Origin of the sequence: Litoribacter ruber, from assembly GCF_018449405.1 — a bacterium.
Taxonomy (GTDB): Bacteria; Bacteroidota; Bacteroidia; order Cytophagales; family Cyclobacteriaceae; genus Litoribacter; species Litoribacter ruber.
In genome coordinates this window covers 114941-172611 of record NZ_JAHCMY010000003.1, presented here as the reverse complement: position 1 = coordinate 172611, position 57671 = coordinate 114941, and the positions used below count along the sequence as shown (strand labels likewise).

Here is a 57671-nt window from a genome sequence, read left to right as displayed (position 1 = left end):
TCTGAAAGTGCGGCATCTCCTTGATGCAAGGTGCACACCAAGTGGCCCAAAAATTATACACCCGAATCCCGTCCGACGGAGCTTCTATTATTTCCTCAAACTCCTCAAAGGAAACAATCTTCAATTTCCCGTCACTGTGGAAAAGCCCGAAAGCAAGGAGGGCTATTATGATGCTTTTCATATATTCATTTTTTGGTACAAAGTACCAGGTACCAAGTACCAAGTACGGATTACAACACCTTCCAGGTCTATTAAAATATATCGAGACCTGAAAGGTTTTATTCTTCATTATCTATAAAATCCCCGCGCCGCGCCCTTTGCGATTTCCCTTGGCGTCTTTGCGTGAACTAACAAATATCTCCGCGCCCTTTGCGTTTTTTTCCCGTTGCGTCTTAGCGTGAAATCCCTGCGCCCTTTGCGTGAAACCTTTTCCTGACTATCTACCTCAACAAATACATTTTTCCATAGCCTTTCTTAAAGGCCTTGTCTCCTGCGGTGGCCCGGTGCTCCATGAACTGTCCGTTTTGCAGCACCAAAACCCTGTAGATATACACCCCGTTTGCCAATTGGTCACCAAATTCATCCTTGCCATTCCAGGCATATTCCGTGATATTATTGCCTATCCTCAGCGGGCCAAGTTCATCTTGAAAAATCTCACGAACCACCTTGCCGGTAACCGTCATGATCTGGATTTTGATCTGGTCAGGCACCTGCGTGCCGGTGACTGTAAATACAAAACGTACATTTGTACTAAAGGGATTCGGATAGGGGTAAAAATTCGTGATCTGGGCCTCATTTACCACCTCAAAATTGATCTCGTAAGGCTTTTCAGCCTCTTGGCTGTTTTCACTGTTGTTGCTGATCCGAAGCGTGTACATCCCATCCTCTAGCGGACCCGGTTTTAACTCGACCTTGAAATCACTCTCATCTGTAGCCGGAAACCATTTCAGTTTGGAACTGCTGAAATTCACCCGCTCAAATACACAGGTTTCGCACTGTCTTTTCAACATCACCTCCATTCCCACGGTATCTTTTTTATGCATGAGGCTGTTCACATCCTTCAAAGAAGCCGCCACCAGCACCGTGGGCGACACAATATCCCCATCCATAATATACACCCCGTCAAAACTCACATCCAAAACGGGACTGCTGTCATCGGGAATTACCATAAAATACCCGGGCAGGTCTACGATATTATTTTGGTAGGATTGCTCCAAAACTTCCCGAGGGTTTACAAATACATTCAAGTTGTTTTTTCCAGCACGTCCCGCAGAAGCGAAATGCACCTCAAAAGCATGGTTTTCTCCTGCCGGAACTGGAGGTATCTTGGTGGAAAAACGCTCAAACTTCCTTAAGTCCGTGTTATGGAAACTCCATTCCACAGTAAGGGAGTCGGTGAAGTCATGTCTGGAAATGTTACTGAATTCAAATTGAAGTTCTTCCTCCTCGCCTTCCCTCATCTGGATCTGCTTTTGGGCACCTTTGAAAACCAGCACACCCTCCGGCACCCCGGTGTAATTGACCTGCCAATAATTCAGTTGGCTGGGTTTGTCTGCTTCGGGATTGTCCATGGCATACCTTAGGCGGAGAAAAGGATATTGCCCAGCATTGAGGGAAGCCAATGAAAGCTCATTCTCCTGCAGTTTTTCAAACAGCACCACTTCCTCTCCATCCTCGGTCACCCCGATCAGATCCATGCTGGTATTTTCCTGGTTGAAAAGATTATTGCGCTTGATGTATTGGAAAAGCGCTCCCCATTCGCTCGCCGGCCCTACTTTAGGCGAAATGATGCTTCCCGCGGTATAATGCCCTTCCACCGACTTTTCGAATGTCAAAATCTGCTCATTGGTTTCCTGCTCCCCATTTCGCTCCGGCACTATTTCGATGGCCTCCCCGGGTTTCATTCCCTTTCGCCCAAAAAGAATATAAGGATCCCCAGTGCGAAGGTTTCGAAGCGTGGCCTCATTGGCCCCAAATTCCTTCAGTTTGATATAGGCCGCATCCGGCCAATCGGAAAAGGTCACATTCCCCACCGAAAAGATCAAAACATAATCGCCATCAGCCACCCCATCCACATAGTCGAGCAACATTTGGTTGCCTCCCACCAGATTGTTGTTTCGTATGGATTGGATAATTTGCGGCACCCGGCCACAGCTGCGCCCATCCAGCACATCAAAACCTGCCGGCGGGAAGACCAGATACGGAGTAAGGTCTTTGGCCTGAAAAGAAAGTAGGCCCAATGAACCGTTGGGACAGGTTCTGTTGCCGGCCTCCAAGATGTAGGAAATGCCATCCATCAAAAACTCGGTGTTTGTAAAGCTCAAACCCTCCGTCTGGCTGCCAAAGGTCATCACTCGAAGGTCCAGGTTGACACCTTCAAACCTCCACTCCCTTCGCGGCTCGTCGATTTCTATTTGGTATAGGCCGTTGTTTCTGAACTGGGGGAGCTTGCGCTGGGTCCAACCTTCCGGATTGTCCTTGATATAGGAAAAAGAAGATTCATTCCATCCGTCATCCTCACCCTCCCGGGGCTCCATAAATTTGGTCCTCCAATATAAAGTCAGGGAATCCTTCTGCCCTACCAACCCTTCAAAATCCACCTCCCATTTTGCCAATCCCGTAGTAAGCACTCTGGTTTCCCTTCGCACCGCACTGCTGAAACTTGGCACCGTATCCATCTGGAACATGACCGTTCGGGGGTCTGATGAAAGAGCCGTCACCTGGGCAATCAGGGTCGCCTCAGGCTTTTCCACAATACTGTAGGCCAACGGCATCAAGTTGGTGGTCCCGTTGAGCTGGATAAATTCGGAAATGGTCACCGAGTTGTTCTGGTAAGTCAGCTCATCCACAGTCCTTTCGGAATTGAGGTTGATGGTGAAAAAGTTTTCCCCAAAAGCATTGAGGTCCCGGTTTGGAATGGGAAAGGTGACCGTGTCGGCCCGGAAAACAGGCGGCAAGGTCATCGGCTCATATTGGATAACCGTCCCATCGGGCAGCCTCCGCGACACTTCCACCTTGAAACTATCCAGATCCACCCGGCCAATATTACGCGCCAAAAACTTCAAGTTTAAAGTATCGGATAGCACACTCATACCACCCTCTACTCTGCTTTCAAGAGTGACTTCCTCTGCCTTGATTGCGTAATCCGCTTTGTTTGCTGGGAAAAGTTTTGCCGCCGGATCCCCCAGCATCACCATCATCGTAGCATGTGAGCGGTAAAGCGGTCCTGCCCCATATCGGCTGTAAAGGTGTTTTTCTGCCTCAATCCGCACTTTACCTATGGATTGGTGGATGAGTGAAGAGTCAGAAAAGGCTTTCAGGTAAATCGACTCCGAATACCTCCTCAGATAGATATCCACACCCAAATTGGAGTGGGCAATAAAATTGGAAGAGCCCGCATCCCTGGCCAGCACCCAGTCCTCCCCAAAGGTGTACGGGGTACCATAAGCATTTCCGGCATCACATCCGTTGAGCAGCAGCATTGGGTAGCGCCCCTTGTTGGCATAACCCATCTGCGGATCACTGGCAAAGCCTATTTCGATATCGATGAGAGCCGGTGAGGCATGCCCGAAAAAGGTCACCATAGCCGCCCCCTGATTGACCTCATCGGAGATGTTGATAAGTTCCACTGTAGCATTGGACCTCTTCCTAAAGGTCTTCACGCTGCCTCCTAAGTAAATATCCTCGGCTATGTTTTTGAAGCCATTGAGAAAATTGAAATAGCGGTTGAGTTCAAGGGCTGAAAGGCCACCACTCAGGTGGATGATGTTTTTTTGCCAAGGTTCCTGTACACCCAGCGCCTCTTTTTCCTTTATCTTATCCAGATAGGAAGCCACCTCATCGGGATTCCGTGCCGGCACCCTGCCCAATGCGATGGCCTGGAGCTCCGGGTTTTCAGGATCCAGGTTTTGCACAAAATTATTGTCGGCATAGGGATACCCAGCCGGTGGCACCAAGTCCTGCCATTCAAATGCTCCTGGATTTCTTCTGTAGGTATAATTCACCCCGTCCACCCTTCGGGTACTAAACATCCCCAGTGCCCTGCCCAAAAGCAGCAGGTATTCGGGTTTGTTCTTGGGATAATAGGCCCTCAAAAATTCGTAAATAGCCAAAGGGCTCTTTTCCCCAAAGGAAAACTGGTTGTAAAGTTGGTCCATATTGACCGTTAGGGTATCGAAACCTCCCCCGGCGGGACTGGCGCGGTAGGCCGCATAGGCGGCCACGGGGTCCCCGTAGGAGGCTGCGGGACGTCTCAGCGACTGGTGGCTGATCATGACATAATTGGCCGGCTGGCTGGCAACATCCCGGAAGCGAAATCGTCTCATGCGGTCCACATTTTTGATCTGGCTGCTCCTCTGGAGAAGGACTTTGCGCCCCTCGGCAGCACCCCCACCGGGAATATGCAGCTCATTGCCATCCTTTTGAAAAGCCAGAACCCGCGGATTGTCCCTATCGTTGATCTCAAAACCAACGTAATCAGCGCTCACGCCAGATAAGGTCAGCCTTTCCACTCCCCGGTTGATATCAAAGGTGGCCTGATCAAAGTCCCCCGCCGAAGCCCTTTTTGGATAATTGAGCTTCAGGAAGCTCAGGGAAACATTATCCACATCCGACTCTCCCCCCAGGGATCGAACACGGATCACAATGCTGCCATCACTGTTGTAATCGGCCGGAAGCAGGTTAAACTCCACATTTCGGACCTCATATTCATCATAGGTCACCCGAAGAACTTCCCGTAAAGAATTGGCGTTGGGTCCAGCGCTGATGGCTGTTTGATGGGTGGCACCGGCTCTGCCGATGAGGTTCATCTCCACCCGGTGCTCACCTGCTGCCATGACCTCCCCCAAATTGGTCAGGCTGAAATCCAGGTGGTTATTTCTCTGGATGATTGGTCCCATCCAGCCCTGTCCCCTATCGTACTCGGGCATCCATATTCCCGGATGATAAATGGGCCCCAAGTTATATTGGTCATGAAAAACCAACAATCTTTCTGCTTGGTAAATATCTACCGAAGGAGCCGAGAGATTTACCGCTGGGGTTTGATTCATACGCAGCCCCCTCACGCCAGGTGTTACGGTCAGAAAATATGCCGTGGTGTCATTATGGGTGTTGTAGTAGGGGTTTGGCATATCGGCGGGGTTGTTGTAAAGCCGATAATCCAAGGTAGCGTCGTTCTTTTTGCCCACAAAAGTGATATGGTCGCCCGGGTCAAAGCGGCCATCCTGCTGCCCCTGCACCAAAATCGGAACCTCCTCCCCTCTATGGTACAACCTTATGTCCCGCGGGTCCACCTGGTTGACATTGATGCCGGAAGCGGAAAAGGCGGTGTAGCTGATTCTGTAAACGCCGTCTTCAGCAGTTTCTATTTTGTAATAGTCCCGACGGAAATCTATCCACTGGCTTTGGGCGGTTGCCCAAAGTGGAAATAAAAGAGTCATCGTCAAAAGGAGCCTGTAAAATTTCCCCATACTCAATTCGGCTTTTTATCCCAACCTTTGTAAATCCTGTAATTATCCTTGTGCTGATTCAAGCCCACCTTCACGCTGAAAATATGGGAATAGGGGGTTTGTGAAATACTCCCTATGTCAGACATGGCGTAGTCGATATGCACCAGGCCATTTAAAAGAAAACCAACCCCAAAACTAGGTTGGAACGCCGTGCTATAGCTCGCATCGAAGTTTTTGATCCTTTGCACGTTTCCGGCACCCCCACGCAGGTAAACCAGGTTTTTGTACGCCACCTCCAAACCCATCCGGGGATCCACGCTGAGCAAATTGCTTCTTACAATGGTATTCCGCTGCCCGTCAAAAGTGGTCTCCAGGTCCAAAATCGCCTGCATCTGAATTTCCTCAGTCAGCCAAATATCCCTTGTCAAACTGAATATAGCCCTGGGCAAGGTTAGCTCAGTGCTGTTGATGGGCACCTCGTTGTTGGTTTGGGCATACACTTCCCGCACCATTTCGGCATTGTGAAACCAGGAGTTGAAAGTGGTTGTCACATCACGCAACATCACCCCTACACGCCATTCGTCCAAAAGGACTATGCCCCCCAGGTCAAGCCCAAACCCCCAGGCATTGGCAAATTTGCCCACATTGCGGTGGATGACCTTGGTGTTGACCCCGATTTTGACAATGTCGCTGAAATCCCGCGCATAGGACAGGATCATCGCATAGTCAGCGGCGTTGAAAAACTGGATGTTGTTGTAATTTAATGCGCCATTGGCATCGTAGAGAAAGCGGGTGTCGGGGATATCATCTACCCCAAACCTGATCAGTGAGATGGCGATCTGGTTTTCTTCATCAATGGCCGTGGTGTATCCGGCATAGTCATATTTGGCGATTCCGGCAAAATACTCGGCGTGCATTAGGGAAAATTCATGTTCATGCTTCACTCCCAATATACCGGCGGGATTCCAGTAGGCGGCCGTCACGTCGCGTACATTGGAAACCTGCGCCCCTCCCATGCCCAAAGCCCGGGCTCCTACTCCGATCTGCAGGAATTCATTGGAATATTTAGGCGCAAGACTTTGCCCCTGAGCCTCAATTAGGTACAGCAAAAAAATAGGCATGCAGAAAACAATTCTTAAAAGTCCTGGGATACGGCTCATTAGACTACAAATTAAATTAAAAAAATTATTTATAATATAGATTAGGGGATTAAAAGATTAAGGGATTAACGTTAATCCCTTAATCAGCACGCAGGGCATAAACCCTTAAACCACCTTAAGCCTTCACCGCCCTAAAAACATACCAGCCACTAGTAAATAAACCCCTTCCCATAATTTAAAAACTGCTCGAAACCGTACACTTTTCTGTACGCCTTTATACCACTGCATGAAGTATGAATACTTTTGTCGTGGATGAATAAAAGATTTTTTTCAGAAAAGGAATTAGTGGATTTTTACCAGAACACACTTTCAAAACATTAATAAACAGTGTTTTACAAACAACTGACTAAAGACCTCCTACAATTTACCGCCTAGAAATTGGTAATGCAAGGTAGCTTCTTTTACTTTGGTATTATTTTTTAATCTATATAGGGGAAGGCGTACCAGTAATGTGCGCATAATACGCTATAACATGACAGATATGAAAGCTTCTAACACCCAAGTACAAATGCGGAAAGGAATTCTCGAATTCTGCATCCTGCATATCATCTCCAGGGGGGAGGTCTATGCCTCCGACCTGCTCGGGGAATTGAAGGAGGCCGAGTTGCTGGTAAAGGAGGGCACCCTCTACCCTCTGCTCAACCGGCTCAAAAACGCCTCATTGGTAGCCTATAAATGGGTAGAGTCCGAAAGTGGACCGCCCAGAAAATACTACTCCATCACAGCCGATGGGCTGGATTTTCTCGGCCAGCTTGACCAGACCTGGGACTCGTTGACCAAATCCACCCAAACTATTATCTCAAAAAAATAAGGCCATGAAAAAGACTATAAGCATAAACATAAGCGGCATCCTCTTCCACATCGAGGACGACGGCTACACCCACCTCAAAAATTACCTTGAGGCCATTAACAGGCATTTTTCCCATTACCCAGACAACCAGGAAATCATCAGTGATATCGAGAGTCGCATCGCTGAGATCTTCCTTACCTACCTGAAAAACAACAAACAGGTAATCACTGCTGAAAATGTGGAAAGCCTAATCGAAAAAATGGGTACAATCGCTGACTTTAAAGCTAGTGAGGAAAAGCTCGACCAAGATCACACGGAACATGCCGAGCAGGAGGAACATGATTTTTACAAATACATCACACCTCCCAATCAGGAAAACACCAAGGGGTATAAAAAGCTAACCCGCATCGAAAACCGGAAAATCCTTGGCGGGGTATGCGCTGGTATTGCTCACTATTTGACGATCGATCCGCTGTGGACCAGGCTGATTGCCATCTTGCTCCTGTTCAGTGGAAGGGTCAATTTCAGCACCTGGGACTTTCTTCCCTTCTCGGGAATTAGATTCAGCTTGGCAGGCTGGACAGTTTTGGCCTATGTGGTGCTTTGGATCATGTTGCCTAAAGCCTACGAGACCGAAGAGGATAAAAACATCAAGAAGCTCTACCGAAATCCCGATGACAGGGTAATTGGTGGTGTAAGTAGCGGGCTTGCTTCCTATTTCAATATTGAGGTAATCTGGGTAAGGCTGGCATTCTTGGCCCTGATCTTTGCCGGAGGCTCCGGATTCGTGATCTATCTTATCCTTTGGATCATCACGCCATTGGCCAAATCCATTACCGAGCGGATAGAAATGAAAGGTGGTGCCATCACGCTAACCAATATTGAAAACACCATCCTTCAGGGGCAAAATCCTCCGCCATTAAAAGAAGAGTCCAGGGCGAGAAGGGCTTTCATGACTCCCTTTCGCGTGGTGGGCAAAGGATTGAATGAAGTGGGAACAGCCATGGGACCATTGGGGGCATTCCTGCTGATCCTGTTTAGGATTTTCTTTGGGGCGATTATCTTCCTCATCGGAATAGCGCTGATCTTTTCCTCCATGATCTTCCTAGGCACCTATTTCAACCTGATCAATGGTGAACTTTGGGGTATGGGCATACAAACAGGGGATTTTCCGCTGGAATTTATTACCGACATGATTCCGTTCTGGCTGGCAGTGGCACTTACCATGGTGGTCATTATCCCGGCCATGATCATCACGGTGATGGGAATCAGCATCTGGGTAAGGAGAAATCTTATCCACGAAAAAGTGGGTCTAATCGCACTATTCCTATGGCTGATCAGTATCGGGATAATAGGGTTTACCCTGCCGCAGTCTTTCCAGCAATTCAGCTCCAGCGCAAAAGATGAGCAGACCCAATACCTGGAATTCCCTACTGAGGGCGTAATGGTGATCCAGGGAGAAAGCCAGCCGCAGGTAAGTGTTCGCTCCCAACAGTCAGGTAAGTCGGAAACCTTGTATAGAAACGACATAAGTCTGACCTTGGCCGGCACTACAGATGGAAGGGTTCGGTTGGAGCAGACATTTAGCTCGAAGGGCAAAAATTATGAAGACGCCAAAAACAACATCAAGGAGATTCTATACGAATACAACATACAGGACAGCGTCCTTACGCTTGACAAAAATGTAAGGTTGACCTCCTTCAACAAGTTTCGCGCCCAGGAATTGGAGCAAACGCTTTACATTCCCTACAACAAGCCCTTCGTGATGGACAAGTCCATTCTCTCCGTCCTACGGGGCACGCTGTACTCAAACGGCTACAAGCTCAAGGACGTACACAGCCAGAATTACTGGGTCTTCAACGAAAACGGCCTGCTCTGCCTAACCTGCCGCTCCGACCACAAGCAAAGCGAGGTGGACAAGGAAAGCAGGAAAATGTTTGAGGGGGAGTGGTTTATGAATTAGAAAAAGAATCCTGGCAGGTAAATTTTAAACCTGCCAGGATTTTTTTTTAGCAACGAGGTCAAATCTGCTAGAATGTAATCTCTTATTCAACTAAACCTAGCGGGTTTTATCCCTAAGAGAGAAAGTTTTAAAATAAAACCTATCCTCATTATGAAGGTCTGCATATTGGATGTTCAATCCATTTTCATTTACAAAGCAGGCATCCATAAAAAACCCCTCCTCAGGCTGGGGAATCAGGGTTTCGGCTATATTGTTGAATTTAGCATTGGAAACCAATATCATAATCCTGCATACATTGACTTGATTATAGATTGATTAATTTACAGCACTATTAATATTTGTATCTTCAACTTCCATTTTTTCCAGCAGCTGATCTATGATTTTTTCAACTCCCATTCTAGCAGTCGGGGAGTTGTTCTGGACAATCCTACCTTGATAATCCACGACTACCGAGTGTGGAACTCCGGCAATTTTATAATCCTTCTTGATTTTGTTAGTCCAGACTTCATTGGCAAATAGATTGATGGTGGTCAAACCATGTTTTTCTATTAGAAGCCTCCATTTTTCATCCTTACTTTCAATTGCAATATTGATGATCTTTACGGGACTGTCTTGATATTTTTCCACAAGTTTATTCTCGTAGGGAAACTCCACTATACAGGGACCACACCAATCCGCCCAAAAATTGATCAGTAGAACATTCCCCCGAAAATCAGTGGGTTCCACTTCCTTTCCCTCAAGATCCGATAGGAAAAAATAGGGCATATCGCTACCTGGAGGAAGAATATTTCCTTTTGCATAGTAATTTTCAACATAGGATTTAAAATCTTCATCCTGAAAATTCTTCAGCACTGAAACATCATATTCGTCCCTGGCCACTTTAATTATTTGGGTAATCTGATTGGCTAAAAATGCATCCTTTACTTTTCCCGAAAGATTAGCTTCTACCTTTTTTGCCCGATAGATGGATAATGGAATTTCTCCTTTTACAAATTTCCCCTCTGGGTTATCATGATCCAAAAAATTCAAATATTCATGAAGAAATCTCATATACTCTTGTTCACCAATAAACTCCTCATTTTCTAAGGAAATAGTGGATAAAATTTTCTCGTGATAACCAGCAGGTATCGTATCACTTTTCTTCAGCATGGTCCTGCGATAGGCAAAGCTATTCAATTTTGAACCTTCATTTTTATAATCCAACCTATTGGTCTCCCGAGATACAAACCACTTGGGCAAGTTACCCTTGTAGGAATAGAGGTAATCTTTCAGTACTGCTGTGATAGAGTCATTTGTTTCGATGACTCCATGAAAACCTTCGCTTAAGTGATTGGCTTCTGCACGTTTTCTGGTTTCGTCCCAAAAACCTAAACCATCATTTGACTTCTGAAGTAAAAACCTGTTGACGGCCGCAAAATCTCCAGAGAACTCAAGGTCATCTCCAGAATATAAAATGGTATCTACAGCATGGGGCACAAGAAAAAAATCATATTTCTTACCATTTAATGAAAGGTAAATATAATCGGTAGCTTTATTATCCATATTAAGGTCTATGGAGGAAGACCTCGCAATAACTGTGTCCACTTTTTCAAATTCCAATGATGGGATTGTGGACCATTTTTCAAAGCTTACTTTCAATGGAGTGGAGGATTCGTTTACTATAGTTAGAAAACTCTTGCCGTCGAGGTCAAACACAGGGTATTTTGGCTCTTCACTACATCCAATTATTAAGGCAGTAAGCGCAATAACATGTCATTTCATAAACCAATATTTATCTTAAATATATAGTTTATAAACTGTAAAACAAACAAACTAGTTAGTTTTTTCATTCCATATGAAAACATTGACGCTATTGAGGGAATGATAAATAGACAAAACTTTAAGAATCTAATTCCTCCATTTGGAGAAAAGCAGGCAAATCTGATTTTGAACCGAAACAAACCTTTAACCATTGATAGTATCCCCAAAATCTCAGAATTGTTGGACTTACCAGTTGAAGTGTTGATCCAGCCTTATGCCTTAAAAGGCCAGGAGAGCCGATAGGCCATGGGAAGTACACACTTCATTATTCAAAATTCATCATTCAAAAATACCGAATGATGAATAGCGAATGATGAATAATGAAGTTTCACCCCCCCTCAGCACTCTCCGAGTCTCCGTGGCTATTCCTTTATCACCTCCTCACTATTGGCAAGCTTATACTACTGGGATACTCTTCCGAATGGTGGATCTTATTGGTCGCCACCACTCCCTCAGTCTCATCATAATTGTTGCCGCCGGTATTCAGGTTGCGGTCAAAACGGGGGAAATTGGAGCTGGAAACCTCGATCCTTACCCGGTGCCCCTTGTCAAAATAGTTACTTGTGGACATTGGCGTCATGTTAACCTCGTAGACCTTGCCTTTCTCCATAAACACCTCTTTTTCGTAGCCTTCCCGGTATCTCACCCTTTGGATGGTTTCGTCCAGGTTGTAGGCCCTGCCGTCAGGGTAAACATCGATAATCTTGATGGTCAAATCGGTGTCTTTCACATCTGAGGAAAGGTAAAGTTTGGACTCTATAAAACCACTTATCTCCACGCCTTCCCCAAATGGCTCGGAAGTGTACACTAATATGTTCTCATTCAACTCCATCTCCTGCTGATCAAAAGCACCCCCATTAACGGCATTGCCTGTACAGCAAACATTGCCTCCATAGGACATTACCGGGTCCATGGGGTCATAAACGAAAGAATCAGGCTTGTCATCAGTGGCTTTTTGAGTGCTTAACTGCCCGTCACCCAACCTTGTATTGGCCTTGCCTCCACTGTTGAGGTAGTAGGTAGTCATATCAGCTTCCTTTGGAGGCCAGGTATCGGAGGTCTGCCACTTGCTTGAACCCATTGTGAAGTATTTCACCTTAGGCATTTCGGAGGTCACATTGTTTTCCTCCCCTTTCAGCCAAAAGTCAAACCAGCCATAGATCATCTCATCATAATCCAAGCGGGCATCACCTACACTTCTTTCCCCCACAATGGTATTCTCAGTCGCCCTTTTGAAAGCACAGTGCAGGGTAGGTGCGATGACCAGAAACTGGTTGTTGCGGATTTCTTCCTCTGAAGCATTTTCCCTCACATGGTTGTAAAGGGCGAGATTGGGACTGCTGGCTACATCATACCAGGACACAAACCAGAAGCTTGGGACACCAAAATCCATATCATCATGGTAGAGGCCTCCCTCATACCAGGCCGGGTCATTGGGCTTACGGGTGATCATTTCCTCATAGATGCCTTTTGGACCATTCACATTTTTGATGATATCCTGCACGGGAAGGTGCGCCAAGCCCTCCACCCAATCTACTTTGGGATATCGGGGAGCCATATCATAAAACCGCTGTAACCTTTGCAGATCCTCTTGTTCAATACCCTCCGGTAATCTTGGTGCCATGGGGTCATGTTGGGTGCCATAAAGCCAAGCGGTAAAAAGCATTTGTCCGGCACCACCTCTATACCAGTTACCCTGCTCATAATAATCACCTATGCGACCCACTCCAGCACCATACCCCTGTGGCACCATAGCGGCATGTGCGGGGTGATTCATAGCCGCAACGGCCATCTGCCACTCAGCGGTAGATGAACAGCCCAGTGTGCCGATTTTGCCGTTGCTCCACTCCTGCTCGGCCATCCAGGTCATGGCGTCATAACCGTCAGTCAAGGGCGTGCCGAGAATATCCCATTCCCCTTCGGAAAAAAACCTCCCCCGCTCATTTTGCACCACATAGGCATACCCGCGCTGCACGGCTTCGTAAGCGGCCTCCATCGTCCGGCTAACTAATTCTCCATCCCTGTAGCTGTTAAAGTTATAGGGCGTTCGCGAAAAGATAATCGGAACGGGCTCATCACCTTTTGGCCTGTATATATCGGTAGCCAACCTTATTCCGTCGCGCATCGGCATCATTACCTTATGATCCACAATGGCTATTTCCTCCAACTTGGCGAGGATGTCTTGTTCCTGTGCCCATACCCCCTGCCCAAAAGCTAGCAGCAGAATAATTAAAGAAATCTTAAATCTGTTCATATTGGTTAAAAGTTCATTTAAAAATCTAATATAAACATTTGGCAAAAATTCCTATCAGAAGTTACACCAGTGGCAAAAGATTCCATCAAACATGCAAGATTCCCCCAACTTGATACTTGGGAAATACAGGGGTAAATTTCTAGGATCATTAAATCCTAGAGCCATAATTGAAAGCTAGATAAGGGTAATATTTATAATTATTCACACAAAATTCAAAAACAAATAAAATTCGGTTCATCAACGTTTAATAGCGCTGATTATACGCTCTTGATACGTTCTTGATACCTGTATAATCAATAGATTATTCTGTATTAGATACTTACTAAACAGTTATACAAACTATTTACGATTTAAAACTATTAGCCAGGACTAAGCCAATTTACCCTCTTTCATACTCCCCCAATTTATACTATGGAAAAACATAAAAACCTGATTACAAATGGCTAAGAAGGGCTGGAATTTTCGTAAATTAAGGGAATGAAGACCAGAGAGAAGAAGCCACCCCTCACCAAAGAACCCAGTTTCTCTTATGGAGGGAAATATTCCTATGCCGACTACCTCAATTGGGAAATGGATGAGATGGTGGAGATCATCAAGGGGAAGGTTTTCAAGTGGACTGCGGCACCCAGCAGAATCCATCAGAAAGTGGTTAATCAATTGTCGTTTGAATTGAACAAATTTTTGAATGGAAAGCAGTGTGAACTTTACCCTGCCCCTTTTGATGTCCGCTTACCGACTAAATCAAAGAAGAACGAAGATATTTTCACTGTTGTACAACCGGACCTGTGTGTGATTTGCGATAAGTCCAAACTTGATGACGCCGGCTGCATAGGAGCCCCTGATCTGATCGTGGAAATCCTCTCTCCAGGCAACAACAGAAAGGAGCTTTATCACAAATATGAAGTTTATCGGGAAAGTGGAGTGAAGGAATACTGGTTGGTTCATCCATTTGAGCATACCCTTTTGATCTATACCCTGAAGAACGGGGCCTATGCTGCTTCCAGGCTTTACGGAAAGGGTGACATAGTTGAGTCCTCTGTCCTTAAAGGCTTCCAGCTTGATTTGGAGGAGTTTTTTAAGAATATGGATTGACCGCATTCTTCATTATGAAAACCAAAAAAGAAAAATACATCGCCAAAGAACCCAGCTTCTCTTACGGAGGCAAATATTCCTATGCCGACTACCTCAGCTGGGAAATGGACGAGATGGTGGAGATTATCAAGGGTAAGGTTTTCAAGTGGACTGCGGCACCCAGCAGAATCCATCAAAAGGTTATCTCGGATTTAAATACCGCGATCAACGTTTTCCTAAAAGGAAAGCCATGTGAAGTTTATCCTGCCCCATTTGATGTTCGCTTACCAACTAAATCAAATAAAAACGAGGATATTTTCACTGTGGTACAACCTGACCTTTCCGTGGTCTGCGATAAGTCAAAACTTGACGACGCCGGCTGTATCGGTGCGCCTGACCTGATCGTAGAGGTCCTTTTTCCAAGCAACAACAAAAAAGAGCTGAAAAACAAATATGAAGTCTATCTGGAGAGCGGCGTCAAGGAATACTGGGTTCTCCAGCCAATCGGCCAAACCCTGTTGATTTACACCTTATACCATGGCAAGTATATCCCCTCCAAACTATATTGCGCGGGCGATGTAGTCAGTTCCACCGTCCTAGAAGGATTTGAGCTGGATCTAGAAGAGTTTTTTAGGTATATGGATTGACCGAAGTCATTCATTATTCGAAACTCATCAATACCACACCCCATCTGAAGAGCGAAGCTCTGAAGGAGGGCATCGTAAACAAGGACGTCCGATGGCTCCACAATGGCAAATACCCAACCTTTAATGCGGAAATACTTTGTACCTAGTACCTAGTACTTTGTACCCAATTTTACCCCTTCCGTTAAAATTTATTAAATATTTTCCCTCTCCCGTGCAACCCTTTTTGCCTAACTTGTATCTACTTATTTGAAAACCAATAATAATGTTATTCCGAAAAACTTTTACCGAAGAAGCCGACATCATCAAGGGTTGTCTCCGGGGCGATAGAAAAGCCCAGCGGGTACTTTATGACGCCTATTCGGGCAAGTTTTTGGCCATCGCCATCCGCTATGTGAAGGACCGTGACCTGGCCGAGGATATCATGATTGAGGGGTTTATGAAGATCTTTGACAAGCTTGCCCAATTTGAAGGAAAAGGAAGTTTTGAAGGATGGATGAAAAGGATAATCGTAACCAATGCCCTGCTCACCCTGAGAAACCAACGAAACCTGCTAATGGAAGTAAACCAGGAAAGCGAATCGGTGGCAAACCTGACGCCTTATGAGTTTACCGATATGGAAACAGCAGACCTGCTGGCCATGATCGGGGAGCTCTCGGTAGGCTACCGGACGGTCTTCAACCTGTATGCAATCGAAGGGTACAGTCACCCAGAAATCGCAGATCTGTTGGGGATTTCGGAAAACACTTCCAAATCCCAACTCAGCAGAGCCAGGGCAATATTGAAACAGAAACTAACAGACCAGAACTTAAAAGAAAGGAGCATCAGTGGATAAGCAACAGCCAAATATAGACGAGCTTTTCAGAAGAAAACTGGAAAACCATCAAGTGAAGCCTTCCGGATTGGCTTGGGAAAAACTGGATAGGCAGCTTGGAAACAAACAAGAAGCCGCTTTCCCCTGGTTGAGGATCGCCGCGTCAATGGCTTTGATTTTCACCATGGCCGCCTTGATCTGGACAAGTCTGAACCTCACCGAGGAATTGACCAATCCAGTCGCAGAGCAGTCCACTGAGCAAAATGAGATGGTAACCGGAGAAGTGGAACCGGAAACCTTGGATGAAATTGTGGAGGAGACCATTCCAACCGAAACGCCAAAAGCTCCCGTGAGTGAACCGGCCGAGGAAGTGACCAAGCCAGTGGCACCACGGCAAGCTCCACCAGTCCAAGTGGAAAAAAGGACAACCGAAGAAATCCGACAGCCAGTGGCAGCGATCAAGATTGAGGAAATCCAAATCCCGGAATTGGAAATACCAGCGCTGGAAGACCAGTCACTTTTATTGGCTGATGCAGATGTGGTGCGAGTAAGGATAGTTTCGAGTGGGTTGAGCAAGGAAGAGGAAAAAGAAACCATCATTGACGAACTCGAAAACAAGATTGAAAAAGTAGGAAATATATTCAATAAAGTAGATCAGGGTTTTGCAGACCTGCAGGATGCAAAAAACAGTCTCTTCGCAACGATTACCTCAAGGAAAAACAAAAATTAATTCAATAAGCTAACCGCAAAGAATTAAAAAAACGCAAAGAAATTATTTAAAAAAAACCACAGAACTTTCCCCATGGCGCGAAGCGGATCGGGAAGATCAGAGGACTCAGAAGGCGCACAGAGTTGATTACATCCCATTCTTTGCGAAGCTTAGCGTCCTTGGCGGTTAATTAAAACTCTCAATTTTAAACAGATGAAAAAGTACCTTTTAGCCATTTTATTATTGGCCTTGATACAAATGGCCTTTGGTCAGGACCAAGGGAACCAGACGAAGCAGGACAGCGTCATAGTTGACTTTGGCAGATCCGGCAAGATTGTGATTCTGGTAGACAATCAGGCAGATTTTGAGCGTCTCAAAACCCTGGATGTCAATCAGATTATCCGAGAACTCAATCTTGAAATGGATGAGAAAACGGGCAAGTTACACGTAGTGGAGCTTAAAGGCAAGGAAATCGTGACCGTAAGAGAAGATGCCCAGGAAACGGAGGTTTCGGTAGGTAGGTTCCGTGTGATCGTGGATGAAGGCGGGGACAAAACCCATGTAAGGGTGGAATCCAAAGACCGAAAGCCTAAAAAAGTAGACCCGGGATTCAGGACTTATTTCAACTTTGACCTAGGTATCAACAACTATTTGGAAGACGGCAATTTCCCAAGCGGTGCATCCCCTTACTCCGTGAAAGGCTGGGGAAGCTGGAATGTAGGCCTCAACTGGATGGCCAGCCAGAGAGTGGCCAAAGGTGCCTATTGGGACTTCGGACTGGGTGTGCAGTGGTACAATTTCAAATTTGAAGACACCCGATTCCAGGCTGTCAACCAAGATGGAAATGTTGCCTGGGTCCTAAGAGACGATGTAGCAGGTTTCAAAAGCAAGGTTTCTGCCTCTTACCTCACCGCCCAAACCCTCTTCAGATTGGATTTTGGCAAAATGAACGATGCAGGCAGAAACGGTTTGAGAGTCGCGGCCGGACCTTATGCGGGGTACAGATTAGGCGGCAGAAGCAAGTACGTCTATAGAGACCTGCCGACTTCAGGTCGCAGAAGAGAAAAAGAAAGCGCTGGTTCGTACCTCAACAACCTTCGCTATGGTGTCAGAGGCGAGGTTGGGTTTAGAAGCGTAACCTTCTTCACCACCTACGATCTCAACGAACTCTTCCTTCCAGGACAGGGCCCAAGCTTGAATCCTATTTCCTTTGGATTGGTATTTTAAATCAACGAAGCATTTTTAGTCATGAAAAAAGTCAATTTAGTCATATTAGCCTTCCTTTGCTTGCAGCTACCCTTTTTGGCTCAGGCACAGGAGAACAAAGAGGTTTTGGTCGAAGAAAATGAATCGAAGGTTCCCATGCTAAAAGGGAACATGAGATTCCACACCAAAACTTATGAAGACCAATCCCAAAACCGCAATAGGACCAATGTGGATTTCTCCTATGAGCACAGCAGTGAGGCCATTTACAAAGATGGCCAAAACCTCATCTCCCGCTCCTATTTTACCATCGACCTTGGAAAGGGAATTTGGAATGGAGAATCTACAGCACCCGATGTGAGAGTGTGGGGCAGTTGGATGGTAGGTTTGAATGCCGTGAGACAGATGAAAGTCAGCAACAACTTCTATGTGAAGGGGCTCGCTGGAGTGCATTTCCACAACTTCAAATTTGCCGATGACAACATCCAGGCCATCAAAGGGGCTGAAAGTGTGGAATTTTTGGAAAGAGCGGGTGGAATCAAGTCCAAAATTGCTGCTTCCTACCTAACCCTGGCGCTGATTCCAAAGATCAGTACCGGACACAACGGTTTCAGGATAGGTGCCGGCCCTTATGCGGGTTACCGCCTGGGAGGCAGGGGCAAGTTTGTCTACCAAGACAATGGCCGAAACAAAGATTTTGACCGCAGCGATATGTATCTGGAAAACCTCCGCTACGGTATTAGGGGTGAATTAGGCGTCAGCTGGCTGGACTTCTTCTTCAACTATGACCTCAACCACGTCTTCCAGTCCAACCGAGGGCCGGAGGTAAGTGCCATGAGCTTTGGTATCATTCTTTAAATTACATTATTTCTTATTCAACTTCTTTCCCATGAAATCATTATTTATAACTCTTATAGGCCTCCTAATGGCTTTCAGCACTTTTGCCCAAAGGCAGACTTTGGTAGACGTGCAAAAATCATATGAAGGCATCAGCATGATAGAAATCGAAGCCGGTGTGTTGGATGTGGTTTATAAAGGCGCGGACTCCCCAACTGTTGAAATGGAAGCACGGCTGGAGGCAGAGGAAGACAGAGGCCAGGACCTTGTTTTCGTAACAGTAGGCAACACTTTGAAAATCTCCTACCAACCCCCCAAAAGACGGAGAAACCAAAATGACAACAGCCGTGGCCATATCAACCTTACCGGTCCCAGCGACATGCAGCTTTTCATCAATACTGTGGCGAGCAAAATCAGGGTTGAAGATACTGATAGTTTTGAAACGCACATTGGTTTTGTATCAGGCAGTGTGGAACTCAACAATGTGGATGGGGACGTCTATCTTGAAGGTACCTCTGGCGTAATAAAGGCCAATAACATCGGAGGTAGCGTTTTTTGCGAAACTACCTCCGGTAAAGTGGAACTTAACGGCGTAGGCCGCGATGTGAGTTACAAGTCGGTAACCGGCAGCTTGAATGCCCATGATATCGGCGGCATAGTGGATGCCTCGATTACCTCCGGAAGGATAAATATGACTGATGTGCACGAGATCGGCACTATTAATCTGACCTCAGGAAGTGCCAAAGCTGAAAACTCCGGTTTGGGAGTAGCTACCTACTTGGAGGGCAGTTCGGGCTCCATAAAGATCCAGACTCCAAGCAACCTTCAGGATTTCAACTTTGACATTTCAGCAGCCAGCGGTTCGGTGACCATCGGCAATTCCCGCTCACGTACCCTCCGGGTAGACAACAACGCCCGGCATACCATCCGGGGAAGCATTGCCTCGGGGAGTATCGTGATTGAAAACTAGTCCATTGGCACGTCCATATTTCTCCAACAAGTTCTTATACGCTCCATCTCTTAAAGCTTTTGAAGCCAAGTATCTTCTTAAGGGATGGAGCATTTTTTCGGTAAATGAAACCGTGTACGTATCTGAGATGAAGTTTAGGAAACTTCTTGTCCCAAAACTTACCAGTTCCTTTTTCTTCAGCATACCATGAAAAATCATCAAAGCATCCTCAAATCCCCTTCTTCCAGGAATTATCTTATGCTCAAATTTGACAAGATTTAATCCTGGATTCAAAAGTGCGTAAGGAGTCAATGGCAAAATTGTAAAGGACCTTCCAGCTGGCAACATCTCCAATTCACCTCCTTTTAACCGGATACACAAAGCACCCTCCAGGCATTTAAATACGTGGATGGTCTTTTTATGATATTGGCTGGGCACCTTGAAAGTAGGGTTTAACCGCACATGCATGATATTGCAAGTACCGTCATTTTCACTGGTGGTACTGACAAATTCCACGGAATCCCCTGTGATGGGGTGAGTGGTTATAATACGCTGTTTTATGATTTCTAACATGATTTCTAAAGTGTATGAGAGTGGTTAAAAGCTGCCGACCCGAAGGCCGACAGCTAACTGCAATTAAAAAAAATGGATCAATTCCACCCGCCCCCTAAAGAGCGGTACATCGAAGCAATTGCCTGCAATTGCTCCCGCTTCAGCTCAATGTATTCCAATTCAGCATTCAGTGCCCTGCTTTGGCTATTGATCACCTCCAGGTAATTGGCATAGCCCACTGAAAACATGGTATTGGAGTTTTCCACAGACCGCTTCTGTACGTTTACTTCCTGTTTCTTGACAGTTAATTGTTCCTCCAAAGTGGAGTACACATTCACCATATCAAGCACTTCCAAATAACTTTTCAGGACCGTTTGTTCATAATCCAGCCAGGCGAGTTTTTGGGAGGCCGTGGCCTCTTCGTAGGCGGATCTGATACGCCTGCGATTGAAAATCGGTGCGGACAGACCGGCGCCAAGCTGATACACCGAGGAGGCTGGATTCAAAAACAGCTTGCTGAAATCAAATGCATTAAAACCAGCCATTCCAAAGAGCTGAAGAGAGGGAAAGAAGTCTGCACGGGCTACGTTGACATCGGCCTGGCTGGCGGCCAGTTCTTGTTCTGCCCTTCTCACATCAGGTCTAAGTCTGAGCAGATCTGCTGGCAGGCCCAAGGAAATAGCCCTAGGCTTGGCAAAAGCAGGATCCAACCCTACCCTTTCGATTTGCTCCGGGTATTTCCCCGATAGCTCACTGATATTCAGCTCCACTGTTCTCAACTCCCTTTTCTTGTGAATAAGCAAAGATTTGGAATTGAGCATCTGGGCCTCAAATTGGTCCACGGCGAGTTGGTTTTCCTTACCTGAATTTTTCAAATCCTTGGAGAGTTCAAATGCCAATTCCTGCAACTCAATATTTTTCTCCAAAACGGCAATCTCCTCATCCAAACCCAGCATTTCATAATATTGATGGGCCACTTCGGCCACCAGCCAAGTTTGGACATTGCGCAGCATCTCCTCGGAGGCCATGTATCTGGCAGCAGCAGCTCTTTTCTGACCTGAAAGACGGCCCCAAATATCCAGCTCCCACCCGAATTCAGCTCCTATGATAAAGTCCGGATAAGGAGAAGGAAGGCGTTTGTCGGCGGGAAGAAATTCGGAAAAATTGGTATCCGTATTTCCTATTCCATCCATGGTGTAGTCGCCAAACCTGCGCACACTAGCTCCCGCCATGGCATTTACTTCAGGCAACCTGCCTAGTCTTGCGGCCTTAAGCCTGGCCTGGCTTATTCGGATGTTTTCGAGTGTTTTCCTCAAATCCTGGTTATAGACCAATGCCGTGTCTATAAGCGCCTTAAGGTGATCATCCTCAAAAAAGGACTGCCAAGGGGCCACGGCAATTGTTTCGATTCCTTCTCCTTCCACCTGATAAGCCTCGGGGACATCCAACTGGATATCACCCACGGCCTTTTGAGGCACCTTGCAGGCTTGTAGGAGAAAGAAAGCCGATATGATTATCAATAAATATCTCATGATTAATTTAATACATTTTCAGTTTTAGGCTTCTTAAACTTGCTGGAAAGGGTTTCAAAAACCACGTATAATCCAGGAATGATAAATATCCCCACCAGGGTGCCTATCAACATCCCCCCCGCAGCAGCAGTACCTATGGTCCGGTTACCTATGGCCCCGGCTCCTGTTGCAATGGTTAGGGGAATAAGTCCGCATATAAAGGCAAATGAAGTCATCAGAATCGGCCTCAGCCTTTCCACACCGCCTTTCATGGCTGATTCTATGATGCCCATTCCTTTCGACCGGTTCTGAATGGCTATCTCAATGATGAGGATTGCATTTTTCCCCAATAGGCCGATAAGCATTATCAGGGAAACCTGTGCATAGATGTTGTTTTCCAAGCCAGTGAGTTTGAGGAAAAGGAAGGACCCAAATACCCCAGCCGGAAGGGAAAGGATTACGGGAAGAGGCAACAGGTAACTCTCATATTGTGCTGCCAAAAGCAGGTAAACAAACAACAGACAAATCAAGAATATATAAATAGCTTGATTGCCCGACTCGATCTGCTCTCTGGTCATCCCCGACCAATCTATATCATAACCCCTCGGCAAGATATCCAAGGCCGTTTCTTCCACGGCCTTGATAGCATCGCCCGAACTGAATCCGGGAGCCGCATCCCCATTGATCATGGCGGAAGTAAACATGTTGTAGCGGGTGAGTTGCTCGGGACCATACACCCGTTCCATGCTAATGAAGCTGGAGTAAGGCACCATGTTGCCGTTGTCGCTTTTGGCAAACATTTCCAAAATAGCCTCAGGATTGGCCCGGTACTGTGGGGCCGCCTGGATCATCACCTTGTACATCATACCAAAGCGGATGAAATTGGAGGCATAAAAACTCCCCACCAGGCTTTGCAGCGTCTCCATGGCCCCATCTATGGACACACCCAAGCGGGCGGCCTTGTCATGGTCCACATGAAGTACGTATTGTGGAAAGCTGGGGTCGAAATTGGTAAAGACCTCATTTAGTTCTTCCCGCTCATTCAGGGCAGTCAAAAACTCCTGGGTGGTGCGGGAAGTCTGGTCCAGACTTCCCCCCGTTTTATCCTGCAGGCGCAGTTCAAATCCGGAGGCATTTCCAAAACCAGGAACAGTGGGCGGAGAAAAGAATTGGATTTCCGCACCAGTGATGTGGGAGGTCCTTTCCTGATATTCCCGAATGAGCTCTTCAACTCCTTCCGCTCTGTCAGACCAGCTCACCAAGTTGATCATGCCCATGCCATAGGAGGCACCGGCCGTTTCGGTAAGCAAGCTGTAGCCAGCCAAGGTCGAGATGGTTTCTACCTCCTCAAGGGGTAGCAATGCCGCCTGAACGTCATCAAGGATCGTTTTGGTTCTTTCCACTGTGGCCCCGGGAGGTGTGGTGACATTGACATAGATCATCCCCTGATCCTCTGTAGGGATAAAGCCGCTCGGCACTACACTGGCCATCCCAAAAGTGGCAACCAAAAACAGCCCGAGAGCTCCAAATGTAACCGTTCTTCTTCCCACGATTTTGGAAAGCACCTTTGAATATTTCCCAGCTAACTGTTCGTACTTCTCATTAAACTTGTCGAAAAACCTCTGCAGCCAGCTTTTTTTCCCCTCATGGTGTGGGGGTTTGAGCATGATGCTACATAGAGCTGGTGAAAGGGTCAGCGCATTTACCCCGGAAATCACAATGGCAATGGCCAAGGTGAGCGAAAACTGTCGGTAAAATATTCCCACCGGTCCAGATAGGAAACCGACAGGCACAAACACCGCTGACATCACCAAGGTGATAGCCACGATAGCTCCCCCGATTTCCTTCATGGCCGCCAAGGTGGCCTGATAAGCATTCATTTTTTCCTCATGCATCTTCACGTGCACGGCTTCCACGACCACAATAGCATTATCCACCACTATCCCAATGGCTAGGACCAGCGCAAAGAGAGTCAAAAGATTGATGGAGAACCCGAATAGCTGCATGAAAAAGAGCGTTCCCACCAAAGAAACAGGCACGGCTATCGCCGGAATCAGGGTAGACCTGAAGTCCTGCAGGAAAATAAACACGACCAAAGAAACCAGCAGAAAAGCTTCCAGCAAAGTAATCAACACCTTGGAAATGGAGGCATCCAAAAACCTGGAAACGTCATAACTCACGTTAAACTCCATGGATGGCGGAAAGCTGCTGTCCTGCAATTCGGCCATTTTGTCTTTGATATTGGCAATCACCTCACGGGCATTGGAACCTGGGCGCTGCTTGATCATGATGGAGGCAGAAGGCCGGCCATCCGTCATCGATACCATGTTATAATCTTGGGAACCAAATTCCACTTCCGCCACATCCTTGATTTTCAACAAGGAGCCGTCCGGCAATGCTTTTAAGGTGATATTTTCATAATCTTCTTCCCGGTTGAATTTCCCCGTATACTTCAATACGTACTGAAGCATTTGGGGAGACTGGTCAGAGCTGATACCGGATTTACCCGGTGCGGCTTCCACATTCTGCCTGCGGATGGCTTCTGTGATGTCTTGGGGAGATAACCCATAGGATACCAGCCTGCTCGGATGGAGCCATATACGCATGGAATAATCCCTTGCCCCCATGATTTCGGCAAAGCCTACCCCATCAATCCTTTTGAGTTCAGGAAGGATATTGATATCGGCAAAGTTGTAGACGAAGCGCTCGTCCTGCAAAGTATCCGAGCTATACAGATTGAGGTAAAGCAGCATACTGTTTACTTCCTTCTCTGTCTGCACCCCGGCACGGATCACCTCCTCAGGTAGCTCATCCACTACTGTGGCAACCCGGTTTTGAACGTTTACTGCAGCCTGATCGGGATCGGTACCCACATCAAAAACCACCGTCACCACGGTGACTCCGTCATTGGTATTTACCGAAGACATATAAGTCATCCCCGGCACACCGTTGATAGCCCTTTCCAGCGGGGTGGCCACAGCCTTGGAAAGTACTTCAGCATTGGCCCCAGTATATCGGGCCGTCACGGTGACCGAAGGGGGTACGATATCGGGAAACTGGGTAATGGGCAGTGAAGTCAGCGCCAAAATTCCCAGTAGCGTAATAAAGACCGAAATTACGGTCGATAGTATGGGCCTTTTGATAAACAATTCTAACATCTCAACCTTGCCCCTCCCCTAGCTGACTATTCAATTCTCCATAGACTTCCTGAGATTCCACTTGTTGGGGCTGGATTTTCACCCCGTCCTTTACCTGCTGTATGCCTTCAAATACAATCTTATCGCCCGGTTCGAAACCTGATGCGGCATAAAACACATCATGTCTTTTGATAGGCTTAAAGCTTCGGACCTTTACTTCGTTATCAGCATTTACCACATAGACATAGCTGAAATCCTGTATCTCGAAAGTGGACTTCTGGGGAATAAGATATACATCATCAAGCTGGTTGGTCATTTCAATCTTGCCGCTTGCCCCGTGTTTGAGCAGACTATTGGGATTGGGAAATCGCACCCTAAAAGCAATCGAGCCCGTGCCTCTTTCAAAATCGGCCTCCATCGTTTCCAGTTGCCCTTTATGCGCATAGGTGGTACCGTCGGATAGGATCAGGGACAGGTCTTCAATGACGTTATCTTCACCTTCCTGCTGGATCTTTTTCCGCATGTAATTGAGGTATTCATTTTCATTGATCTTATAGTAAGCAAACACCTCGGAGATGTCTGTGATATTGGTCAGCAGATCCCCGGCAGTCACCAAGCTTCCGATTTTGAAGGGGATCCTATCGACAATGCCATCAAAAGGCGCCCTTATCGTAGTATAGGAAAGCCCGGTTTGGGCATTGTTGAGGGTAGATTCAGCTTCTGCAATAGCAGATTCAGCCACAGCCCGCTTGGACTTGGCCAGTTCCAGTTCCGACTCGGTGATGATATCCTTTTCCACGAGCACCTTTAGCCTTTCCACTTCCAGGCTGGCGGCTTTGGCCTCTGCCCGGGCCTGCATAAGCCGTGCGTTGGCACCGTTGACCATCTCATTGAATTCCATGGAGGTGAGCTGAAACAAGGGTTTGCCTTTCTTGACAAACTCACCTTCATCCACGTAGATTTTATCCACAAAGCCTTCCACTTTGGCCCTTACTTCCACAAACTGTACAGCCTGTATTTCACAGATATAGGTTTGGGGAATCTCAATGGACTGGGGATGAAGCTCCAAGACCGGAATTTGGGGTATTTTATTTTTTTCGTCGTTTTTACTGTGGCCCTGGTTACAGGAGCTGGCACCAAGGGCCAGTCCGACAAAAACAAACAGGGTCATAACTGTTCTAACAGGCAACAAGACAGCCGTCTCAGCCTTAAGAATGCTAAAGAATTGCATAATAATAGAATAAATAGATTAGGATAACATATGCGCGAACGCCATACTGCCAACAAAGCAGTACAAGTTAGACCACCATAGGATATGGTCAGTTAGTTAAGAAAACAATAGGGCACTTAGGGCGCGTTGGGGCAGGCAATGCGGTCCAGAAGGACCTGTAGTGGCAAATGAATACCTATATGCTGTATGGGGAAGGAGACCTTGGGGATTTCCTTTGTTATTTCCAGGTTAAAAATCAAGGCCAATGGAAGGATTACAGCCCTTTCTACTTTGGAATAGGGTTGGGAATCACTTCTGGATACGGAGGTAGGAAAGTCGATGTCATCAAACTCCAGCGCTTCCACGGCTGCGGATTGATAATCCTTGCCTATAAAAATCCTATCCTCATGGTCAGCAAAAGAAAGTACCAGCAGGAACACTGCCAGCAATCTGGTCAAGAAGACCGTAACCGTTTTTGGATCTTTCATTTGCATGTTACAAAATTAGGCATACCAAAATGAGGATGCAATTAATTAAGCATAAAAAGTGTACCAGTTTTTGGGAGGAGACGGAAGACCGAAGACAGGACAAGTTCTCGGAAAGAAAAGGGACACAGACCTGCCTGACTGCCAAAGTGATTAGCTGGGGCAGGCAGGGTCCCACAGGGTTTAGCACTGAGTTGCACAGAGCCTGTCTGCCGACAAAGGCAGGTCCCTGCTTTGCGGATAAGTTTAACAGTAATCCAATCATTGACGCAGCCAATGGCCTTCGCCGTGAATTCGTGGTGCCCTAGCCATTTGCTTTTTCAACTAAAACTTTTAAACTTTACGCAATCAAATGACCCATACCTACAACCAAATGCACTATATCGTCTATTTGAGTTCATCCGTCCATAAATTAACCGAGGAGCAGCTGCAAGAGATTCTGGTGAAGAGCAGGGAAAACAACCAAAAAAAGGGAATTACAGGGCTGCTCATTTACATGGATGGGAGCATAATCCAGATTTTGGAAGGAGAAAAAGAGAAGGTGATGCCCTTGTACAAAACTATCGGTCAGGACCCCAGGCATAGGGGTATTATCCGATTGAAGGAAGGGGATCTGGAAGAACGGCTTTTCCCAGACTGGTCAATGGGCTACCATTCAATTTCCCCTGATGAAGCAAGGGAGTTGACGGGGTTTAAGTCGACCGGAGATGTGGATTTTTATAATTTTCTAGGGGAAAAAGAACAGCATCCGGCTTTGACGGTTTTCAGGGCTTTTGTGAAGAACAATAGAATTTAGGGAGACATTATCGGGTATTAAGTACTAGGTACAAAGTACTAAGTAACCACATAAAGTACTGCAGCAGTACAACTTAGTACCTAGTACAATAAATTAATACTTCCTCTTGAAAATCTTCCTATTTCTATCCACTTCCACAAAATCATGGCGTTTGTCGGAGAAAAGCATGGATTCCTTGCTTCCCAGACCTAGGTAGCCAAAAGTACAGAGACTGTCATGGAAAAGGTTAAACACCCTATTTTGTAAGCTTTGGTTGAAATAGATCAACACATTGCGGCATAGGATGAGCTGAAATTCATTGAAAGAAGTGTCGGCAGCAAGATTATGGACAGAGAACACCATGTGTTTTTTCAGCCTGCTGTCGAATATAACTGAACCGTAATCCGCCGTATAGTAATCCGATAGTGATTTTTTCCCACCTGCCTCATTGTAATTTTTGCCATAAAGCTCCATGAGCTCTTGACTGTACACCCCTTTTTTAGCCAAAAACACCACCCTTGGATTCAGATCCGTTGCATAAATGATGGACCTGTTCAGCAGCCCCTCCTCTTCGAGTAAGATTGCCGTGGAATAGGCCTCCTCCCCCGTGGAGCAGCCTGCAATCCAAATCTTGATAACAGGGTAGCTCGATAGCTTTTTAACTACCGTTTGCCGCAAGGCCTGATAAAATTCCGGATCACGGAACATCTCGGTGACGTTGACGGTAAACTCTTGGACAAAGCTGGCAAACACATGCTCATTGCGGAGCAATATCCTGGTCAAATCAGAAATAGTGGGGATCTTATGGATTTCCATAAAATACATAACCCTCCGCATAGCAGAACTCTTCGCATACTCCGTAAAGTCGAAGCCGTATGCGGAATTGAGATCCTCGAAGAGGCGGTGGATCTCGATTTCATTTTCAATAAATGAGTGAATAATGCAGCAGTTTAAAGGTTTTATATAAAAACACCTGAAAGGATGTTTTTCAGGTGTTCATTTAGTTTCAAAGATCATGCACAGATTTGTAATAATACGCACATTTCTAAAACAGGATATAATATCAGTTGTTTATTATTTATACATCCAAACTCTCAATAAAGAGATCAATTGATTGATATTCACTGGCTTGGACACATAGTCAGACATTCCAGATGCTAAGCACTTTTCACGATCACCTTTCATGGCTTTTGCCGTAAGGGCTATAATTGGAATGTGGTCAAACTGCGACATTTTCCTGATGGTCTGGGTAGCTTCATAGCCATCCATTTCAGGCATCATCACATCCATCAACACCAGGTCTATCTCGGATTCTTTTTGGATGGTATCCACGGCTACCTTACCATTCTCCGCTGTGATGCACACCAGACCCTCCGCTTCCAGAGCATTGGTTAGCGAGAAAATGTTACGGCTATCATCATCCACAATAAGGATTTTCTTGCCTTTAAGTACCTCATCGGTCCTATGCAGCTTACGGATGATCTGCTGCTTCTCTGCCGGCAGTTTGGACTCTACCCTATGCAGGAACAAGCTGGTTTCATCCAACAGGCGGTCATGGCTATCCACGGTTTTCAATACGACAGTATCAGCCAGCACATTAAGTTTCAAGGCTTCTTCTTTGCTTAGGTCCTTGGCGGTATAGACTATGATTGGTGTTTTTCTGATTTTTTCATTGGCCTTGATGCGTTCCATTAGCTCGATGCCCGTCATATCCGGCAATCCAAGATCTAGGATAATACAGTCAAAATTGTCACTGTTGAGCATATCTTCAGCCTCTCTGCCACTGAAGGCAGGGAAGGAACGCACATCCCCATTTCCAATCAATTCCTGAATGGCATTATTGTGCTGCACGTTATCTTCTATGATCAAAAGTTTCTTGAGCTTTTTCTTTATAAACTCCTCTACTCTTCCAAATGATGCGGTCAGATCTTTCTGTGAAAGAGGCTTCTGAAGGAAGTCAAATGCCCCCAATTCAAACCCTTCCTTACGCTTGTCATAGCCAGAAATTACCTGGACAGGAATATGGCGCAAATGCGGATCGGTCTTCATCTTTCTCAGCACCTCCGTACCATCCATCACCGGAAGTTTCACATCCAGCAACATGGCATCCGGCTGGTAGTGTCGTGCAAGACTCAACCCAACATCTCCTTGGTGGGCGATGATACCCTTATAGCCTTTCTCCCTTACAAATTTGAGCAACACATTGGCAAACGACAGGTCATCCTCCACGATCAAGACAATCTTATCCGTAGCCTTGATCTTGTGCCTATCATCCTCAATCTCCACCACCACTCCGGCAGTGGGGTCTTCCACTGGCTTCTGGATACTGGCCTCTTCGAGTAAATCATCCAGATCCTCTACCGGGGAAGTATAATCTTCGATGATAAATCCACTATCCAACGGTAGGTACAGGGTGAAAACACTGCCCTTTCCTTCTTCACTTTCCAGTTGGATTTCCCCACCCAATTTGGTAGCGATTTCTCGGCTGATGGATAATCCCAGGCCAGTGCCCCCAAACTCCCGCTTAGTAGAGCCATCCACCTGCTGGAAGGCTTCAAATATCACTCCCTGCTTATCTTTTGGAATCCCGATTCCGGTATCCGTCACTCTAAACACCAGGACTTTTGGATCCTGATTCAGCTTCTTGCTGCCGAAGTTTCCATTTGACCTCACGATTTCAACATCAAAAGTCACCTGTCCTTCCGAAGGGGTAAATTTGAAGGCGTTGGAAAGCAAGTTGCGGAGGATCTGCTCCAGCCTCAACTTATCCGTAACAATAGGTTGCTTCACATCATCATCCTCGTAATTGACAGCAAACTCTATATTCTTCTTGACAGAAAGCTCTCTAAATTGTTTGTAAATTTTCTTAATCAGTTCATCCAGCTCCACCTGTTCTGCTTCCAGTTCAATTTTACCGGATTCCACTTTAGAAAGATCCAGTATCTCATTAATTAAGTTCAACAGGTCATTTCCAGAGCTGTGGATGTTTTTGGCAAACTCCACATCTTTGTCTGACAGCGTCTTGGCACGGTTGTCGGCAAGAAGTTCAGCCAAAATCAGGATACTGTTCAGCGGGGTTCTCAATTCATGCGACATGTTGGCCAGGAACTCAGACTTGTACTTGCTGTTCATTTCAAGCTCCTTGGCTTTGGTCTCCAGCTCAATCTTGGCTTTCTCCAGTCTACCCTTTTGATCAGTCAGTAAGGTGGCTTTTTCTTCAAGTTCCTCGTTGGTCTGCTGGAGCTCAATCTGCTGGGCTCTAAGCTCAACCTCAGACTGCTCAAGCATGGAAGTCTTGGTATGGAGCTCCTCATTGGTTTGGCGGAGTTCCTCCTGCTGGGCTTCAAGCTCTTCGGCTTGTCGCTGGGTTTCTTCTAGAAGTTCTTTGGTCTGGGTTCTAGACTGGTTGGTATGGAAGGCGATGGCGATGTTCTCACCCATCAATTCCAGTAACTCTCTTTCCAGATCAGTAAATTCATCGGCAGTACCCAATTCGACCACCCCTTTGAGTTCTCCATTATAGATAAACGGGAAAACTATTATATGATTAGGTTCTTTAGTACCCAAACCGGATGTGATAGGAAGATAATCCTTAGGAATGTTGGAGAAAACTATCGTTTTTTCCTCCAAGGCCGCCTGGCCTACCAGTCCCTCTCCAAATTCGATTACATTGGTATTGCCTTTACGGTTGTTGAAGGCATAGCTTCCATAGAGGTGAAGCGCCCCGTTTTCATTGAGGTAGATGGCGCCGATCTGGGCCTCCAGGTATTCAGCCAGGAAGCTGATGATATTCTGGGCAAGCTCACGCAGGTCCCTATCCCCCCTGATGGAATTATTCAATTCAGAATTACCGGTAAGCAGCCAAGTTCGATTTTCATTATCCAAAGAGAGGTGCTTGAGGTCATCCTTCATTCTATTCAAGGCAATTCCCAGCTTGTCCTTCTCGCTTCTTACGGGGATTTGGATGTTATAATTGCCCTTTCCAATATTTTCAGCCGAGTACACGTAGTCCCTGGTCACATTTACCATCTCATTAAATGACTGGCTGAGACTTCCTATTTCATCCTTGGAATCAATGTCGAGTTTAAGCTCCAAGTCACCCTCCGCGATCCTGTTGGCCGCAGCCTGTATCCGCTGAAATGCGGAGGTAAGATTGTTAATAATATAGTTTACAAAAAATGCTATAAGGGCCAAAAATATGAGAACTATGGCAAAAGATGTATAAATAGTGGTATTTACCGCTTCCAGTTGGGCCTGGGCCAAATTTCTAATCGCTGCGTTGGATCGGTCCTCAACCCCTTTTAGCAGATTGAGATACCCTGTGGCATTTTGCATCCATTCTTGTGCGGTAATACCAAAATTATCTAGAGTATAGTCAGCCGTAGCGGCCTGCATTAGTTCTAGTGTTCTATTTATTTGGGGGTTTACCTCTGCCTGCGTATTGTAATAACCTATTACTTCAGGTGAGCTGGCCCGCATGAAACTTTCCAGTTTTACTTGGTACTTTCCAACCGCGGCTGAATAGTTACTGTAATCCGGCCCATTGAAGCCTCCCCTTCTAATATTTTGGTTCAGCTCATTTCTCGCCTGCCCAAAAAACTCTTTGGCATACATCAAGCTGATGTGGCCATTTAATAACCTTCTTACCTCCGAGTTCTGAGTAGTCAACACGGTTTCATGAGCCACATCTACCAAAGCCTTGTTGATAAAAGCAAACTGGGCCTGTACCGAATCGAGTTCAGCCCCAGGAGATTGCACATATGCCCTCAAGCCAGCCATTATTTTGTGGAATTCAGCCTCCCCGGCTCTTTCTTCCTCTGTAAGTGACACTTCCTGCAAAAAGGTTTCAAGTGCAGCATCTGTCTTTCTCTGCTCGGTTGCCAAGCGAGATCCCATCTGTGCCTTATCGCCGAGGATGTATTCCAAGGAGTACAGACGTTCTGCCTGCAACTCATGAATCAGGTCCGACATTTTGGCTGTCCTCAACACATCTTCCTGAACCTGCTGAATGTTGGCCCTGGTTTGGAACTGTGTCTGCAAATGAATCACCAAAAAATAAAAAAGCGCCAAGATCGGGATCATGGCAATCAGCATCAACTTGGTCTTAATTGACAGATTCTTTATGAAATTCATACTTGTGCAAGGTTTTGAGTGCTCAAATATAATTTAATTTTGTTAAAGCACTCTAAATTTTATGGAAAACAGCCAATTATAGCCGTAAATTTTAAGGGTTTCCACCCACAAACCTGTTTAAAAATCATTTTTTATTTAAAAAGTTCAACTGATCAAAAAAACCTCTACAGACTTTTGTTTAAGTTTAAAAAACTATCCCTCAACATTTTAGGATAGTAGCTAGTGTAAACCAGGATTGGGCTAGGCGTACACAACTAAATTCTGAAGCAAAAATCATACCAGCTGGAACATATGAATAACCCCTAAACCCCTCTAACTTTTCGGCAAAGTAAAACAAAAGGTACTGCCATTGCCCACTGCTGAGTTGACCCAGATTTTGCCATCGTGATTATCGACTACCCTTTTACTGGTAGCCAGACCTATGCCGGTTCCTGGAATATCCTTATAAGCATGCAGCCGGTGCATAAAATCAAATATCACAAGGTAATCTTCCTGTTCGATCCCCATCCCGTTGTCCTTGATCTTAATGACATAATAATCGCCTTTCTCTTCAAAGGAAACTGAAATCACTGGAACGGCATAAGAACGGTATATGATAGCATTGGAGATCAAATGTTTGAATAGGATTTGAAGCTGGGATTTTACTCCATTGACTTTGGGGAGGTCATCTTTGAATAAAGAGATTTTACTTTGATTTTTTCCAGTCGCCTCTTTTAAAGCCAGGTCGAATACTTCATTCAGATCGACGGTCTCGGAATTTGGACCTTTATCAATTATAGATAAATATTCCTTAAAATCTAGCAGCATTTGCCTCATCCGGTCAGAATTGTCTTTCATTACCGAAAAAATCTCATCAGCCTGCATGTTGGGCTTCAGTAGGTTTTTAATTTTCAGAATAGACAACATATCCGTAATTGCACTGACTGGATTTAGGAGAGTGTCTGAAGCGGAATTGGCAAATCTGTCCAGCTCTTTATTTAGTTCCCCTAGTTTTTTCGCCTCTATTTCTGCTTTTTTCTTGGCAGAAAGCAGCTCCTGTTCGTACAGGATCCTCTGCTTAACATTGGTAACCGAAATGCAAAAAACCGGTGAAGCCAATTCCTGAGACATCATTTTTTTTAAATTCAGAAGAGATGGAAGGGTCTTGGAGCCATTACCTTTCAACTCCATATTAATTTCAGCCACTTCCCCTTTCATTTGCAAAAGAGGCAGCAGATGCGTTTCAAAAAACATTCTTCCCCCTATGTTGAGAAAATCCTGAAAACTTTTGACCGACACTACATCTGAACGGTCATACCCTAGCCAGTTCAACAGCGTTTGATTGGCTTCAATTATTCTTCCATCTGTCCAAATGGTAAGCAGCCCACAAGGTGCATTTTGGAAAAAATTAACCATATCCTCTATTTTAGCATTATTATTCAACCCAGGTAATTTTTGATGGCTTCAATAGTAAGCTCCGGTGCCGTCAGGTGCGGGCAGTGTCCCGAAGCATCTAACTGAATCAATTCCCCTTTCGGAAGATTCTTTTCAACATAACGCCCCACTTCCAGGGGCGCAATTGCATCTGGATGGGTTTGCACCACCAATGTGGGCACCAGTACATTTTTTAAATCCTCCCTATTGTCACCCAAGAAAGTCACCCTAGCAAAATGCTTGGCTATATCTGGGTCCATACTGCAAAAGCTGCTATTGAGTTCTTCCGAAAGCTGCGGTTGCTCAGGGTTGCCCACAATCACCGGTGTGATAAAGCTTGACCAGCCCATGTAATTGTTTTCCAGGGTCTGCACCAGCTCATCAATATCACTCTTGGAAAAACCCCCAAAATACGCCTCGTCATTAATGTAACAAGGAGAGGGCCCTATCATGATTAGTTTCTCAAACAAATCGGGCCTCTCGGCAGCTGCCAAGGCACCGATCATGGAACTTACCGAATGGGCCACAAAAATGACCTCCTTAAGCTGCAACTCTTCCAGAAGATCTATCACATCTTCGGCATACCCTTCCAATGAACCATATTTCTGATAGTCATATTGGGATTGATCGGACTGTCCAGACCCCACATGATCAAACAGGACCACTTGATAATCATTTTCAAAGGCCGGAGCCACAAACCTCCACATGTTTTGATCACAGCCGTAACCATGCGAAAACACTATGGCCTGCTGACCCTGGCCAAACCTTTTTACATTATTCCTTTTTAATACATCTGTCATAAAAATCGATGTCTACACGCTTGCACGTTATAAGCCAATAAATTATGCCCAAAGTTAAATTTATTTTATTTATGGCAAAAATATTCCACATTATTTCCGGATAATTTGAGATAGTTTAACAGAACCCCACTTAACCCACTGCTACTTTCTCCGATATATCCTTCTCACAAAGTAATGGCATGATGATAGCTAGAGGTAAAATTGACCACCTAAAATGGAATTTTTATGGCAACTCAGGATAATTCCCTAGACTACAAATTGCTATACGAAATGGCCCCCTGCGGGTACATTCTCCTCGACCAAAACAGGAGGATAACCTCACTCAACGATACATTTGCAGAATGGACGGGACTTAACAAATCCGAACTGGAAGGAAGACCCATCGATGAGATGGCCAACCCGCACACTGCCTCATTTCTTAAAAAGCAATACTTCCCCCTGTTGGATTCCTTGGGCAGCATTCAGAAGATATTTGTGGACTTGACGGTAAATGACATCAAACTGGAATGCCTGATCCATGGCCGGATGATCCGTCAGGAGGACGAAGACCGCCCACACCAATATATCCTTACCCTGCAAAACCATACTGAATCCAACGCCTCAAAAAATGATTTACAAAAAGAGCATGACAAGATTCAGGAATATTACGATCGATGCAAAAGTATGGTATCAGATTACGAGAAAGCCCTGTTTCATGAGGCTTTGGGCGTAAACACTAAGGTCAAACAATTGGAATACAACATTGACGTCCTGCATGAAAAGGCCTTGATCCTCCATGAGGGCCGACATATTTTTCATGCATTAAGAAACATAAGCTACTCGGCTACCCGAACTATGGGAGATCTTTCCGATTATTTCCACTTGGATCCCCACCCCACCTTTTCCAAAGTCAACCTGAATGAAATAAGCAGAAAAATAGTGGAGGATTTTAAAAAGAACCCCAATTACAGTGACGCTACTTTCCGCCTAGGCAGAATGCCCCTTGTAACTGGGTGCAAAAAACAATTGCAGTTGTTATTATTCCACCTTATTCACAATAGCCTGACATTCAGATCCAATGCCGTGCCTGTGATCCACATCAAAGCCGAGCCCATGGGTGAGGCGGTCAAAATATGCGTCATTGACAATGGCCGTGGCATCGAAAAGAAGCATCAGAAGAAAATCTTTGATTTCCTCGTCCGTATCGCCAGCGACAACATCGAGGGCAGCGGCATAGGTCTGGCCATCTGCCGCCGCGTCATGGAAATCCATTCCGGCAAGATCCAAGTGGACTCCAAATACGGTAACGGCAGCAATTTCTACTTTACCCTGAAAAGGGCTTAAAAGTTTGTTTAGCGGCACTAAAAACCAACTGCCATAGGCTCTCCATTGAAATCTTCCTCTTCCCCAAAAGGATACATCCGGTCCAAAAGGGAACCGCCGTCAGACTTTGCTTCATCCAACAGGTCCTGAATCCTCGACCTCAAGCCAAAATATTCCATGGAACTCAAATCATTCAGTTTACCTCCCAGTCTCTTAAGCTTCACCAACACTGCCTCTACTCTTTCCTCCAGACCATCCACTTGCCCCAGCTCCAATTGCTCCTCCAGCTGCTCCAGTTTTCTCCTAATGTTACCGTATTGACTATTCATATCATCCATTTTTTAATCTAAAAATTACAATTATATACTATTTTGTCACAAAAAGGTTAATAAATAATTGAATTTATCTACAGAGAAGGTGTAATAAATATTAGCACCAAGCACAAGCCATTGAAAATCAGCCCTTCCCCACTCATATAAAATTCTTATAACAGTTGCCCTTCGCTCCCTAACTTTGCCTCCGAAATGCAAAGATGGATTTGCATAAGGTTGTTATAGTTTGGGAATGGCAGCGGGGATCCTGCTGCTTTTCTTTTTTGGTATAGCTGAGCTTTTTGCGGAAGCAAAAGGGACACAGAAAAATCAAATGAAGAATGATGAATGAGGAATAATGCTTGCCCGCCGGCAACACACCCCATCCGAAGAGCGAAGCTCGGAGGGGGGGGCGACGAGAATAGAAACGACAGATTGCCTCAGCCGAGCAAAATGGCTACAAACCGACTGCTGATGCTGGGAGTACTTGGTACCTGGTACTTTGTACTTAAAACCCGCTGTAAGTACGAAGTTAGAAGTACGAGGCACGAAGTGAACGAATGACGAAAAACTTGCATAACTAAAAATGTTTTCGCTATTTAAGGCCAGAAAAGTAAAGCTTACAAGATGACAAGTAGGGAGAAGGCGAGAATAGAGGCCTTACAGAAATTTAGATTGCTCAACACACCCCCCGAGCAGGAACTGGACGAAATCACACAACTGGCATCTTTGATTTGCGACACGCCCGTATCGCTTATTTCATTGGTAGACAAAGACGAACAGTGGTTTAAGAGCAAAGTGGGAACCGACCTGGTCTCCACTCCTATTGAACAGTCTTTTTGCAGACACGCCATTGACAGCGGTGAGGAGGTCTACATAGTGCATAATCCCCTCAATCACATGAATTTCCGGGAAAATAAACTGGTAACCAGCGATCCCCATATCCGGTTTTATGCGGGAGTGCCCTTGCGTACAGAGGACGGTCACGGCATAGGGGCCCTTTGTGTGATAGATAAAATGGAAAGGATCCTAAGCAAAAAGCAAATTGAAGGTTTGAAGATCCTGGCTAAAAAAGCCATGAGGTTTATCGAATACAAACGTACCATCAAGCACCAATACGAGAAACTCAAAAGGATCAACGCCCAGATCCTTCAACTAACAGACACTTTTCCGGGGATCATCTTTCAGTTGGAGATGACTCCCGAAGGCAAAATGTGGTTTCCCTTCATCAGCAAAGGCATCACGGTAATTCACCCGGACCTGGATATCGAAGACCTGCATAAAGATGCCATGAAGGCTTTTGAAGTCGTTCACTTGGACGATGTGCCCATGCTGCAGGCAGGAATAATCAAATCCTTCCAAGAACTAACCATGATGGACATGGAATACCGCATCACCGCCTCCCACTACCAGGACCGGGAAACCTGGCACTGGGTATATGCCAAACCGGAGCGTCTGGAAAACGGCAACGTGGTGTGGTACGGCACTTTTCAGGACATCTCCGAGAAGAAGGCCTACGTGGCCACCTTGGAAAAAATCATTTTTGACATCTCGCATGTCTTAAGGAAACCGGTAGCCAACCTTATGGGCCTCACCACCATGGTGGACAAGGAAAGCATACAGGACGACTCGATCAAAGCCATCTGCCAGCATGTCACCGCCACGGCTAATGAACTGGACAGCTACATAAGAGTCCTCAACGAGACCTACTCCGAGAAAAGAGACAGCTACGCCCCGTTGGACCTGGGAAGACTGCAAGACGAAGTAAAATATCAGGACAGTCACGAAATCAAATGATGAATGATGAATGAAGTATATATGCACGATAAAACCCTCATCCCCACACACCCCATCCGAAGAGCGAAGCTCGAGGGAGGGCTACGAGAATAGAGACGACAGATTGCCTCAGCCGGGCAAAATGGCTACAATCCGACTGCTGATGCTGTGAGTGCTTTGTACCTGGTACTCTTTGTACTTAGTACCCCTTCCCCCATCAAATCCACCCCTCCACATGCCCCTTGAGCAAAAAGGCATTGAAATTCTTGCATTCGGATTTCTTCAGAATATTCTTCCTATGCGATTTGACCGTTTCCCGGGAGATGAACAGTTTCTCAGCTATTCCGGTGCTGTCATGGCCCTCGGCTATGAGTTCAATGATTTCCTTTTCTCTTTTGCTGAAGAGGTTTTTATCAAACAGTGTGGGTAGATCTGTACGGTTATCCACCGGCAAATTGATAAAGGAGGGCTCCCCCTGAATGCCCAAAACGGAGAGCGTCTTGCTGTTTTCACACACCAGATGGTTGATGTTGGTATGGATGTTTATGGCATTGATAAAATTGTGGTTTTCATCCGTTGACAAGACCAAGGACTGGTGGTTAAACAGCTCGTACCCTCCATTGCCTACTTTGAAGCGGAGGTTGTAGCTGAATTTATAAGATTTGATTTTCTCTACCCCTATTTTCTCACGGATCAGTCTAAAGGCCTTGTCCTCGGCCTTGGATACAAACTCCACATCATCAGGATGGATTAGTTCGAGTACATCGTCAATCTTCTCAATGAAATCGGGGCTGAACCTATGGGCTTCCTCAAAGCCCTGGCTCATGGTGGTAATGCTGAAATCAGAGAAATCCACTAGGTAATAATAATTGGGCCCTGAGGCAAAAACGGGACTGAAGACCTCCTTCAGATCAAAATTTGGCAGGTTAATGGGGCTTCTTTTGTCTATTAGCTGCTTCTCCCACACCTTGTGCATTAAATCCAAACCTTTTTTCATTAGGTAAAAAGTATTGTTTACCTGCAATAAAAAAGATTTTGATCAATTTAACAAAACTTTATTGTAAAATTAAAAGATGGAAGACCGGAGACGGAAGACGAAACAACCTGGTACTTAGTATACCCACCCCCTTCGAACTTCCCAACTCACAGCCATCCCTCTTTCACCCCCTGCGATACCAGCTCCTTAAAGTTTTTACATCCGGATTTACTTAGAATATTCTTACGGTGGCTTTTGACGGTCTCGGGGGAGATGTTGAGCTTGTCGGCGATATGGAGGCTTTGCAGGCCTGCTGCCACCAGTTTGATTACCTCCATCTCACGTGAGGAGAACAGCAGGAAGCTTTTGCTGCATTCATTTTCATCAGTACCGCCCAGCACGTCAAGGTTCATGTAAGAAGGCGCCCCATCCAGTCCAAGAAGGGAAAGCTTGTAGTTGTTTTTGCGACCAAGGTGGTGGATGTTGGTATGGATGTTCAGCGACTTGCCCAGATTCCCCTTTTCGTCTACCGAAAGAATCAAAGACTGGTGGTTGAACATTTCGTAGGAGCCCTTTTTGGTCTTGAACCTGAAGTTATAGGACACCTTATAGGATTTTATGTGTTCGGATCCAATGGTCTCATAAATGAACTTGGAAGCCCTATCCTCGGCCTTGACCACAAAGTCCATGTCATCGGGATGGGTGAGGGCAAGCACCTGGTTGATGTGCTTGACATCCTTGGGATCAATACCGTGGGCTTCTTCAAAGCCGTTGCTAAAATTGGAGACGGACATATCATAGAAGTCCAGAATATAGAAATAAAAGGGACCCAGTGAAAAAATGGAGCTGATGAGTTCATCAAAATTCATGGATGGAAGGGTGGTGACTTGCCTATCATCCTTGATAAGCGACTGCCACACGCTGTGCATATCTTTTATCTCCTTTATCATGATATAAATTTACCCATTCTATCCCCCTTACGCATCCCCCTTTTGGGGTATTTTTGGATATACCTCTTCACGGTCCATTTTACGCATCGGCGCAAAGGAAAGGCGCAACGGGCGCAAAGTCTGATTTTATTTCCTTATTCCCTCCACGGCAAGCATCATTCGACATTCATTATTTCTTACTTCCCAGTTTAGTAGTGCGTGAAAAAAACCTTCCATGTCTATCATTTTCACGAGACCTGGAAGGTTTTACGGAACCAATCGTCATCCCAACACACCCCATCTAAGGAGCGAAGCTCGGAGGGAGGGCGACGAAAGCAGGGACGGTAAATAACCGAAAAGCCTTCAATCTACTCCAAAAAGCGCCACCTTGTCCTGCGGTGTACTCGGTACTTGGTATGTTGTCCTTGGTACCCCCTTCGTACGAAAATGAAACCCTCATCCCAACACACCCCATCCGAAGAGCGAAGCTCGAGGGAGGGCGACGAGAATAGAGACTACAGATTGCCTCAGCCGGGCAAAATGGCTACAAACCGACCACTGATGCTGGGAGTACTTGGTACCTGGTACGTTGTACTTAGTACCCCTTTACTAAGCACGAAATTAGAAGCACGAGGTACCAAGTTACACCAGCCCCACTCCAATCCCGGTATTTTTCTAATTCTTTCAATTCCACACATTCAGCATTGACCTTACAGCCACAGCAATGAAAGGGGACAGGGAAAAATGCCTGTTGGCAAACATGTTAGATTATGTCAGCAGGCCTGTAAATATTCAAAAACTTGTATCTTTGTTAAAAGTCTGGAGTTACCAATAACTTTACACTATGGTAGGTTCAATACAAGATGATCGGCAGGACGTCACGCAGTTGATGAATGTTCTCCACAGCCACTACGGCTTTGATTTCCGCAATTATGCCCCTTCCTCTGCCGGCCGCAGGGTGAAGCATTATATGGAAACGCACAAGTTTAAAGGCGACCTTACCGAACTGGCAAAAATGCTGTTGTCCGATGAGGGCACCTTTGCGCAGTTTGTGCAGGAATTCACCGTGAATGTAACGGAGATGTTCCGTGACCCGCTATTTTTCCTGAGTCTTCGGGAAAACATTTTGCCCAAGTTGGCCACCTATCCCATGCTCAAGTTTTGGGTGGCAGGCTGCTCCACGGGAGAGGAAGTGTATTCCTTGGCCATCATGCTCAAGGAAGAGGGGCTGCTGGACCGGTCCATTATTTATGCCACGGATCTGAACCCGCAGGTGGTGCATAATGCCAAGAAAGGCATTTTCAGTCTCGACCAGATGCGGACCTATACGGCCAATTACATGGCCTCGGGGGGCAAAAATGCCTTTTCGGATTATTATATAGCCAAATATGGGGCGGCCCTGTTTGACCAAAGCCTGCAGAAGCACATGGTCTTCTCCACCCACAACCTGGTGACTGACGGTTCTTTCAATGAGTTTCAGCTCATCATGTGCCGCAACGTGCTGATATATTTTAACAACACCCTGCAAAACAGGGTGATCAACTTATTTTACGAAAGCCTGTGCAACTTTGGTTTTTTGGCCTTGGGAAGCCGGGAGTCCCTTCTTTTCTCCGACCACAGACTGGATTTTGTGGATGCTGACAGGAAGCAAAAAATTTTTAAAAGAAAAAGATAATTGCTAAGCCCAAAGCCCAACCCGAAAGAAAGTTTTCATGCCCCGGAAGCCTCAGTAGACTTTCAATAGCAAAGAAAAACCTACTGCCACAGTGGCAGTAGGTTTTAACTAACCACAATTAACCACAAACTAACTCACTTATCCAAATCTCTCAAGGTTTTTTGTAATGTTCTGGAATTAAAAGGCTTGGTCAGGAAATGGGTAAATCCTGCCTCATAAGCCCTTTCTTTGGTTTTATCGTCTCTATGTGAGGAAAACATGACAATTGGGGTATGCTCCCCCAACAATTCTTTTAAGTTCTGGCAAGTCTCGAAGCCGTTCATTTCTCCTAATTCCACATCCAGGAAGACAGCATCGATATGGTGATTCCTCACCATGTCAAGGGCTTCCAAGCCTGAGGTGGCCAGATAGGTCTCCACCCCTTCTTTGGCTAGCATATGGGTAGACAAGGTTTGGATCAATTCGTCATCGTCGACGAGCAAAATATTCTTATTGGCAAAATTATGCGAGATATTGGTTTTCTCCTTTTCATCTGCCTTTCTGGATACTTCCGCCTCAATGGTAAACCAGATGACGGTGCCCCTTTTTATGGATTCCGAACCATTGGATACCGGACTCTTTACATAAATATCACCCCCATGGTTGTTGACCAAGGTTTTGCAGATGGCCAAGCCCAATCCAGTCCCAAACTCGGAATCTTCCTCAGCTTGGGTATACTCCTCAAACATACTATTTTGAAAGGCCTCAGGTATGCCCTTTCCGGTATCCTCCACCTCAAATTGATAGGTATTGTGGCTTATCCGGTTGGCACGCAGGGTAACTTTGCCTGAGTCTGTAAACTTAATGGAATTGTTAATCAGGTTGCCCAGCACCTGACTCAAGCGCATGCTGTCAGCCAGCACAGCAAGCTCTACATCGGATGCCTCGATCTCAATGTGAAGCCCTTTTTCCTTGGCTATTGGGCTATAAAGTGCCTTGACGTCCTCCAGCAATTCAGAAATATAAGTAGGCTTACACACCAAAGAAAAGTCTTCTGACTTCACTTCGGAAAAGTCCAAGACCTCGTTGACAAGGTTCATCAATAGCTTTTCTGACTTCAATATGTTTTCGGCCACTTCCTGTTGTTCACTATTCAGGCCTGAATCCAACAGCACCCTGGTGTTGCCAAAAAGAGCATGAAGAGGGGTTCTGATCTCATGGCTTACTTTGGAAATAAGCTTCAGGGATTTATTTTGCTCATTTCTATATACCAATTCATGGTTACTAATAATGAGGTGTACGGTCTCAATCAGTTGGGTCTTGATAATGGCAACGGTGCTGTTATAATCTTCTCCAAACTCAATGGCCGGGTTGATTATAAACATATGCCCCAGTAGCTCCCCAGAATCAGAAAAGAGCCCTTCTTGAATGCAGTTTTCAAAATCATCCTCCAAGAAATAGTCAGAAATACTTGCCACCTTATAACCTTCAGAATTTTGAAGCACTGCAGAATTTTGAGGCACGATGACCTGCTCCTTCACCAAATTTTTGCAGAGTACGGATAAGATGACACACTCTGCTTCCAGCTGTATGCCTGCCATTTCGAGCAGGTTTTCCACCAGTTGAAAATATGGGCTTTGAGAAAGTTTAATTCGCATAAGGGTGATTTAAATTAATCGCAGTAAGGATGATTACTCTTTACAAATGTGGCGTTAAATTTTATCATTAGCTAAATTCTAAAAAAGAAGCACTTTCAAGGGTTCCAAGCACCTATTTCTCTATTTAAAATAATTAGTATATGAAAAAAGGCATGTTTTTAACCTATTTTCCCTGACACATTGGCTATCCCAATCAAATCCGTTTGTTTCCTATCAAGCCAAATACACTTTTGCCCCTGCTAGATACAATTGTATGAGTCAGGCCATGCTTGTTCCTTAAAAATCTAAAAACACCAATTATTGGCGTTTCACTTACATTAACTTTTTATATAGCCGCTTTTTGTCTGTTTAAGGAATGAAAACTGCTTCTTTTCACAAAATTTTTCATCAATGAAAAGTCCGCTTAAATTGCTTCTGGTTTTAGTTGTATAATTGATTTTGGTCAACCTCATTTCTACGGAATAACAATGCTTAAAAAATCAGATATATGGGCAATTTATGAAAATACCCTAACCCCTTCCCTAATAATCGATGGAGAAAGACCATCAATGAAGATCCTGAAAACCAACCCGACGTTTTGTCAGTTGGCAGGCAAACCAGAGGCATTTTTCGAGGGAGCCAAGGTCAGAGAGGCTTTCCGCCCATTTATTTCTACCAACAATATGGAGTTGCTGGACGACCTGATGGACTCATTGGTACTCGTGAAGACCAAAAAGAAAACCCATGACATGAAGGTGCAGCGGGTCTATATTCCTACCCAAAAAACCGGAAGTTTACGCGAAAGAAAATGGAGGATCATCAACACACCGATTCTTGGTGAGGGGAAAAAGCTCAAATCCATCATCCTCTCCATCACCGATGTGACCGAGCAGATCCACCTGCAGGAAAAGGACAAGGCCATTTACTTCAACCTTACCTATCAGCAGCAAATCTATAAGGGCATATTTGACAACCACCCCAACATGCTCTTCAAGCTGGATAATGATGGCTACATCACTTCGGCCAATGGCAATTTCCAGTTTGTGACAGAACGCAAAGAAGAAGAGCTCACCAAACTGCTCCTTTCCGACATCACCCACCCAGATGACGAGCTCTTGGTAAAAGGGATGCTTCAAAAATGCCACCAACGTGAGATTGTCAATTTTCATGTAAGTCTGAGATCAAAACGGAACCGGAAAATCAACTGTGAGGCCACCCTGATGCCATTGGCCGTACAGGACAAAGTGGTGGGGGTGTATGGGATTTTGGTAGACAAGACCCAGGAAAAGCTTCAGCAGCAGCATACCCTCCAAAAAAGCATCTATACCGAAACAATCGATAAAGTCACCCGTGTGCTGCTGGAAAGCAACCATGGCCAAGAGACCATACAAGAGGCCTTCCGGCTGACGGGCAACGCCATTCTGGTGGATGTTATCAGTTTTTACAAGGTAAATAAGGAGGGAAAGAGATACTCCAGCAGGCTGCTTTACAAATGGAAAAAAAGTGAGCGGATGAGGGAAACCTTTGAATCCTTCACCCCGGAGGACTTCCAATATTGTTTGGCCACACTGGAAAAAAACCGCATTTACAAATCCAAGGTCAGTGACTTAAAGAAAAGCGCATTAAGAGACAAGATGGCGCTCAGGGGCTCCAAAGCCATCATATTTTATCCGGTATTCTGTAATGAGGAATTCTGGGGCATTATCATGTTTGAGGACATGCAGGAGGAAAGAAACTGGCAGCTGGAGGATGTCACTTTTTTGAAGACGATAGTCGTAAACCTCAGTGTGTCCCTTGAGAGGGTCCTCAACAAAAAGGCCCTCACTGACTCAAAGCAGCAGTTTGAATCCATCATTCAAAATATCCCTGGATCGGCCTACAGATGCCTCCCCGATTCCGACTGGACCATGCTTTATATCAATGAAAACATTCAGGATTATTCCGGGTATCAAGCAATGGAGTTCATGTCAGGAGAAAGGACATTTGCTTCGATAATTCACCCAGAAGATCTGCCTTACACTTTTGAAGCGACGGGGACAGATGAAGCCTACCATCATCTTGAATACCGAATTATCTGTGCAGATGGGTCGATAAAATGGGTCGAAGACCGTAGCATCAAGGTATTGGATGATGATGGCAATTGCAAATACCATGACGGCGTGGTGTGGGATGTCACCCACATCAAGGAAGTCACAAAAGAGGTGGAATTTGCCCACCGCAAATTTGAGTCACTAATCCAAGAGGGCGGGGAGCTATATGCGATCTCCACAGACGATGCCTATTTTACATTTGTAAGTAGCACCTACATGCCCATCTTGGGTTATGCACCTGAAGACCTGACAGGCAAAAGTGCTTTGGGATTTGTACATCCCGATGACCTTCCAGAATTGCTCCAGGAGTTTGCCAAAATAGAACAGCTCAAGCAGGTGAAAATGAGTCCCTATAGGTTCCGCAACAAAGCAGGGGAATTCCGCTGGATTGAAAGTCATGCCACAGACCTGAGACATGATCCAGCTGTAAATGGCGTATTGGTAAATTCCCGAGACATCACCGAAAGGATGGAGGAGCTGGACCGGCTGAGGCTGATGGATCAAATCATCAAAAACTCCAAAGATGCTGTGTATGTAATCGAGGCCTCGGGAAAATCATTCTTTGAGGGAGAAATCATATTTGCAAATGAAGCGGCTTTAACCATATCTGGAATGACAAAAGAGGAAGTTTTGGGAAATAATATTGTAAGCTTCCGTTCATCTCTTAAAAACCCTGAGGAATGTGATATACATGCTGCAGCATTTGACCCCAGTGGCTATAACAAAATTGAAATAGAAAAGGTAAGCAAAAGCGGAGAACCTTACTGGGTAACCATGGAAACTTTCCCCATGCGTAACCATCAGGGCAAAATCTCCCACTACATCATCATCCAAAGGGATATCACCGCCAAAAAGCATGAGGAAAATCGGAAAAACCTGCTTCACAAAGTGCGAAATATATTTTCACAATCCATTGGCATAAATGAGGGCATACGTGAAGTATTAAAGGCCATTAATGAGTTTATTCAGATATCCCTCAGCGAGGCCTGGATCGTTTCTAAGGACAACAGCCAAATCTGTAAGGTAGCCTCTATAGAGAATGACAGCAAGGGGGTTGAATTTAGTAAAAGGACTAAACAAATAGACCGTTTTGCTAAAGGTGATGGACTGCCCGGGCTAACTTGGATGACTGGCAAGTTGGAGAATATGGAGGATCATACCACAAATCCTAATTGCCTGCGCCTAGAGGAGGCATATGTCACTGGATTAAACCAGGGGTATAGTGTCCCCATGCTGAGCCAGGGAGTGGTGTTCGGGGTGTTGACCTTTCTATCCGAAAAAGGACCGCAGTCCAACCTGCACTATTTTGAGGAGACCCTACTTGAGCTCGGGAACAAGCTTGGTATGGAGCTCGAGAAGAAACGGATGATGGAGGAGCTCAACAATTTCTTCGATCTCAGCGGGGACATGATGTGCATCCTTCACCAGGACAAGCTCTATAAAGTCAACCAGGCTTTTGCTTGCATCTTGGGGTATGAGATATCAGAAATAAAAGGTAAGTCTATCTTTGATTTTATCCACCCCGATGATATTGACCTCTCCCAAGATTCCCTCAGGGAAAGGCTCAAGGGGACGAATGTTTCAATTTTTGAAAACAGATATTTGACCAAGCATAAGGGATACCGCTGGATAAGTTGGAGCACAGCCTCTGATTTGGACGAGCTTGTACTTTATGCGGTCGGAAAAGACGTAACCGAAAACAAACTATGGCAGAACAACCTCTTGACTCTCAACAAGCGGCTGAATCAAGCCCAGGCGATTGGCAAGGTGGGCTACTGGCATTATGATTTTGCCAGCAAGGAAATGGAATGGACAGATGAGGTTTATAAGATATATGGAAAAGAAATAGGGTATTATGAGCCAAGTTTCCAAAAATCCCTGGAAAGCGTGCACCCTGAGGACAAGCATATCCTTCTGGTCAAAAACGAGCATGAACCGGCCAAGGATTACTATGATTACCATTTCAGGCTTGTCATGGATGACGGTACTACTAAGTATGTCAACCAAAAAATAAACATCATCAAGGATGGGCTTGGAAATATTACGGCTTGGGAGGGCGTCATACAGGATGTCACCGAAATAAAACGTTGGCAAATGGCCCTGAGTGTCAGCAACGAGAAATACAAGCTGGCCATGCAGGCCACCAATGAGATGCTATGGGATTGGCAAATCGATGAGGATGAGGTAACCAGGGGCTCCACCTATTTGACCCTGTTTGGAAAAAGGTTTAAAAGATCCAAACCACAGGACTGGTTGGACATCATCCACCCCGAAGACCGTGATAAAGTGAAGGAATCTATCGAATCAGCGCTGAAGGACAGGTTTCAGCTCCAGTGGAAGGCTGAGTACCGAATCCAGAAACAGGATGGGCAAATGGCTTATATGGTGGATAGAGGAAGTATCCTGAGGGACACCGACGGAGTGGCGGAGCGCATCATTGGGGCCGCGCTGGACGTGAGCAAGTCAAGAAAAATGATCAGCAAAATCAAACGACAAAACCAACAACTCAGGGAGATCGCGTGGACTCAATCGCATGTGGTGAGAGCCCCACTGGCCAGATTGAAAGGGCTAATCAATCTCTTGGAAAGCGAAAGCCCTAAAGATGCATTTGAAACTTTTAAGGAAATGCTTCCCCACATCAAAAGTTCAACCGATGAACTGGATGAGGTGATCGGCAAGGTGGTCAGAAGCACGGAGGATTTAGACCAAAAAAACCTGTAACACACTGACTGAAAGCCTGAAAAATTTCAGCGGGGGAATTGAAACACAAATTTAATTCCCCTATCCTAGGATATTTGTATTATACAACCTTTGCTAAAACACCTCAATTCGGTAGTTTAAACACATTCCCTATATTTACCCTTGGTGAACAAAATGCAGTTGTATTATGCTAGACATCAAGTTAAAAGAAAGCGAAAAAGAGGTATTGAACAGTGCTACCAATACATTGACCTACTTCTTTGAAAACGGGGAGATCAAAGCCGAGGGTCCCTACATCCAGGGCAGACCTGAGGGGGAATGGAAATATTACCGCGAAAGCGGTGAGCTCTGGAAAATCGGCCACTACCAATCCGGCCTCAAGCACGGCCCATGGGTAAGCTTTGACAAAAACGGCGTCGAGGAGTTCAAACTCAAATACAAAAACGGCAAAATAGCGATCAGGTAAGATCGCTATTTTTTTTAACCGCGGAGGCTCGTTCCAGAGCGCTGAGCACTGTGCGCTGAGAAGGGTAGCCGCAGTTGGGGTAATGTTCACCCCAAGGGTGCAGTTCAATTATCTTCCCGCCACCTGCCTTCATCATCTCGCGCAGTGCACAGCGCCCAGCGCTCAGCGCATCCGAGGTTATTTTTAAATCACTTCCCATCATACCGCCTCAGCTCCTCCGACTTCCGGATCACCCCCTGGATCACCATGTCAAGTTCCTTGGCGGAATCGGAGATGAATTCAAGCACATCCCTAAGCTCTTGCTTGTTATCAATACCTTCTTCTAAATCTTGATCCAGCATATCTACCAGACCGAGGATCCTGGCCAATGGCGCGCGGACGTGGTGGGATTGCACGTGGGCAATTTCCTTGAGCTGGGCGTTTTGAAGCTTTACCTCCTCCATCAGCTTGGTGGATTGGGTCACATCAGCGGTGGCGCCCACCATTCTAACTGCGTTGCCGGCATCGTCACGCAGCACATAGCCACGGTCCTCCACATACACGACCTGACCATTTTCTTTGACAAGGCGGTAATTCAGCTTCCAGTGGTGGCAATCATGATCCTGCATCACCTCTTGCAGCCTTTTCTTCACTATCTTAATATCGTCCTGATGGATGAACTTCAGCCAAAGCCAGCCTTTGATATCGGGTTGCAGTTCTGTGCCCAGTAACTTTTGGAAACCTTTGCTCCTTGTCACCTTGTCCTTGCTCAGATCCCAATCCCAGATCATCTCGTTGGTGGCCATCATCGCAAACCTGAACCGCTCATTGCTGATTTTGAGTTTTTGGTTGTTGATCACCAAGTCGGTCACATCCCGCATATGCAGGATGGTGCCCTGCACTTGGCTATCCTTACTCAGGTTGATGGCCGTGCCCTCCACCCATTTCCAGAAACCCAGATGGTCCTTTACACGAAATGGCGGAAATTTGACCTGCTGTAGCGGTTTTAAAAAGAGCAACTTTTTCATCACCCTAAACCTGTCTGCCGGATGTACCAACATCAAGGCCTCTTTACCCAAGATACGCTCCACCTTCCAGCCCAAGAGCCTTTTTAAAGTCCCGCTCATAAAGGAAACCAGCCCCTCCTCATCAATGATGGATATCAGCTCGGCTCCGTGCTCGACAATGGTTTCATAAAAGCGATGGGAAGCCGGGTGATCAACTGAATTCTCCTCCGCAACCCCCACATAGGGAGCCAAGTCCTCTCTCACGGTAAGTCCGAAGCGCTCCATTTCCAATTTGAGGTTTTTCTCAATCTCGTTGGCTACTAGGGAAGCAAAACATTTCAGGAACTCCTTTTCCGTTGGGCTCCAATCTCTTTCCCTCACACAATCATCAAATCCTATAAACCCGTGAAAATTGTTCTGCACATATAAAGGCAGGATAAAAATGGACTTGATCTTTTGGTCATCCAGTATTTCCCTGAGATTTCCAGGCCTTAGTTGTGAGATATTCCTGCAAAAGAAATCCTTGTCAACCAAAGGCTCTATCAGGTCCTCAATTTCCTCAAACAGGAGGTTTTGCGTGACCATATTTTCCGACTCATCCCAATAGCTGTCTTTGGCCCATTCGAACTGCTGGCTGGTGGCCGGTTTGCCGGACTGGGGATGCTGACCGTTGACAAAGTAGTAGGCCCGCTCCACGTCTAGCTCCTCCCCTACCAGCTTTAGGGCTTTGCCCAAAGAGGCCTCCAACTCCTGCTCCTGACGGAAAATCCCCAACAGGGATCCCATCAGACTGAAATCCAACTGGCTTTCCATAGGAAAGGTAATATTTTCCTCCACCGTCAGCAGCTCTTTAGAAACCTGCAGGATGTATTTCAATTCGCTGTTTTGATCCAGAATAGGAATATTCTCAATTTCCCAAGCATATTCCTCCACCAGCCCGTCAGCAGTCTCCAGCTCAAAGTGGAACTTCTCTATCTTTTTGGGAATTCGGTAGGTTTTTACATACTCCAGTGAAGTTTTGAGTATTGTCGCCGATATGTTCAACCTATCCTCATGATGGGAATAAAAAGCCTTAATATAGTCTTTACCGATAAGATCTTTCTTTTCCCCACCGAGCAAACGCAGAAATGCATGGTTCACATTTTCGATCAAATAGCTATCCTTAGCGACAGGTTTTAAAAGCAGGGAAGGGTAAGGGCTAACCTTAAAATACTTGAGGTAAATGTTTTGCATATTGGTTATCGGTTAATCACTTTCAATCTTTCCTGATGCTGGGAAGTCTGGATATGAAAGATCAAGAGACCTTTTGGCAAAATGGCCAACATTCGGTCAAGTTCAAAATTTAATTGCTGCAGACTATCCGTCTGTATCTCCCAGCTCCGGTCAAACTGGTCAAAAATCTTCACATTGATTTTTTCACCTCGTCCAAGTTCATACGCATATGCCAACCTGGCGCTATTTTCAACAATGGGGTTTGGAAACACTCTCCAGCTGTTGTCCGAAAGCCGATGCACACCGGGGCTTTCCACCATCACGAGTTCGCTGTAGCTTTCCATTTCACGCGGAGAAGTGGCCTTTATCCGGTAATAAAGCCTGGCCGGCAAGAGGGGAAGCAGTTTGTCCAAGAAATGAAACTCTCCGTTGAGCTCATCCTTACTTTCAAGCGTCCCGATAACTTCAAAATTGGCGATACCGTTAATGGACCTTTCAATTTCAAAGTTCGGGTCATTTTCCTTGAGCATGCTCCAGGCAAGGTTAACCTGATTGGTTTCCTTGTCAAAAGTACTTTGAAAGTATAGCCAGGACATATTCTCAACACTTGCCAAAACAGTCGGATTGGCGCTCCAGGCACACCAAATCAGCAACAGTGTAATCAATCGTGGTGCTTTCATATGCGTTTAAGTTTGAAATAAAATTAAGGCAGGGTTTCTTAAAAAAATCATATTCCACAACCTACCCCTCAAAAAAAATACACCTATTTTTTACCCCTTAACATAAATGCTTTTGGTAGAAAAAATAATGCTATTCTACCCCGAAACGCTATTTTCTATTTTCTACCTGAAAATAAGGAAATGGAGCTTTAAAATTAGATTTTTCCAAGATTATTACCGCTCTGTTTTCTGCCCAAAACCGAAAAATCGCCTCAGGTCACGCATATGAGCCATTTGTAATCTGAGTTTGCTATAATCAAACTTTCGGTCTAAATTTAGAATCGAGCTTTAAAAAAAGCTTAACCTTTATATTCTATTTCAACCAAAACAAGGAGGTAAATTGAAAAGAAGAGATTTTATCCATCTGTCCGGTCTCGGATTGGGTGCGATGATGCTTCCGGGATTGGCTTTCGGCAAGGAAGTCAGCCCAGAAGAACTTATGAACCCAGGCATGCTTAATGCCGCCAAAAAAGAACTCGCCGACGTGGCCTTACAGGCCGCACGATCCAAAGGCGCTACTTATACTGATGTACGAATTGGCCGATACCTAAGACAGTTCCTTTTCACCAGAGAGAAAAATGTCCAAAACATCACCAATGCCGAATCCTTCGGGGCAGGCATAAGAGTGATTGCAGACGGCACTTGGGGATTTGCGGCCACCGATGACGTGACCAAGGAAGGCATTGCCAAAGCGGCCGAAACCGCCGTGGCCATCGCCAAAGCAAATGCCCGTCTTCAGAAGGAACCCGTGGAGCTTGCCCCAGTTCAAGGTGTAGGTGAGGTGACTTGGAAGACGCCTATTGAGAAAAACGCTTTCGAAATACCAGTTAAGGATAAAATAGATCTCTTACTAAAAGCCAACAGCGCTGCCATGGATAACGGAGCGGCATTTGTCACCTCCAACCTTTTCATGGTCAACGAGCAGAAATACTTTGCCTCCACCGACGGTTCCTATATCGACCAGGATATCCACAGAATCTGGCCTACCCTTTCTGTAACTGCAGTTGACAGAGAGGCCGGGCTCTTCAAAACCAGAGACGCCCTTTCTGCACCTATGGGCATGGGCTACGAATATTTGGACGGCCTTGCTTCCGAGAAAACCGAAGGACCAGCAGGCACAGGTTTGGTGAGCTACAGAAACTCCTACGATATGGTCGAGGATGCCACTGCCGCGGCCAAGCATGCCACCGAAAAACTCAAAGCCAAATCGGTGAATCCCGGAAAATACGACCTGGTGTTGGATCCTGACCACCTTGGCCTGACCATCCACGAATCCGTGGGTCACCCGCTTGAACTTGACCGTGTATTGGGTTATGAGGCCAACTATGCAGGCACCAGCTTCGCCACTTTGGACAAATGGGAGTCAGGTGACTTCAAATACGGTTCTGACATTGTCAATATCGTGGCGGACAGAACCCAGGAAAACTCACTTGGCAAAGTTGCCTTTGACGACGAAGGCGTGGAAGCCAAGGAATGGGATCTGATCAAAGACGGGGTATTGGTGAATTACCAGGCCATCCGCGACCAGGCACATATCATCAACGAACCTGAATCACACGGCTGTTGCTATGCCGACAACTGGAATTCTGTTCAGTTCCAAAGAATGCCAAACGTTTCCCTACGCCCTGGCAAAGACAAGCTCAGCGCCAATGACATGATCAAGGATGTGGAAAACGGCATCTACATCGTAGGCCGCGGCTCGTATTCCATCGATCAGCAGCGCTACAACTTCCAGTTTGGCGGGCAGCTGTTCTACGAAATCAAAAACGGTGAGATCACCGGTATGTTGAATGACGTGGCTTACCAGTCCAACACGCAGGAATTCTGGAATTCATGTGTGCAGATTTGCGACAAGGATGACTACAGACTGTTTGGGACTTTCTTTGACGGAAAAGGCCAGCCTTCGCAGGTCAGCGCCGTTTCCCACGGAAGCTCCACCACCCGTTTTAACGGCGTGAATGTCATCAACACAGGTAGAAACATTTAATCCCGACGCGACATGGCAGTTTTAACTAGAGAAGAAGCAAAACAGATTATAGATAAGGTTTTGTCATACGCTTCGGCGGACGAAACCGATGTAAGGATTTCCGGTGGCAAAACCGGCAACATCCGTTATGCAAGAAGCACCGTCAACACCAGCGGTGAATCCAATGAATTGAGCCTGGCCATCACCTCGGTGTACGGCAAGCGCTCAGGCTCCACTACCATCAACGAACTTGATGATGAGTCTTTGAAAAAAGCAGTAGAAAGAGCCGAAGAGATTGCAAAACTCGCTCCCGAAAACCCTGAGTATATGCCTATGCTCGGTCCTCAGGAGTATGAAGAAAGCAGGACTTTCTCCGAATCCACTGACAAGATCGACCCTGAATTCAGGGCCAAGGCAGCAGCGGACAGCATTGACCCCACATCTGCTAATAACCTTACCGCAGCAGGGTATCTAGAGGATTATTCTGGTTTTTCTGCTTTTGGCAACAGCAAAGGCAACTTTGGCTACAACCAGAGTACCTCTGTGGACTTTTCGGTAACAGTAAGAACAGAAGACGGTACCGGCTCCGGATATGCCATCAGGGACTTCAATGACGTTTCCCTTTTGGATACCGGTAGTGTAACCAATATCGCCCTTCAAAAGGCCCAAGCTTCAAGAAATGCTCAGGCCATCGAGCCGGGCAAGTACACGGTGATCTTAGAGCCCACTGCGGCTGGTGACCTTTTGAGGCTGATTTCCAGAAGTATGGATGCCAGAAGTGCCGATGAGGGAAGAAGTTTCTTGAGCAAGAGAGGCGGAGGAACCCGTTTGGGTGAAAAGCTTTTCGACGAAAGGGTAAACATTTACTCTGACCCAACCCATCCTGACATTCCATCAGCCCCTTGGACAGGTGAAGGCCTGCCTAGAGAAAGAACCCAGTGGGTGGAAAACGGCGTGGTTAAAAACATGTTTTACAGCCGCTATTGGGCAGAAAAACAAGGAGTGGAACCAGTTGCCCCACCTTCAGGCATCATCATCGAAGGCGGCGATAAGTCGTTGGAAGACATGATCAAAAGCACAGATAGGGGCATCCTGGTCACCAGGTTCTGGTATATCAGAGCTGTAGATCCACAGACATTGCTTTATACGGGTCTTACGCGTGACGGAACTTTCTACATCGAAAACGGTGAGATCAAGTTCCCAGTTAAAAACTTCCGCTTCAACGAAAGCCCCATCATCATGCTCAACAATATCGAGGAGCTGGGCCAACAGCAAAGGGTCAGCGGCAGCATGATCCCCGCCATGAAAATCCGGGACTTCACGTTCACGAGTTTGTCGGACGCTGTCTAAGAAAAATGGACACAGAGGAAAAAGAGTTTTAAATTGAGTTTCACTGAGTTTAAAATCAACCTAAAAGGGCGCAGAGGTGACAGGGTTTAATCTCTGCGAACTTTTGCGCCCTTTATGGTAGTTGATTTAAATAACCACGGAGAACCCGAGAGCACAGAGATGTCGGATGACCGATGTTGGATGACCGATGTCGGATGAGATTAAACTTTGCGCCCTCCGCGCTTTTCCTTTGCGCCTTTGCGTGAAATTGACCGCGATGGAGCCTCTGTGAAACTCTCTTTAAAACTCTGTGGAACTCCGTTTCCCTTTAACTCATCATGCGAAAATTCTTTTTCACACGTATCAAATACAACTCGGGAAACTGGGATACCGACCAGCGGATGCCGTCCAATTTACTGCATTCACTGGTGGAATACACCACTATACCCATTGATGAAAAAGAAAAGATCGTAGAACTCAGCAGCCCGGAGATCTTCAAAAGCCCTTTTTGCTACATCAGTGGGCATAAATTAGTGGAATTTTCCGAGCAGGAAAGAAACAACTTCCGCACCTATGTCCAAAACGGTGGCTTTGTCTTCGCCGACGACTGCAATCATGACATTGACGGCCTGTTTGCCAAATCCTTTGAGGCCGAAATGGCCAAGACCTTTGGCAAGGATGCCCTGCAAAAGATCCCCAACGACCACGCCATCTACTCCAGCTTTTTCAAGTTTGAGGACGGTCCGCCTACCACCTCCTTTGAGCTCAACGGCTGGGGTGACGACCTGGTCCACGATTACCTTAAGGCCATCCTGGTCAATGGAAGGATCGGCGTCCTCTACAGCAACAAGGATTACGGCTGCGAATGGGACTACGACTTCCGCAACAAACGCTTCCTAAGGGAAGACAACACCAAATTCGGTGTCAACATCGTTGTTTACGCTTTAACCCTATAAAATTGGAAACCACAAAAGAATTAGATCACTATAAAGCATTAGTAGCCAAAATCCCTGCGCTCAAGCAAGAGATTGCCAAAACCATCGTGGGACAGGAAGAGGCAGTCGAAGAGATTCTGGTGGCACTCATGGCTGGAGGGCACTGCCTGCTGGAGGGTGTACCGGGACTGGCAAAAACCCTGATGGTGAAAACCCTCTCTGAAGCTTTGGATATGAAGTTCAAGCGCATTCAATTTACACCTGACCTCATGCCCGGCGATATTCTAGGCACGGAAGTGCTGGAAGAAGACCACCAGACAGGCAAGAAATTCTTCCAGTTCAACAAGGGCCCCATCTTTGCCAACGTGGTGCTGGCCGATGAGATTAACCGTACCCCTCCCAAAACGCAGGCGGCTTTGCTGGAGGCCATGCAGGAAAAAATGGTGACCTATGCGGGAAATGACCATGCTTTACCTGACCCCTTCCTGATCATCGCCACCCAAAACCCCATCGAGCAGTCGGGAACCTATCCCCTTCCGGAAGCGCAGTTGGACAGGTTTTTACTTTATATCAAGTTGGGCTACCCTTCGGAAAAGGAGGAATTAGCAGTTTTGGAAAGAACCACGGGTACTTACAAAACCGAAAAGCAGACCATTTTCTCGGCTGCCGACATCAAGTCCCTGCAGGAACTCACCCGGCAGGTGCACATCAGCCCGGAACTGATGCAGTATATCACCACCCTCGTACGAGAAACCAGACCAGAAACCAGTAAGGTGGACTTTGTGAAAAAGTATACCGAATGGGGCGCAGGCACCCGTGCGGGACAGGCTTTGGTACTATGCTCCAAAGCAAGGGCAATTTTGAAAGGACGCTATTCCGTGATCCCAGAAGACATTCAAACCCTCATCTACCCCATCCTCAGACATAGGCTTACCTTGCATTTCCGTGCGGAGGCTGAAAATATCAGTACAGACCAGGTGATTTCCCAAATGCTAAAAGCCATCCCGTTTAAATGAGTCACAGCCCCGCCGAGCTTATCAAATTAAACAACCTTCAACTTGCCGCCCGCATAATCAGCGAGGAGTTGCAAGGTGGCATCCATACAGGCAGGCGTATCGGGGCGGGGACAGAATTTGAGCAATACAAGCATTATGAACCCGGCGATGACCCCAAGCGGATCGACTGGAAGCTATTTGCCCGCTCCTCAAAATACCTCATCAAGGAGTCGACAGTGGAAAGCAACCTGAGCATTAAATTCATCCTGGACCTCTCCGGCTCCATGAATTACGAAGAAGATGGCATCAAGCGGTTGGAATATGCCAAGGTTTTACTAGCCTCTCTGGCTTTCCTGGCCATGCAGCAGCATGATAAAATAAGCTTTTTCACACTCAAAAATGGGGAGGTGCAGCAAGAGGTACACACAACGCCCAAATCATTCCAGCGTATGCTGTTCACCTTGGAAAATGTGAGGGCCGAAGGTCAATGGCCTGACCGTGCCCAAACCTTTCCACAACTCCAGTCTAGGGAAAGGGAGCTTGTGATCCTGGTTTCGGATCTTCTCCAAACCAATGAAGAATGGACCAACCTGGTGGCTTCGCTGAGCCAACCGAGAAGAGAAATCGTACTGTTTCAGCTACTGGGACAGCAGGAAATCAACTTTGACCTGAAAGGTTTTTACCGCTTTGAAGACCTGGAGTCTGGCTCCACGCTCGAAATGGACGCTGGGTCCATCCGCGAACAATACCAAAAGGAGATGGCAGACTACCTCAACCAGCTCGAAAAGGCCCTGTTTCTCCCACAGGTCCACCTGTTGCGCACCACCTTGGACCAACCCATTGCGGACGTGCTCAGGCAGTATTTGTTAAAAAGAAAACTATACTGATGGAATTGTTGCAGCCTATCATGCTTTGGGGGACATTGGCTATTGGCCTACCCATCCTGATCCACCTCTGGTACAGCAGAAAAGGAAAGCCTATGCCCTGGGCTGCCATGCGCTGGCTGTCAGAGAAAGAACAGCAACCCAAGA

General features: G+C 46.0%; 44 protein-coding genes (2 of these 44 running past the window's edge). 23 read left to right on the top strand and 21 right to left on the bottom strand.

Features of this window, described 5'->3' with window-relative positions; genetic code table 11:
* From KI659_RS07765 to KI659_RS07755, 3 genes are all read right to left on the bottom strand, one after another.
* On the bottom strand, positions 1-181 hold the start of the coding sequence (locus KI659_RS07765; protein WP_213944783.1) for a TlpA family protein disulfide reductase. 278 nt of this gene lie to the left of the window's left edge; 181 of the gene's 459 nt are visible here — the first part of the coding sequence; its start codon is at positions 179-181; its stop codon lies beyond the left edge, outside the window.
* A 259-nt stretch (positions 182-440) separates the two neighbouring features.
* Positions 441-5468, bottom strand: a complete 5028-nt coding sequence (gene porU2 / locus KI659_RS07760; protein ID WP_213944782.1) for a putative type IX secretion system sortase PorU2 — start codon at positions 5466-5468, stop codon at positions 441-443.
* A 2-nt stretch (positions 5469-5470) separates the two neighbouring features.
* Positions 5471-6568, bottom strand: coding sequence for a putative type IX sorting system protein PorV2 (locus KI659_RS07755; RefSeq protein ID WP_213944982.1), 1098 nt, complete (start codon positions 6566-6568; stop codon positions 5471-5473).
* Between the two features lie 520 nt (positions 6569-7088).
* On the opposite strand from KI659_RS07755, the gene KI659_RS07750 reads away from it, so the two are divergent.
* Both KI659_RS07750 and KI659_RS07745 read left to right on the top strand, forming a co-directional pair.
* Complete coding sequence (locus KI659_RS07750) at positions 7089-7418, top strand: PadR family transcriptional regulator (RefSeq protein WP_213944781.1); 330 nt, start codon at positions 7089-7091, stop codon at positions 7416-7418.
* A 4-nt stretch (positions 7419-7422) separates the two neighbouring features.
* Positions 7423-9360 carry a PspC domain-containing protein gene (locus tag KI659_RS07745; RefSeq protein WP_213944780.1) on the top strand — a complete coding sequence of 646 codons (1938 nt, stop codon included), beginning with the start codon at positions 7423-7425 and terminating at the stop codon, positions 9358-9360.
* Positions 9361-9456: 96 nt separating this feature from the next.
* On the opposite strand, the gene KI659_RS07740 is transcribed toward KI659_RS07745, so the two are convergent.
* From KI659_RS07740 to KI659_RS07730, 3 genes are all read right to left on the bottom strand, one after another.
* Positions 9457-9642 (bottom strand): hypothetical protein, encoded by a 186-nt coding sequence (locus KI659_RS07740; protein WP_213944779.1) that lies wholly within the window; start codon positions 9640-9642, stop codon positions 9457-9459.
* Positions 9643-9675: 33 nt separating this feature from the next.
* A complete protein-coding gene (locus tag KI659_RS18715) occupies positions 9676-11055 on the bottom strand; it encodes a TlpA family protein disulfide reductase (protein ID WP_213944778.1) in 1380 nt (459 codons plus the stop codon).
* Positions 11056-11533: 478 nt separating this feature from the next.
* Positions 11534-13414, bottom strand: a complete 1881-nt coding sequence (locus KI659_RS07730) for a CocE/NonD family hydrolase (protein ID WP_213944777.1) — start codon at positions 13412-13414, stop codon at positions 11534-11536.
* A 477-nt stretch (positions 13415-13891) separates the two neighbouring features.
* On the opposite strand from KI659_RS07730, the gene KI659_RS07725 reads away from it, so the two are divergent.
* The 7 genes from KI659_RS07725 (at position 13892) to KI659_RS07695 (ending at position 19662) form a co-directional block, all read left to right on the top strand.
* Positions 13892-14506, top strand: a complete 615-nt coding sequence (locus tag KI659_RS07725) for a Uma2 family endonuclease (protein ID WP_213944776.1) — start codon at positions 13892-13894, stop codon at positions 14504-14506.
* A gap of 14 nt (positions 14507-14520) precedes the next feature.
* Positions 14521-15132: a Uma2 family endonuclease gene (locus tag KI659_RS07720; protein WP_213944775.1), complete on the top strand. Its 612-nt coding sequence runs from the start codon at positions 14521-14523 to the stop codon at positions 15130-15132.
* Between the two features lie 262 nt (positions 15133-15394).
* Positions 15395-15964 (top strand): RNA polymerase sigma factor, encoded by a 570-nt coding sequence (locus KI659_RS07715; RefSeq protein WP_213944774.1) that lies wholly within the window; start codon positions 15395-15397, stop codon positions 15962-15964.
* Positions 15957-16673, top strand: coding sequence for a hypothetical protein (locus tag KI659_RS07710; RefSeq protein WP_213944773.1), 717 nt, complete (start codon positions 15957-15959; stop codon positions 16671-16673). Before KI659_RS07715 ends, KI659_RS07710 begins: the two co-directional genes overlap by 8 nt.
* 192 nt (positions 16674-16865) lie before the next feature.
* On the top strand, positions 16866-17879 hold the full coding sequence (locus KI659_RS07705; protein ID WP_213944772.1) for a hypothetical protein: 1014 nt from the start codon (positions 16866-16868) through the stop codon (positions 17877-17879).
* 21 nt (positions 17880-17900) lie between these two features.
* Positions 17901-18713 (top strand): hypothetical protein, encoded by an 813-nt coding sequence (locus tag KI659_RS07700; protein ID WP_213944771.1) that lies wholly within the window; start codon positions 17901-17903, stop codon positions 18711-18713.
* Between the two features lie 31 nt (positions 18714-18744).
* Positions 18745-19662 carry a DUF4097 family beta strand repeat-containing protein gene (locus tag KI659_RS07695; RefSeq protein WP_213944770.1) on the top strand — a complete coding sequence of 306 codons (918 nt, stop codon included), beginning with the start codon at positions 18745-18747 and terminating at the stop codon, positions 19660-19662.
* Here KI659_RS07695 and KI659_RS07690 read toward each other — a convergent pair.
* The 5 genes from KI659_RS07690 to KI659_RS07670 all read right to left on the bottom strand — a co-directional run bounded on the left by KI659_RS07690 (position 19579) and on the right by KI659_RS07670 (position 26539).
* On the bottom strand, positions 19579-20214 hold the full coding sequence (locus KI659_RS07690) for a cupin domain-containing protein (protein ID WP_213944769.1): 636 nt from the start codon (positions 20212-20214) through the stop codon (positions 19579-19581). The two genes, KI659_RS07695 and KI659_RS07690, sit on opposite strands and share 84 nt — an antisense overlap.
* Positions 20215-20291: 77 nt before the next feature.
* Positions 20292-21725, bottom strand: coding sequence for a TolC family protein (locus KI659_RS07685; protein WP_213944768.1), 1434 nt, complete (start codon positions 21723-21725; stop codon positions 20292-20294).
* A gap of 2 nt (positions 21726-21727) precedes the next feature.
* Positions 21728-24862: an efflux RND transporter permease subunit gene (locus KI659_RS07680; protein ID WP_213944767.1), complete on the bottom strand. Its 3135-nt coding sequence runs from the start codon at positions 24860-24862 to the stop codon at positions 21728-21730.
* A gap of 1 nt (position 24863) precedes the next feature.
* Positions 24864-26012 (bottom strand): efflux RND transporter periplasmic adaptor subunit, encoded by a 1149-nt coding sequence (locus KI659_RS07675; RefSeq protein WP_213944981.1) that lies wholly within the window; start codon positions 26010-26012, stop codon positions 24864-24866.
* Between the two features lie 176 nt (positions 26013-26188).
* Positions 26189-26539 (bottom strand): hypothetical protein, encoded by a 351-nt coding sequence (locus tag KI659_RS07670; protein ID WP_213944766.1) that lies wholly within the window; start codon positions 26537-26539, stop codon positions 26189-26191.
* 35 nt (positions 26540-26574) lie between these two features.
* On the opposite strand from KI659_RS07670, the gene KI659_RS07665 reads away from it, so the two are divergent.
* Complete coding sequence (locus KI659_RS07665) at positions 26575-26844, top strand: hypothetical protein (protein WP_213944765.1); 270 nt, start codon at positions 26575-26577, stop codon at positions 26842-26844.
* A gap of 44 nt (positions 26845-26888) precedes the next feature.
* Positions 26889-27332 carry a BLUF domain-containing protein gene (locus tag KI659_RS07660; protein ID WP_213944764.1) on the top strand — a complete coding sequence of 148 codons (444 nt, stop codon included), beginning with the start codon at positions 26889-26891 and terminating at the stop codon, positions 27330-27332.
* Between the two features lie 93 nt (positions 27333-27425).
* On the opposite strand, the gene KI659_RS07655 is transcribed toward KI659_RS07660, so the two are convergent.
* The 4 genes from KI659_RS07655 to KI659_RS07640 all read right to left on the bottom strand — a co-directional run bounded on the left by KI659_RS07655 (position 27426) and on the right by KI659_RS07640 (position 34657).
* On the bottom strand, positions 27426-28220 hold the full coding sequence (locus tag KI659_RS07655; RefSeq protein ID WP_317195946.1) for a CheR family methyltransferase: 795 nt from the start codon (positions 28218-28220) through the stop codon (positions 27426-27428).
* 165 nt (positions 28221-28385) lie between these two features.
* Positions 28386-32444, bottom strand: a complete 4059-nt coding sequence (locus tag KI659_RS07650; protein ID WP_213944763.1) for a response regulator — start codon at positions 32442-32444, stop codon at positions 28386-28388.
* 312 nt (positions 32445-32756) lie between these two features.
* Positions 32757-33839 (bottom strand): ATP-binding protein, encoded by a 1083-nt coding sequence (locus KI659_RS07645; RefSeq protein ID WP_213944762.1) that lies wholly within the window; start codon positions 33837-33839, stop codon positions 32757-32759.
* Between the two features lie 23 nt (positions 33840-33862).
* A complete protein-coding gene (locus KI659_RS07640) occupies positions 33863-34657 on the bottom strand; it encodes an alpha/beta fold hydrolase (RefSeq protein WP_213944761.1) in 795 nt (264 codons plus the stop codon).
* A 225-nt stretch (positions 34658-34882) separates the two neighbouring features.
* On the opposite strand from KI659_RS07640, the gene KI659_RS07635 reads away from it, so the two are divergent.
* Entirely contained in the window at positions 34883-35980 is a 1098-nt protein-coding gene (locus KI659_RS07635; protein ID WP_213944760.1) for an ATP-binding protein, read from the top strand.
* Positions 35981-35997: 17 nt separating this feature from the next.
* Here KI659_RS07635 and KI659_RS07630 read toward each other — a convergent pair whose 3' ends face one another.
* The gene (locus KI659_RS07630) at positions 35998-36288 is read right to left on the bottom strand and encodes a hypothetical protein (RefSeq protein WP_213944759.1); all 291 of its coding nucleotides are present in this window, start codon (positions 36286-36288) and stop codon (positions 35998-36000) included.
* A gap of 609 nt (positions 36289-36897) precedes the next feature.
* Between KI659_RS07630 and KI659_RS07625 the strand changes: the two genes are divergently transcribed.
* Both KI659_RS07625 and KI659_RS07620 read left to right on the top strand, forming a co-directional pair.
* The gene (locus KI659_RS07625; RefSeq protein WP_213944758.1) at positions 36898-38067 is read left to right on the top strand and encodes a GAF domain-containing protein; all 1170 of its coding nucleotides are present in this window, start codon (positions 36898-36900) and stop codon (positions 38065-38067) included.
* Positions 38068-38077: 10 nt separating this feature from the next.
* Complete coding sequence (locus KI659_RS07620; protein WP_213944757.1) at positions 38078-38218, top strand: hypothetical protein; 141 nt, start codon at positions 38078-38080, stop codon at positions 38216-38218.
* A 45-nt stretch (positions 38219-38263) separates the two neighbouring features.
* On the opposite strand, the gene KI659_RS07615 is transcribed toward KI659_RS07620, so the two are convergent.
* Entirely contained in the window at positions 38264-39043 is a 780-nt protein-coding gene (locus tag KI659_RS07615) for a LuxR C-terminal-related transcriptional regulator (RefSeq protein WP_213944756.1), read from the bottom strand.
* Between the two features lie 146 nt (positions 39044-39189).
* A complete protein-coding gene (locus KI659_RS07610; protein WP_246535329.1) occupies positions 39190-39972 on the bottom strand; it encodes a LuxR C-terminal-related transcriptional regulator in 783 nt (260 codons plus the stop codon).
* 823 nt (positions 39973-40795) lie between these two features.
* Here KI659_RS07610 and KI659_RS07605 point away from each other — a divergent pair.
* Entirely contained in the window at positions 40796-41626 is an 831-nt protein-coding gene (locus KI659_RS07605; RefSeq protein WP_213944755.1) for a CheR family methyltransferase, read from the top strand.
* 134 nt (positions 41627-41760) lie between these two features.
* On the opposite strand, the gene KI659_RS07600 is transcribed toward KI659_RS07605, so the two are convergent.
* On the bottom strand, positions 41761-43263 hold the full coding sequence (locus KI659_RS07600) for a response regulator (protein ID WP_213944754.1): 1503 nt from the start codon (positions 43261-43263) through the stop codon (positions 41761-41763).
* A 467-nt stretch (positions 43264-43730) separates the two neighbouring features.
* On the opposite strand from KI659_RS07600, the gene KI659_RS07595 reads away from it, so the two are divergent.
* Entirely contained in the window at positions 43731-48053 is a 4323-nt protein-coding gene (locus KI659_RS07595; protein WP_213944753.1) for a PAS domain S-box protein, read from the top strand.
* A 166-nt stretch (positions 48054-48219) separates the two neighbouring features.
* Positions 48220-48498: a toxin-antitoxin system YwqK family antitoxin gene (locus tag KI659_RS07590; RefSeq protein ID WP_213944752.1), complete on the top strand. Its 279-nt coding sequence runs from the start codon at positions 48220-48222 to the stop codon at positions 48496-48498.
* A gap of 188 nt (positions 48499-48686) precedes the next feature.
* Here KI659_RS07590 and KI659_RS07585 read toward each other — a convergent pair whose 3' ends face one another.
* Positions 48687-50717, bottom strand: a complete 2031-nt coding sequence (locus tag KI659_RS07585; protein ID WP_213944751.1) for a PAS domain S-box protein — start codon at positions 50715-50717, stop codon at positions 48687-48689.
* Positions 50718-50722: 5 nt separating this feature from the next.
* Positions 50723-51376: a hypothetical protein gene (locus tag KI659_RS07580; protein ID WP_213944750.1), complete on the bottom strand. Its 654-nt coding sequence runs from the start codon at positions 51374-51376 to the stop codon at positions 50723-50725.
* 379 nt (positions 51377-51755) lie between these two features.
* Here KI659_RS07580 and KI659_RS07575 point away from each other — a divergent pair, with 379 nt between their 5' ends.
* From KI659_RS07575 to KI659_RS07550, 6 genes are all read left to right on the top strand, one after another.
* Complete coding sequence (locus KI659_RS07575) at positions 51756-53402, top strand: TldD/PmbA family protein (RefSeq protein ID WP_213944749.1); 1647 nt, start codon at positions 51756-51758, stop codon at positions 53400-53402.
* A gap of 12 nt (positions 53403-53414) precedes the next feature.
* Complete coding sequence (locus tag KI659_RS07570) at positions 53415-54731, top strand: TldD/PmbA family protein (RefSeq protein WP_213944748.1); 1317 nt, start codon at positions 53415-53417, stop codon at positions 54729-54731.
* Between the two features lie 317 nt (positions 54732-55048).
* Entirely contained in the window at positions 55049-55666 is a 618-nt protein-coding gene (locus KI659_RS07565; protein WP_213944747.1) for a DUF4159 domain-containing protein, read from the top strand.
* 2 nt (positions 55667-55668) lie between these two features.
* Complete coding sequence (locus tag KI659_RS07560) at positions 55669-56661, top strand: AAA family ATPase (protein WP_246535328.1); 993 nt, start codon at positions 55669-55671, stop codon at positions 56659-56661.
* Positions 56658-57527 carry a DUF58 domain-containing protein gene (locus tag KI659_RS07555; protein WP_213944745.1) on the top strand — a complete coding sequence of 290 codons (870 nt, stop codon included), beginning with the start codon at positions 56658-56660 and terminating at the stop codon, positions 57525-57527. The genes KI659_RS07560 and KI659_RS07555 overlap by 4 nt, the downstream gene beginning before the upstream one ends.
* Positions 57527-57671 carry the start of a BatA domain-containing protein gene (locus tag KI659_RS07550; protein WP_213944744.1) on the top strand. Its footprint extends 1025 nt past the window's final position, so the window shows 145 of its 1170 coding nt (coding positions 1-145); it begins with the start codon at positions 57527-57529; its stop codon lies beyond the right edge, outside the window. Before KI659_RS07555 ends, KI659_RS07550 begins: the two co-directional genes overlap by 1 nt.

Bases quoted from the DNA above. Each gene is read 5' to 3' on its own strand.
- KI659_RS07725 (WP_213944776.1), top strand. From the start codon at position 13,892: ATGAAGACCAGAGAGAAGAAGCCACCCCTCACCAAAGAACCCAGTTTC.
- KI659_RS07685 (WP_213944768.1), bottom strand. From the start codon at position 21,725: ATGAGATATTTATTGATAATCATATCGGCTTTCTTTCTCCTACAAGCC.
- KI659_RS07745 (WP_213944780.1), top strand. From the start codon at position 7,423: ATGAAAAAGACTATAAGCATAAACATAAGCGGCATCCTCTTCCACATC.
- KI659_RS07690 (WP_213944769.1), bottom strand. From the start codon at position 20,214: ATGTTAGAAATCATAAAACAGCGTATTATAACCACTCACCCCATCACA.
- KI659_RS07600 (WP_213944754.1), bottom strand. From the start codon at position 43,263: ATGCGAATTAAACTTTCTCAAAGCCCATATTTTCAACTGGTGGAAAAC.
- KI659_RS07630 (WP_213944759.1), bottom strand. From the start codon at position 36,288: ATGAATAGTCAATACGGTAACATTAGGAGAAAACTGGAGCAGCTGGAG.
- KI659_RS07580 (WP_213944750.1), bottom strand. From the start codon at position 51,376: ATGAAAGCACCACGATTGATTACACTGTTGCTGATTTGGTGTGCCTGG.
- KI659_RS07720 (WP_213944775.1), top strand. From the start codon at position 14,521: ATGAAAACCAAAAAAGAAAAATACATCGCCAAAGAACCCAGCTTCTCT.
- KI659_RS07665 (WP_213944765.1), top strand. From the start codon at position 26,575: ATGCAATTAATTAAGCATAAAAAGTGTACCAGTTTTTGGGAGGAGACG.
- KI659_RS07730 (WP_213944777.1), bottom strand. From the start codon at position 13,414: ATGAACAGATTTAAGATTTCTTTAATTATTCTGCTGCTAGCTTTTGGG.
- KI659_RS07670 (WP_213944766.1), bottom strand. From the start codon at position 26,539: ATGAAAGATCCAAAAACGGTTACGGTCTTCTTGACCAGATTGCTGGCA.
- KI659_RS07675 (WP_213944981.1), bottom strand. From the start codon at position 26,012: ATGACCCTGTTTGTTTTTGTCGGACTGGCCCTTGGTGCCAGCTCCTGT.
- KI659_RS07590 (WP_213944752.1), top strand. From the start codon at position 48,220: ATGCTAGACATCAAGTTAAAAGAAAGCGAAAAAGAGGTATTGAACAGT.
- KI659_RS07650 (WP_213944763.1), bottom strand. From the start codon at position 32,444: ATGAATTTCATAAAGAATCTGTCAATTAAGACCAAGTTGATGCTGATT.
- KI659_RS07755 (WP_213944982.1), bottom strand. From the start codon at position 6,568: ATGCCTATTTTTTTGCTGTACCTAATTGAGGCTCAGGGGCAAAGTCTT.
- KI659_RS07605 (WP_213944755.1), top strand. From the start codon at position 40,796: ATGGTAGGTTCAATACAAGATGATCGGCAGGACGTCACGCAGTTGATG.
- KI659_RS07615 (WP_213944756.1), bottom strand. From the start codon at position 39,043: ATGAAAAAAGGTTTGGATTTAATGCACAAGGTGTGGGAGAAGCAGCTA.
- KI659_RS07700 (WP_213944771.1), top strand. From the start codon at position 17,901: ATGAAAAAAGTCAATTTAGTCATATTAGCCTTCCTTTGCTTGCAGCTA.
- KI659_RS07570 (WP_213944748.1), top strand. From the start codon at position 53,415: ATGGCAGTTTTAACTAGAGAAGAAGCAAAACAGATTATAGATAAGGTT.
- KI659_RS07715 (WP_213944774.1), top strand. From the start codon at position 15,395: ATGTTATTCCGAAAAACTTTTACCGAAGAAGCCGACATCATCAAGGGT.
- KI659_RS07635 (WP_213944760.1), top strand. From the start codon at position 34,883: ATGGCAACTCAGGATAATTCCCTAGACTACAAATTGCTATACGAAATG.
- KI659_RS07750 (WP_213944781.1), top strand. From the start codon at position 7,089: ATGAAAGCTTCTAACACCCAAGTACAAATGCGGAAAGGAATTCTCGAA.
- KI659_RS07620 (WP_213944757.1), top strand. From the start codon at position 38,078: ATGAAGTATATATGCACGATAAAACCCTCATCCCCACACACCCCATCC.
- KI659_RS07740 (WP_213944779.1), bottom strand. From the start codon at position 9,642: ATGATATTGGTTTCCAATGCTAAATTCAACAATATAGCCGAAACCCTG.
- KI659_RS07680 (WP_213944767.1), bottom strand. From the start codon at position 24,862: ATGTTAGAATTGTTTATCAAAAGGCCCATACTATCGACCGTAATTTCG.
- KI659_RS07595 (WP_213944753.1), top strand. From the start codon at position 43,731: ATGCTTAAAAAATCAGATATATGGGCAATTTATGAAAATACCCTAACC.
- KI659_RS07565 (WP_213944747.1), top strand. From the start codon at position 55,049: ATGCGAAAATTCTTTTTCACACGTATCAAATACAACTCGGGAAACTGG.
- KI659_RS07705 (WP_213944772.1), top strand. From the start codon at position 16,866: ATGAAAAAGTACCTTTTAGCCATTTTATTATTGGCCTTGATACAAATG.
- KI659_RS07640 (WP_213944761.1), bottom strand. From the start codon at position 34,657: ATGACAGATGTATTAAAAAGGAATAATGTAAAAAGGTTTGGCCAGGGT.
- KI659_RS07695 (WP_213944770.1), top strand. From the start codon at position 18,745: ATGAAATCATTATTTATAACTCTTATAGGCCTCCTAATGGCTTTCAGC.
- KI659_RS07585 (WP_213944751.1), bottom strand. From the start codon at position 50,717: ATGCAAAACATTTACCTCAAGTATTTTAAGGTTAGCCCTTACCCTTCC.
- KI659_RS07625 (WP_213944758.1), top strand. From the start codon at position 36,898: ATGACAAGTAGGGAGAAGGCGAGAATAGAGGCCTTACAGAAATTTAGA.
- porU2 (WP_213944782.1), bottom strand. From the start codon at position 5,468: ATGGGGAAATTTTACAGGCTCCTTTTGACGATGACTCTTTTATTTCCA.
- KI659_RS07555 (WP_213944745.1), top strand. From the start codon at position 56,658: ATGAGTCACAGCCCCGCCGAGCTTATCAAATTAAACAACCTTCAACTT.
- KI659_RS07610 (WP_246535329.1), bottom strand. From the start codon at position 39,972: ATGATAAAGGAGATAAAAGATATGCACAGCGTGTGGCAGTCGCTTATC.
- KI659_RS07645 (WP_213944762.1), bottom strand. From the start codon at position 33,839: ATGGTTAATTTTTTCCAAAATGCACCTTGTGGGCTGCTTACCATTTGG.
- KI659_RS07660 (WP_213944764.1), top strand. From the start codon at position 26,889: ATGACCCATACCTACAACCAAATGCACTATATCGTCTATTTGAGTTCA.